This is a genomic window from uncultured Caldilinea sp. (assembly GCF_937128415.1).
Classification (GTDB): Bacteria; Chloroflexota; Anaerolineae; order Caldilineales; family Caldilineaceae; genus Caldilinea.
Map to the genome: position 1 here is coordinate 115,344 of NZ_CAKZMJ010000067.1, position 57,671 is coordinate 173,014.

General features: G+C 63.3%; 41 protein-coding genes and 2 tRNA genes (2 of these 43 cut by a window edge). 34 read left to right on the forward strand and 9 right to left on the reverse strand.

Annotated features, from left to right (window positions below):
* The 8 genes from Q0367_RS12060 to xylB all read right to left on the reverse strand — a co-directional run.
* On the reverse strand, positions 1–151 hold the 5' portion of the coding sequence (locus tag Q0367_RS12060; protein WP_298982496.1) for a hypothetical protein. 32 nt of this gene lie to the left of the window's left edge; 151 of the gene's 183 nt are visible here — the first part of the coding sequence; the start codon lies at positions 149–151; its stop codon lies beyond the left edge, outside the window.
* A 3-nt stretch (positions 152–154) separates the two neighbouring features.
* Positions 155–1,150, reverse strand: coding sequence for an ABC transporter ATP-binding protein (locus tag Q0367_RS12065; RefSeq protein WP_297640674.1), 996 nt, complete (start codon positions 1,148–1,150; stop codon positions 155–157).
* Entirely contained in the window at positions 1,150–2,256 is a 1,107-nt protein-coding gene (locus Q0367_RS12070) for an ABC transporter ATP-binding protein (protein ID WP_297640672.1), read from the reverse strand. The genes Q0367_RS12065 and Q0367_RS12070 overlap by 1 nt, the downstream gene beginning before the upstream one ends.
* Before the next feature lie 21 nt (positions 2,257–2,277).
* Positions 2,278–3,153, reverse strand: a complete 876-nt coding sequence (locus Q0367_RS12075; RefSeq protein WP_297640670.1) for an ABC transporter permease — start codon at positions 3,151–3,153, stop codon at positions 2,278–2,280.
* Between the two features lie 51 nt (positions 3,154–3,204).
* Complete coding sequence (locus tag Q0367_RS12080) at positions 3,205–4,284, reverse strand: ABC transporter permease (RefSeq protein ID WP_297640669.1); 1,080 nt, start codon at positions 4,282–4,284, stop codon at positions 3,205–3,207.
* Positions 4,285–4,916: 632 nt separating this feature from the next.
* On the reverse strand, positions 4,917–5,660 hold the full coding sequence (locus Q0367_RS12085; protein WP_298982500.1) for a hypothetical protein: 744 nt from the start codon (positions 5,658–5,660) through the stop codon (positions 4,917–4,919).
* Positions 5,661–5,813: 153 nt separating this feature from the next.
* Positions 5,814–6,578 carry a sulfite exporter TauE/SafE family protein gene (locus Q0367_RS12090; protein ID WP_297640666.1) on the reverse strand — a complete coding sequence of 255 codons (765 nt, stop codon included), beginning with the start codon at positions 6,576–6,578 and terminating at the stop codon, positions 5,814–5,816.
* Between the two features lie 135 nt (positions 6,579–6,713).
* Entirely contained in the window at positions 6,714–8,207 is a 1,494-nt protein-coding gene (gene xylB, locus Q0367_RS12095; protein ID WP_298982503.1) for a xylulokinase, read from the reverse strand.
* Positions 8,208–8,391: 184 nt separating this feature from the next.
* Here xylB and Q0367_RS12100 point away from each other — a divergent pair, with 184 nt between their 5' ends.
* The 32 genes from Q0367_RS12100 to Q0367_RS12255 all read left to right on the forward strand — a co-directional run bounded on the left by Q0367_RS12100 (position 8,392) and on the right by Q0367_RS12255 (position 52,747).
* Positions 8,392–9,735 carry a hypothetical protein gene (locus Q0367_RS12100; RefSeq protein WP_297640663.1) on the forward strand — a complete coding sequence of 448 codons (1,344 nt, stop codon included), beginning with the start codon at positions 8,392–8,394 and terminating at the stop codon, positions 9,733–9,735.
* Between the two features lie 29 nt (positions 9,736–9,764).
* Positions 9,765–11,468 carry an alcohol dehydrogenase catalytic domain-containing protein gene (locus Q0367_RS12105; protein WP_297640661.1) on the forward strand — a complete coding sequence of 568 codons (1,704 nt, stop codon included), beginning with the start codon at positions 9,765–9,767 and terminating at the stop codon, positions 11,466–11,468.
* A gap of 114 nt (positions 11,469–11,582) precedes the next feature.
* The gene (gene srlD / locus Q0367_RS12110; RefSeq protein WP_297640659.1) at positions 11,583–12,374 is read left to right on the forward strand and encodes a sorbitol-6-phosphate dehydrogenase; all 792 of its coding nucleotides are present in this window, start codon (positions 11,583–11,585) and stop codon (positions 12,372–12,374) included.
* 131 nt (positions 12,375–12,505) lie between these two features.
* The gene (locus Q0367_RS12115) at positions 12,506–13,768 is read left to right on the forward strand and encodes a hypothetical protein (RefSeq protein ID WP_298982505.1); all 1,263 of its coding nucleotides are present in this window, start codon (positions 12,506–12,508) and stop codon (positions 13,766–13,768) included.
* Positions 13,769–13,858: 90 nt separating this feature from the next.
* The gene (locus tag Q0367_RS12120; protein ID WP_297640652.1) at positions 13,859–14,677 is read left to right on the forward strand and encodes a DeoR/GlpR family DNA-binding transcription regulator; all 819 of its coding nucleotides are present in this window, start codon (positions 13,859–13,861) and stop codon (positions 14,675–14,677) included.
* Complete coding sequence (locus Q0367_RS12125) at positions 14,677–16,179, forward strand: rhamnulokinase family protein (protein ID WP_298982508.1); 1,503 nt, start codon at positions 14,677–14,679, stop codon at positions 16,177–16,179. The genes Q0367_RS12120 and Q0367_RS12125 overlap by 1 nt, the downstream gene beginning before the upstream one ends.
* Before the next feature lie 20 nt (positions 16,180–16,199).
* Positions 16,200–18,671, forward strand: a complete 2,472-nt coding sequence (locus Q0367_RS12130; protein WP_298982510.1) for an alpha-mannosidase — start codon at positions 16,200–16,202, stop codon at positions 18,669–18,671.
* A 216-nt stretch (positions 18,672–18,887) separates the two neighbouring features.
* Positions 18,888–19,856 carry a sugar-binding transcriptional regulator gene (locus Q0367_RS12135; protein WP_298982512.1) on the forward strand — a complete coding sequence of 323 codons (969 nt, stop codon included), beginning with the start codon at positions 18,888–18,890 and terminating at the stop codon, positions 19,854–19,856.
* A gap of 20 nt (positions 19,857–19,876) precedes the next feature.
* Complete coding sequence (locus tag Q0367_RS12140; RefSeq protein WP_298982514.1) at positions 19,877–21,553, forward strand: hypothetical protein; 1,677 nt, start codon at positions 19,877–19,879, stop codon at positions 21,551–21,553.
* Positions 21,554–21,950: 397 nt separating this feature from the next.
* On the forward strand, positions 21,951–23,267 hold the full coding sequence (locus tag Q0367_RS12145) for an NAD(P)H-dependent oxidoreductase (RefSeq protein ID WP_297640632.1): 1,317 nt from the start codon (positions 21,951–21,953) through the stop codon (positions 23,265–23,267).
* Positions 23,264–24,304 (forward strand): alcohol dehydrogenase catalytic domain-containing protein, encoded by a 1,041-nt coding sequence (locus Q0367_RS12150; protein WP_298982516.1) that lies wholly within the window; start codon positions 23,264–23,266, stop codon positions 24,302–24,304. Before Q0367_RS12145 ends, Q0367_RS12150 begins: the two co-directional genes overlap by 4 nt.
* 70 nt (positions 24,305–24,374) lie before the next feature.
* Entirely contained in the window at positions 24,375–25,790 is a 1,416-nt protein-coding gene (locus Q0367_RS12155) for an L-fucose/L-arabinose isomerase family protein (protein WP_298982518.1), read from the forward strand.
* A gap of 112 nt (positions 25,791–25,902) precedes the next feature.
* Positions 25,903–27,369, forward strand: a complete 1,467-nt coding sequence (locus Q0367_RS12160) for an ABC transporter substrate-binding protein (protein WP_298982521.1) — start codon at positions 25,903–25,905, stop codon at positions 27,367–27,369.
* Between the two features lie 150 nt (positions 27,370–27,519).
* Complete coding sequence (locus tag Q0367_RS12165) at positions 27,520–28,467, forward strand: carbohydrate ABC transporter permease (protein WP_298982523.1); 948 nt, start codon at positions 27,520–27,522, stop codon at positions 28,465–28,467.
* 14 nt (positions 28,468–28,481) lie between these two features.
* Entirely contained in the window at positions 28,482–29,600 is a 1,119-nt protein-coding gene (locus tag Q0367_RS12170; RefSeq protein ID WP_297640623.1) for a carbohydrate ABC transporter permease, read from the forward strand.
* 7 nt (positions 29,601–29,607) lie between these two features.
* On the forward strand, positions 29,608–31,260 hold the full coding sequence (locus Q0367_RS12175; RefSeq protein WP_298982525.1) for a TCP-1/cpn60 chaperonin family protein: 1,653 nt from the start codon (positions 29,608–29,610) through the stop codon (positions 31,258–31,260).
* Positions 31,257–32,228, forward strand: a complete 972-nt coding sequence (locus tag Q0367_RS12180) for a hypothetical protein (RefSeq protein ID WP_297640621.1) — start codon at positions 31,257–31,259, stop codon at positions 32,226–32,228. The genes Q0367_RS12175 and Q0367_RS12180 overlap by 4 nt, the downstream gene beginning before the upstream one ends.
* An 85-nt stretch (positions 32,229–32,313) precedes the next feature.
* Complete coding sequence (locus Q0367_RS12185; RefSeq protein WP_298982526.1) at positions 32,314–33,216, forward strand: sugar phosphate isomerase/epimerase; 903 nt, start codon at positions 32,314–32,316, stop codon at positions 33,214–33,216.
* 23 nt (positions 33,217–33,239) lie between these two features.
* Complete coding sequence (locus tag Q0367_RS12190) at positions 33,240–34,802, forward strand: FGGY-family carbohydrate kinase (protein WP_298982528.1); 1,563 nt, start codon at positions 33,240–33,242, stop codon at positions 34,800–34,802.
* A 212-nt stretch (positions 34,803–35,014) separates the two neighbouring features.
* Positions 35,015–35,878 carry a class II fructose-bisphosphate aldolase gene (locus Q0367_RS12195; protein ID WP_298982530.1) on the forward strand — a complete coding sequence of 288 codons (864 nt, stop codon included), beginning with the start codon at positions 35,015–35,017 and terminating at the stop codon, positions 35,876–35,878.
* Between the two features lie 239 nt (positions 35,879–36,117).
* Positions 36,118–37,671 carry a DUF4038 domain-containing protein gene (locus tag Q0367_RS12200; protein WP_298982532.1) on the forward strand — a complete coding sequence of 518 codons (1,554 nt, stop codon included), beginning with the start codon at positions 36,118–36,120 and terminating at the stop codon, positions 37,669–37,671.
* A complete protein-coding gene (locus Q0367_RS12205) occupies positions 37,664–39,157 on the forward strand; it encodes a DUF5060 domain-containing protein (protein WP_298982535.1) in 1,494 nt (497 codons plus the stop codon). The genes Q0367_RS12200 and Q0367_RS12205 overlap by 8 nt, the downstream gene beginning before the upstream one ends.
* A gap of 24 nt (positions 39,158–39,181) precedes the next feature.
* Complete coding sequence (locus Q0367_RS12210) at positions 39,182–40,201, forward strand: NAD-dependent epimerase/dehydratase family protein (protein WP_297639117.1); 1,020 nt, start codon at positions 39,182–39,184, stop codon at positions 40,199–40,201.
* A gap of 93 nt (positions 40,202–40,294) precedes the next feature.
* On the forward strand, positions 40,295–40,900 hold the full coding sequence (locus Q0367_RS12215; protein ID WP_297639114.1) for an SIS domain-containing protein: 606 nt from the start codon (positions 40,295–40,297) through the stop codon (positions 40,898–40,900).
* 28 nt (positions 40,901–40,928) lie between these two features.
* Positions 40,929–42,266: a glycoside hydrolase family 140 protein gene (locus Q0367_RS12220; RefSeq protein WP_297639111.1), complete on the forward strand. Its 1,338-nt coding sequence runs from the start codon at positions 40,929–40,931 to the stop codon at positions 42,264–42,266.
* A 99-nt stretch (positions 42,267–42,365) separates the two neighbouring features.
* Positions 42,366–43,406, forward strand: a complete 1,041-nt coding sequence (locus tag Q0367_RS12225) for an alcohol dehydrogenase catalytic domain-containing protein (protein WP_297639100.1) — start codon at positions 42,366–42,368, stop codon at positions 43,404–43,406.
* A 325-nt stretch (positions 43,407–43,731) separates the two neighbouring features.
* Positions 43,732–45,240 (forward strand): L-fuculokinase, encoded by a 1,509-nt coding sequence (locus tag Q0367_RS12230; RefSeq protein WP_298982538.1) that lies wholly within the window; start codon positions 43,732–43,734, stop codon positions 45,238–45,240.
* A gap of 57 nt (positions 45,241–45,297) precedes the next feature.
* Positions 45,298–47,871 (forward strand): glycosyltransferase family 39 protein, encoded by a 2,574-nt coding sequence (locus tag Q0367_RS12235; RefSeq protein WP_297639093.1) that lies wholly within the window; start codon positions 45,298–45,300, stop codon positions 47,869–47,871.
* Positions 47,868–50,450 carry a glycosyltransferase family 39 protein gene (locus Q0367_RS12240; protein WP_297639090.1) on the forward strand — a complete coding sequence of 861 codons (2,583 nt, stop codon included), beginning with the start codon at positions 47,868–47,870 and terminating at the stop codon, positions 50,448–50,450. Before Q0367_RS12235 ends, Q0367_RS12240 begins: the two co-directional genes overlap by 4 nt.
* Positions 50,447–52,477, forward strand: coding sequence for a glycosyltransferase family 39 protein (locus tag Q0367_RS12245; RefSeq protein WP_297639065.1), 2,031 nt, complete (start codon positions 50,447–50,449; stop codon positions 52,475–52,477). Before Q0367_RS12240 ends, Q0367_RS12245 begins: the two co-directional genes overlap by 4 nt.
* 82 nt (positions 52,478–52,559) lie before the next feature.
* Positions 52,560–52,631: transfer RNA gene (locus Q0367_RS12250), tRNA-Met, on the forward strand.
* 39 nt (positions 52,632–52,670) lie between these two features.
* Positions 52,671–52,747, forward strand: a tRNA-Met gene (locus Q0367_RS12255).
* A 76-nt stretch (positions 52,748–52,823) separates the two neighbouring features.
* Here Q0367_RS12255 and Q0367_RS12260 read toward each other — a convergent pair.
* Entirely contained in the window at positions 52,824–55,994 is a 3,171-nt protein-coding gene (locus tag Q0367_RS12260; RefSeq protein ID WP_298982551.1) for a hypothetical protein, read from the reverse strand.
* A 196-nt stretch (positions 55,995–56,190) separates the two neighbouring features.
* Between Q0367_RS12260 and Q0367_RS12265 the strand changes: the two genes are divergently transcribed.
* Both Q0367_RS12265 and Q0367_RS12270 read left to right on the forward strand, forming a co-directional pair.
* The gene (locus Q0367_RS12265; protein WP_297639058.1) at positions 56,191–57,396 is read left to right on the forward strand and encodes an acetyl-CoA carboxylase biotin carboxylase subunit family protein; all 1,206 of its coding nucleotides are present in this window, start codon (positions 56,191–56,193) and stop codon (positions 57,394–57,396) included.
* A 77-nt stretch (positions 57,397–57,473) separates the two neighbouring features.
* A protein-coding gene (locus tag Q0367_RS12270; RefSeq protein ID WP_297639055.1) for an acetyl-CoA carboxylase biotin carboxylase subunit family protein crosses the window boundary here: on the forward strand, positions 57,474–57,671 show its 5' portion. The gene runs 1,011 nt beyond the window's last position; the window shows 198 of its 1,209 coding nt (coding positions 1–198); its start codon is at positions 57,474–57,476; the stop codon falls past the right edge of the window.

Consider the following 57,671-nt stretch of genomic DNA (forward strand, 5'->3'; position numbering starts at 1 on the left):
GCGCAGTGAGAAATACAATTGCGATCAACACCGTGAACAGCGTGATGACATGCTCCGCCGATCCGGGCGTCACGATGAAGAGCAACGGAATCCCCGTCACCAGTATCAACGAGCCGATCAACAATCCGGAGCGCACGATCTCGCGGTTCATCGGCTAGACCAACAAAGGAACGTGCTCGTGCTTGCGCACCGGGCAGGCCACGCGTCCACCGACATCGAGCGGCTCTAACGCAGGAACCTGGCGGTCGCATTGTCCGGGCACAAAATACGGACAGCGCGGATGAAAGGTGCACCCTGACGGAAGATTGAGCAGGCTGGGAATCTCGGCCTCGCGCAGCTCGATCTGTCGCTTCCGATGGGCCAGCTCTGGGTCCGCCTCCGGCACCGCGGAGAGCAGCGCCTGCGTGTAAGGGTGGCGCGGGTCGGTGATCAGCCGCTGCGTCGGCCCATCTTCGACGATGCGCCCCAGATACATCACGGTGATGCGTCCCTCCCAGGCGAAATACTTGGCCAATGCCAGGTCATGCGTAATAAACAGAAAGGTGACGTGAAACTGCTCCTTGAGCCGCGACAGCATGGTGAGGATGCTCACGCGGATCGAGACATCGACCATCGACACCGCCTCGTCGGCGACAATAAACTTCGGCTCGACCGTCAGCGCTCGCGCCACGGCCACGCGCTGACGTTGCCCTCCGCTCAACTGGTGCGGATATTTGTCGATCATGTCGCGCGCAGGCGTCAGATCGACGACTTCGAGCAGCTCCAAAGCGCGCGCCTCGGCGCCCGCCCGATTCTTCACCTTGTTGTGGCGCAGCAGCGGCGCCGTGAGAATCTGTCGCACCGTCTGCGTCGGGTTCAGCGACGCGTAGGGGTCCTGATGGATGATCTGCACCGATTGCCGATACCGCCGGAAACCGGCGCTGTCAAGCTCCTTGATATTTTTGCCCTCGAAGAGCACCTCCCCGGAGGTCGGCTCCAGCAGGCCGGCGACCATGCGCCCCGTCGTGCTCTTGCCGCAGCCGCTTTCTCCCACCAGACAGACCGTCTCACCCGGTTCGATGGCGAAGGAGACCGAATCGACGGCGGTCACCGTTTCTTTGCCTTTGCCGAACTTTTTGGTGAGATTGCGCACTTCCAGAATCGGAGCCATCAAGACACCGCCTCTTCGTTGAAGGATACGGCTTCAAGCACGCTGAGCACACCCCGGTGAAGGGGATTGCGCCGCAGCTCCTCTTCAACTTTCTGCCAGTGCCAGCACGCCGCCGTGTGGCCAGGCCCGACCTCCTCGAGTTCCGGCTCTTCCACCTTGCAACGGTCGGTGGCGAAGGTGCAGCGGGGATGAAACTTGCAGCCGGTCGGCAGATCGATCAGATCGGGCGGAGAGCCGGGGATCGAAAAGAGCTGCTCAAACCCGCCCGTGACCGTAGGCACGGCGCGGATCAGGCCGAGCGTGTAGGGATGGCGCGGCCGATAGAAGATGTCCTCGGAAGCGCCCAGCTCCACGATGCGACCGGCGTACATCGTCGCCACGCGGTCGGCCAGCTCGGCGGCGATGGCCAGGTCATGGGAGATGAAGATCATGGTGAAGCCCTGCTCTTCCTTCAACTTGCGCAACAACTTGATGATCGTGCGTTGCGTGATGATGTCAAGCGCGGTCGTCGGCTCGTCCAGGATCAGCACCTGCGGGTTGAGCAACAGCGAGAGCGCCAACAAGACGCGTTGGCGCATGCCGCCGCTCAGCTCATGCGGGTAGGCGTCGATCACGCGTCTGGGGTCGAGCTGGACGAATTCGAGCAACTCCACCAGACGTTGACGCACCGCCTCTTTATCGTGCCACCCGTGCGCCTTGGCGGTGTCCCATGCCTGCGCCCAAATTTTGAGCACAGGGTTGAAGGCGTTGAGCGCAGCCTGGAAGACCATGGCGCAATCGCGCCAGCGGAATTCGCGCATTTCGTTGCGGTCGAGCTTCAGAATATCGACTTCGCGGCCATTGCGGCGGTAGAAGATTGCGCCGGGCTCAATCTGCGCAGTTTCGGGCAGCAGCCGCACGATCGCCAGCCCCAGCGTCGTCTTGCCGGAGCCGCTCTCGCCGATCAGCGCCAGACTTTCCCCGGCGTGAAGGTCGAGCGTGACGTTGCGCACCGCCTGCACTTTGCCGCGACGGGTGGCGTAGGAAACGTGCACATTTTGCAGCGACAGCGGCGCTTTTCCGTTCTGTTGCTCATCCATCTGCCAGTCCAGTTTCCCCTTGGTCATGCTTTCCAGTCCTATCCCTCATCAGGCCATCGTGCGCAGCCGCGGGTTGAACGCCAGCTCCAGCGAGCGCGTCATCGTGATCACCGAAAGTTGGAAGACGGCGATCGCCAGGATCGGCATCATGATGCGCCACATGGCGTCGCGGAAGAAGATGGCGCCCTGCGTCCACGCCAGGCTGATCATCACCCCCCAGTTGCTGCTCGACACCGGCACCAGGCCCAGCAACACCAGTCCCACCTGCGTGTAGACCGCTGCGGTCATGGCCAGCGTGAAGCTGATCACAATGTAGGTCATCATGTTGGGCACCAGCTCGCGGAAGATGATGTGCCCGGCGCCCAGGTCGAGCGCGCGCGCCGCCTCGACAAAGTCGCGTTCTTTCAGCGAAAGCGCCTGCGAACGCACGGCGCGCAGCAGCGCGGGCCAGCTGAGCAACCCTAGAAAAGCGCCCAACAAAGTCAGATTATCGAGTTTGATGAACGCGGCCAGCACGGCAAGCAACGGGAATTGCGGAATCGTCAAAATAATGTCGGTGAAGCCCATGATGACGCTGTCCACCGCGCCGCCTGCGAAGGCGCTCAACGTGCCGAAGGTCACGGCGATAAAGGTGGAGAGAAAGGCTGCGACCGCTGCAACGTAGATCACGTCCTTCCCGCCGTGGACGATCTGCGAGAAGATGTCGCGCCCCTGGTGGTCGGTGCCAAACCAATGCTCGGCGGAGGGAGGTTGATAAATCTTGTCGAGCTTGGTCTTCGTGTCGAGGGGAATAAAAAACGGCCCGATCAGCGAAATGATCAAGATGGCGGCGGTGACCAGGAAGCCGACAAATCCGACTTTGTTGTAGGTCATCAGCTTCAGCGTAGTGCCCACCCAATGAAACAAGCCTCGAATCACACCCATTGTTCACCCCCGTGCACAATTCCCATGCGCAGTCGTTCACCTGCTCCTGGCTCACCCGATCTTGATGCGCGGATCGAGCCAACCGTAGAGGAAATCGGCCAGCAGATTGGCGAAAATCACCGACATGGTGATGATTAGAAACACGCCCTGCATCACCGGATAGTCGCGCGCGGCGATGGCGCCGCTCAGCACGAAGCCGATCCCCTGATATTGAAAAATGGTTTCGATCAAAAACGACCCGCCGACGACAAACCCGATGGCAATGGTCAACTGCGTAAAGAGAGGCAGCGCAGCATTGCGGCCGACATACGCCGTCGTGATGCGCCAGTCCTTCAACCCACGCGCCCGCGCGACGGTGACGAAATCCTCGCCGAGCGTGCCGATCGTGCTGCCTTTCATGCTGAGCATCCAATTTCCAACTGTGGTGAGGACATAGGTGACGATCGGCAAAAAGGCGTGAAAGAGCGCATCGTACAGAAACGCAAACGTAAACGAAGGCGTCACGCCAGGCGATAGCGTGCCGCGCATCTGCGCGATCGGCAGCACCTTCCATTGCACGCCCAGCCACACCACCAGCAAAATGCCGAGCAAATAGTTTGGCACCGAACTGACCACCGAGGCGAAAACGGTCAGCGCATGGTCGAGCAGCCCATCGCGGCGATAGGCCATCATTAGCCCGAGCAAAATGCCGATGGTGAAGCTCAGGATCAAACCGATGCCCACGCTGAAGATGGTCCACGGCAAAAAGCGCGCAATGATCGAGGTCACCGTCGTGCCGGGCGAGGTGATCGAGACGCCCAGGTTGCCGCGCAGCAAATTGAGCAGATAGTCGAGATACTGCTTCCAGAGCGGCGCGTCCAGGTCGATGGCGAAAAGCGCCGCCGCCTGCATGCGCGCGTTCTCATAGTCCATGCCCTGCGTCTCGATCAGACGGGCGATGTACTGCTCAATCGGATTGCCGGGCAGCAGGCGAATCAAAAAGAAGATGATCGTGCTGACCACCCACACGGTGAAGAGCGCCTTGGCGACGCGACGCACGTAGAAGTTATCGACGATGCGCCGCACTCTGGCTGCAGAGGCGCCGGTGCGCACGCCGCCTGGGCTTTGTGGAGCAAGGGTGGATGTGCTCATAGAGCGTTTGTCCAGATCTGATCTATGAATGATTTATGTGCGATGGAGAAATCGAAATCAATCCGGTGAATGTGCGTAAGCCTTCAGAGCGCAGACGCCCCGGCAGGCCGAAATCTCTCGAACAACAAGTTGTCACCCAGTGAGCAATAAGAGCGTAACACAACCTTTTCAAACATGTCAACTGGGGACAAGGTCACGAACACTCTTGAAACAATCACATACAATCACAAAGCAATCAGACAATTGCAAATATAACACAGATGATGGAGGGAGTCAACCATGATTTTTGAATCATTTCCTCACGTTACGCCAATCGCTCGCTTTTGTCCCTCGCCCCTTGCTTCCCTTCCGCCACCGGCCTGGCGACAAGGCGCATAGAATATCACCACAAAGACGCAAAGACACAAAGAAACCAAGAAATATGAAGATTTTTTCTCTTCTGGAGTCTCCTTTGTGTCTTGGTGTCTTGGTGGTTGATCACCTCGCCTCAACGCTCACAGCGCCTTCGGCGGTCGGAGCGAGGGGATGAGGAATTCGCAGGCGCCGACGCCGACCGGATTGCCGGACAGCAAACGGGGGTTAAGAAAAGAGGCGACGCGCCCTATCGATTTCAGGGCAACGAGGAAGATCGATTATTCGAGCACTTCAATCTTGTCGGCCAACAGATCGGCGCGGAAGGTGCGCTCATCCGCAGCATCGAACAAAATCGCCACCATCGCCTCCGGCCCTTCGCCCTGGATGTGGGTGATCACGCCTTCGCCGAAACGGACATGCCGCACGCGCTGGCCGGGCTTTAAGACGAGGGCGACCGCAGCCTCCGGAGAGGAAGCGGAGGCTGCGCGCAACTGCAACGCCAGGTTCGCCTCGCGATCGCGCCACGCAGCCGCCAGGGTCTCGAGCATCTGTTCAGGGTCTTTGGCCAGACGACTGCGCAATTGTTCGGCGCGACTGCGTGCGGCCGCCAGCGCAGGCATCCAACGGGCCTTTTCCTCCGCCGGCTGGTCGCTCTGCGCCAGAGAGCGGCTGGCGCGCGCCAACACGCCGAGCAGACCCTCGAGCTGTTTGACGGGGTCTTCGTTGAGGTCGATAGTCGCCAGATGAACGCCATGTTGCCGACAGAGTTCGGCACGCGTGCGTTCGCGCGCCTCCTCCTCCAGAATTTCCAGGTCGCTCTTGCGTCCCTGCCCCTTGGCCGTCAACCCCTTGAAGCGCACAGCCACTGAAATCTCCGGATAAAACTTGTCGAGCTTGAGACGACGATTGGTGGAAGGGTTGACCAGCCAGGTGGGGCTGACGTTGTCTTGTTCGGCAAATCCCTCGAAGATGCGCGCCAAAGCCTCTCGCCAGGCGTTGAGGGCGAAGTAGTTCTGCATCATTGTAGGCTACAGCCCAGTCGATTGGAGCAACTTACCAGATGCGGCTTATTGAATCTTTCACCTGACGCCATCGAACGATTCATGATGACTCAATTGTACAGTAGAGCTGCGATTTTTCGGCATTCCCAAGAGCGCAAATTCTTTTTCACCTCTTCACATCAACAGTCGTGCGCCTGCGATCAGCGTGAGCGCCAGCGCCATCAGCTCGAACGCCTGCTGGTTGATGTGGCGAATCAACACGCGGCCGGTCAGCGCGCCGGCGATCGCCGCCGGCGCCAGCGCCAGGCTGAGGGGCAGCGAGGCGGCGTTGATCAGCCCCAAACTGTAGGAGAAGGGCACCTTGAAGACGTTGAGCACAAAGAAATACCACGCCGCCGTCCCCATAAAGATGTATTTAGGCAGGCGCATGGCGAGCAGATAGATGATCATGATCGGCCCCGCTGCGTTGGCGACCATCGTCGTGAAGCCGGCGCTGACGCCTGTGACCCCGGAAAGGAAAGGGTGGGGTCGCATCTCGGCTTCGAGCGTCGCCAGCGCCTGTGTGCGCAGCCGTCGCCAGAAGTGAATCAACACGATCACCACCAGCACTGCGCCGATCAGTCGCTGCGTCATCACGGCGTCGATGTGATCCATCACAAAATAGCCTGCCACGATGCCCACTGCGGCCCAGGGAAAGAGGCGCAGCAGATGCGGCCAACTCCCCTGGCCCCAGTAACTGACCACGGCCACGACGTCCGCTGCGATGAGGATGGGCAGGACGACGCCCACCGACTCGCGGGCGGGCAGAGCGCTGGCAAAAATGGCCACGGCGAAGACGCCCAACCCTGCCACGCCGGTCTTTGAGATGCCGACCAGATACGCGCCGATTCCGGCCAAAATCCACTGCCAGAGAGAAAGGGAAGCAAATAATTCAGTCAAGGGAAGTCTCTTTCATGGTGGAAAGTTGGAAAGTTCACTGCCAAGCGCACAGAGATGTGGCAAACCGCAAGTGCACGGAAACCTCTGCGCTTCTCGGCCTGTCTGCGATAAGTTTTGCCATGAAGCCCCTGGTCTTCAAATTCCACCGGCCAACTTCGCATACACCGGCGCCAGCGCCAGGTAGCTCTCGGTGAAAAGCGCCAGCAACTCTTCATACCGGCTCCGACGGCTTGGGTCTGGCTCGAGCGCCTGCACGACGCGACTCCGTTCTGCCGCAATCGACCAGTCATAAAGTCCGACGCCAACGCCCGCCGCCACCGCTGCGCCCCAGCTCGTCGCTTCGCCGGTCAGCTCCAGCACATGGATGGGTAGACCGAAGACGTCGGCCAGGATCTGCGGCCAGAGACGGCTTCGCCCCCCGCCGCCGATCAGCCGCAGCGCATCGATGCCGGGCGTCTGCTCGCGCAGGCAGTCGAGAATTTGGCGCAGACCGAAGGCGACCCCCTCCAGCACCGCGCGCGCCATCTCCGCCTTGGTGTGCGGCATTGCCAGGCCGATGAACGCTCCGCGCGCCTGCGGGTTCCACCATGGGCTGCGCTCGCCCATCAGATACGGAAGAAAGAGAAGGCCGCCCGCACCCGGCTCGACCGTCGCCGCCGCAGCGTCGAGATCGAGGTCGCCGTCCGCCAGCGCCTTCCATGCCCATTCGCGCGCGCCGCCGGCCAGCTGCATCACCCCCATCGGCGCATAGCGCTCAGGATGGACGTGGTGAAAGGTCATGGTGCGCTGTTGCGGGTCTGGGGCCGGCGCCAGCGTGCTGACGCTGATCCAGGCCGACGTTCCGATCACGCAGTAGGCCGAGCCCGGCTCAATCACGCCGGCGCCGACGCCGGCGCAGCTGCCATCGCCGCCGCCGATGACGACCGGGGTTCCGATCGCCAGGCCGGTCGCCTGCGCCGCCTGTGCGGTCACCCGCCCCACCACCGTAGGGGATGGATGCGGCGTCGGCAGCTGCTCGACGCACAGATCGAGGGCGTCCAGAAAGGGGCGATGCCAGCGACGCTCCGTCAGGTCAAAGAGCAGCGTGCCCGACGCATCGGAATAGTCGGTGGCGAATTCGCCGGTGAGACGATGCACAATGTAATCCTTTGGGACGAGAAACTTCGCCGCTCGCGCATAGATTTCGGACTGGTGGTTGCGCACCCATAGAATTTTCGGCGCCACATACGCAGCGCTGGCGCGATGACCACAGCGCAAATAGACCTCGTCCGCGCCGCAGCGAGCAGCGACAAAAGCCGCCTCCTCCTGCGCTCGCTGATCGGCCCAGATAATGCAGGAGCGCAGCGGCTCTCCCGTCGCCGTCACCGGCAGGCAGCCCATCATCATGCCGCTGAAACCAACGGCGGCGATCTCTCGGGCCGGGACGCCTGTCTTGCTCAGCAACTGTTGCGAGGCGCTGCACACAGCCTCCCACCAGGCCTGCGGATTCTGCTCCGCCCAGTTTGGGTGCGGATAATGCGTCTCATACGCTGCAAAGGCGCTTTCAACCAGACGCCCCTCTGCATCGAAAAGGGTGGCTTTGTCGCCCGATGTGCCCAGGTCATGGGCGAGAATGCACTTTCCTGTCATAGCGCTCCTGCTGCTCCTCGATGTGAGAGCCTTCGCAAAATCTGCGTAATCAAGACTTTTGATTTACGTTGTGAAACAGGGCGATTTGCTTTACTTTCTGCTTGCAAACATCCCATATCTGTGATACATTAGCCCTAGCTGTGTATGACAACTTCCGACCTCTTCTTCAACAGCGAGTATTATCATGATTCATACTGCGGCAGAACTGCAACTGGAGCAGGCTCTCAATCACTTTGATCCCGTCGTGCGCCGCACTGCCCTGAAGCAACTCCTCGAGAACCATCCGGAGCCTCCTGTCTGGCGTGGGGTCGCCAACATGCACTGCCACACCTTCTTTTCGTTCAACGCCTACGGCTATTCGCCGACCGGGCTGGCGTGGCTGGCGCGACGCGAGGGCATCGACCTGATGGGCATCGTCGACTTCGACGTGCTGGACGCCGTCAGCGAGTTTCTCGACGCCTGCGATCAGGTCGGCGTGCACGGCAGCGCCGGCATCGAGACGCGCGTCTATGTGCCGGAGTTCGCCGAGCGCGAGATCAACTCCCCCGGCGAGCCCGGCGTGCTCTACCACATGGCCATTGGCTTCACCGAAACCGACGTTCCACCTCCTGCGCAGGCGATCATCGACGAGCTGCGCGGCCAGGCGGCGGCGCGCAATCGCGCCCTTGTCGCGCGCGTCAATGCCTATCTGCATCCCGTCGTCATCGACTACGACGCCGACGTGCTCCCGCTGACGCCGGCGGGCAACGCCACGGAGCGCCATATCGTCGTCGCCTATATTCAGGCGGCGAAACGCATGGTGGGCCAGACCACCGCCTTTTGGGCCGAGCGCCTTTGCATGGATGCAGCGGCCGTCGAAAAAACCATGCAGGATAATGCAAGTTTCCAAAATCTGGTGCGCAGCAAATTGATGAAACGAGGCGGCCCCGGCTACGTGCAACCGGACGCCGGCGACTTTCCCCGCGTCGAACGGCTGCACGAGCTGGCGCAGCACTGTCGCGCGCTGCCCTGCGCCGCCTGGCTGGACGGCCTTTCCGAAGGCGAGCAGGCGATGGAAGAGCTGCTGACGCTGCTGGTCTCCAAGGGCGTCGTCGCCTTGAACATCGTTCCCGAACGCAACTGGAACCTCCCCGATCCGGACCTGGCGGCGCTGAAGCGCCAAAAACTCTACGAAGTCGTCGAGCTGGCGAAGCAGTTTGACCTGCCGCTCAACGTGGGCACGGAGATGAACAGCTTCGGCCAGCCTATCGTGGACAACTTCGACGCGCCGGCGCTGGCCCCTGTGCGCAACGCCTTCCTCGACGGCGCCTACTTCATCTACGGCCACACGGTGATGGAGCGTCGGCTGGGCATGGGCTACCAGAGCGGCTGGGCCGCAGCTTTTCTGCCGACGCGCGCGGCGCGCAACGCCTTTTTCACCAAGGTCGGCAAGCGCACGCCGCCAGGGGAGGCAGGCCATCGGCTCTTGGCGAGGATCAAACCGGAGATGAACCCTGCCGAAGTGTTGCAGGCGCTGGAGCGTTCGTGATTCGATCCAATCAGGGAAGGACAGTCGAGATGAACAACGAAGGCGAACAAAAACTGGAGCAATACCGCAAGGCGGAAGCGCCCCCGCCCGAGACGAACCGGCTATGGCCGCTCTACGGCGCAGGGTGGGAGAACCTCGGCAAGGACGGCGGTCCCATCGACCTGCCCATGCCCAAGCCCGGCCCCGATGAGCTGCTGGTGCGCCACGACGCGGTCGGCATCTGCTTCTCCGACATCAAGGTCATCCGCGCCGGCGAAAAGCACCCGCGCATTCACCGCAGCATGAAAGAGCAACCCGTCGTGCTCGGCCATGAGGTGGCGCTGACGGTGGTGGACGTGGGCGAGAACCTGCGCGACCAGTACAAACCGGGCGACCGCTTCATCGTGCAGGCGGACATCTACATCGGCGGCAAGCCCTACGCCTACGGCTACGAGCTGCAGGGCGGCTTCTCGAAATACAGCATCATCGACTGGCGCGTGCTCAACGGCGACCACGGCAACTACCTGGTGCCGGTCAAGCCGGACGACGGCTACGCCGAGGTGGCGCTCTGTGAGCCGTGGGCGTGCGTGGAAGCGTCCTACACGGTGACCTATCGCACAAGCTGGCGGGAAGGCGGGACGGTCTGGCTGGTCGGCGATGGCCGTGGGGTGGAGCTGGGCAAAGCAGCGGAGTGGCGACCGGCGAAAGTCGTGCTCGACGTGAGCGACTTCGCCTTCGCCGAAACGGTGCGCGCCTGGGCGCGCACCCACGGCGTCGCCGTGCAGGAAGGCGACGACGGCGTAACCCGATACGACGACATTGTGGTCTTGGGGCACGACGCTGCGTTGTGCGAACGCATCTTCGGACGGCTGGCGAATGGAGCCATCTTCAATCTCGTGCTCGACCAGCCGCTGGATCGGCCGGTGGCGGTGGACATCGGGCGCATGCACTACGATCATCTGCTGGTGGTCGGCTCGGATGCGCCCGATCTTTCGACGGCCTATGCGCCGGTGCGCACGCAGTTGAAAGCAGGCGGTCGCTGCTGGATTTTGGGTGCAGCCGGGCCGATGGGGCAGATGCACTTGCTGCGCGCGCTGTCGATGCCGGAGCGGCCGGCCAAGATCGTAGCGACCAATCTCCACCGCGCGCGCATGGAGCCGGTGCGCAAGCAGTTTACGCGGCTCGCCGCAGAGATGGGCGTGAAGCTCGTCTTCCTCTCGCGCGATGAATTCGCGGACGACGAGGCCTTTCTGGAGCGCATGCGCGCTGAGAGCGACGGCGAAGGCTACGACGACATCGTCATCATGGCGCCTTCGACCGAAGCGGTGCAACAGGCCTCGATGCTGACCGCTGCGGGCGCCGTCATCAACGTCTTCGCCGGCCTGGCGCGCGGCACGATGGTCAAGCTCGACCTCAACCCGGTGGCGCAGCGCGGGGTGCGCTACACCGGCACCAGCGGCTCCTCGATCGAGGACCTGCGCCGCATGCGCGACCTGGTCGAAAGCCAGCAGTTGCCCACCAACCACTCGGTGGCGGCCATCGCCGGGCTGGAGGGCGTCGCCGAGGGGCTGCGCGCCGTGGCCGAAGGGCGCTTTGCGGGCAAGGTGGTCATCTACCCCAACCTCAGCAAGCCGCTGCCGTTGACGCCGCTCGGCGAGCTGCACAAGGTGTTGCCCTCCGTCGCCGCCAAACTCGACGCCGACGGCATGTGGACCAAGGAAGCGGAAGAAGAGTTGCTGCGACTGATGCTTTGAGCGAGATGCGCGGCACGTGTTTCGGGTTGCGTGTTTCGTGTTGCGTGTTTCGGGTTGCGTGGTGCACGCCGAAACACGCATTCCGTCGCCAGAAGATACAGAGGTCTTTCCTTTATGACACAGTTATTGCAAGATCGCATCGCATTGGTCACCGGCGCAGCGCAAGGACTGGGCGCTGCGCTCTCGCTGCGGCTGGCGCGCGAGGGGTGCGACGTCGTGGTCGCCGACATCAACGGCGAGCGCGCGGCGCAGACGGCCGCAGACATTGCGCAGCAGACGGGTCGACGCACGTTGTCGCTGGCCGCCGACGTTACCAACGAGGAGCAGGTGCGCGCCATGGTCGACAAGACGGTCGAGACCTTCGGCCGGCTGGACATCCTGGTCGCCAATGCCGGCATTGTGCGCTCCGGCGCCATCGACGAGCTGAGCCTGCGCGACTGGCAGCTGGTCATCGACGTCAACCTGACCGGCTACTTCCTCTGCGCCAAATACGCCGCCATCGTGATGAAGCGGCAGCGCAGCGGCGTCATCATTCAGATCAACTCCAAGTCGGGCAAGAAGGGCAGCTATAAAAACAGCGCCTACTCCGCCAGCAAATTCGGCGGCATCGGGCTGACGCAAAGCCTGGCGCTGGAGCTTGCCGAGCACGGCGTACGCGTCAACGCCGTCTGCCCGGGCAACCTGCTCGACTCGCCGCTGTGGGTGGAGTCGCTCTACAGCCAGTACAGCAAGCGCCTCGGCATCCCGGAAGAAGAGGTGCGCCAACGCTACATCGAACAGGTGCCGCTGAAGCGCGGCTGCACCTACGACGACGTCGCCAACGTGGTGGTCTTTCTCGCCTCAGATCAGGCCAGCTACATGACCGGCCAGGCGATCAACGTGACCGGCGGCCAGGAAATGCGATAGGTCGGCGGCTCGCTTCTTGTTGAACCGGTGAGCATTGCCCGGCGCTCTGTGGCCAGGCTTGTCTGATCTCGCCACCCGCCAGGAATGCAATCGACCCAAAGCCTACCTCTCATGGAGGCCGCGCCGCACCGATGAGCACGTTCGTTGGATTTGGATTTGGCCCAATACAAGCCGGGCTGTTCCTCACCGAGGCGTTTGCGTCGGGGAACTTCGAGCGCCTGGTCGTCGCCGAAGTGCTTCCCGATGTCGTCGCCGCAGTGCGTCGGGCGGGGAGCTTCACCGTCAACATCGGCCACGCCGATCACATCAGCGCGCTGAGCGTGGCGCCGGTGGAGATGTACAACCCCGCCGACCCCGCCGATCGCAGGCGACTGGTGGAGGCTGTGGCCGTCGCCGGCGAAATGGCGACGGCGTTGCCGAGCGTCGCCCACTATGCGACGGACGGCGAAGCCAGCGTCGCTTCCATCCTGGCCGAGGGGCTGCTGCGCAAAGTCGAAATCGACGCCCCGCCGGCCGTAGTCTACGCGGCGGAGAATCACACGCGCGCCGCCGAGCTGCTGGCCGAGGCGGTGACGGCGGCGCTGCCCGCCGGTCGACGGGATGCAGCGCTGCGACGGGCGCAGTTTCTCAACACGATCATCGGGAAGATGAGCGGCGCGCCGGAAGAGACGGAAGACTTGCGCCCTATCGCGCCAGGGTTGCAACGGGCGTTTCTGGTCGAAGCGTTCAACCGCATCTACATCTCGCAGATTCAGCGTCCTCCCGACGATCCCCTCTGGTCATCCTTTCGGCGGGGGATCGAGGTCTTCATCGAAAAGCCGGACCTGGCGCCCTTCGCCGAGGCCAAATTGTACTGCCACAACGCCGGCCACGCCTTGGCGGCCTACCTGGCGCACGCGCTCGGCTTTCGCCGCATGGACGAGCTGCGCAGTCGCCCCGACGTCCTCGAATTCGTGCGCAGCGCCATGCTGGAGGAGTCGGGCGCTCCTTTGTGCGCTCGTTTTACGGGCGTCGACCCGCTGTTCACGCCGGAAGGAATGCGCGCTTACGTGAATGACCTGATCACGCGCATGCTCAATCCCTTCGTGCGCGACGCTGTTGCGCGCGTGGGCCGCGACCCGGAACGCAAGCTGGGCTGGGACGATCGGCTGATCGGCGCCATGCGGCGGGCGCTGGCTGCGGACGTCATCCCACGCCGCTACGCGCTGGGCGCGGCTGCGGCGCTGCTCTGGCTCAACGTTCCACCGACGCAGACGGAGGCCTATCTGATTGCACTGTGGCGGCGGTCCACTCCCCCTGATGCGAAAGAGGAACGGAAGGTGCTCCATCTCATTGCAGAAGCCTCTCAACGCCTGCAAATGTGGATACAACAAAATTTTCCAAAGCTGGTATAATTCTTTTACTTCGACCGTTTTTTATTGCCTTGCGTCCAAAAGCATCAAAGAAAGATACAACGGAGACAAAGCAGAAGAGGAGCTTGAGGAATGAGCGAAGCAGAAGAACTCCCCAGTCGTCCCCATGAAGAATCCGGAGCGCATAACCTCTCCAGCGAGGAGCGCCGTGAACGCATCATCCAGGTGTTGCGCGAGCAAGATGAAGTCACCGTCGGCGAGCTGAGCCGTCTGCTCGGCGTCTCCGAGGTGACGACGCGCAAAGACCTGCAACAGTTGGAAGAACAGGGCTACCTGACGCGCGTGCGCGGAGGCGCCGTCGTCTCCGGTCGCGGGCAATTGGAGCTGCGCTTCGCCGCGCGACAACAGATTAACCTGGAGGAAAAGCGACGCATCGCCAGCAAGGCCGTCGAGTTGATCCAACCTGGTCAGACCATCTTCGTCGACGGCAGCACCACCGTCTTTCAGATGATCCGGCTGCTGCGCGACATGCAGAATCTCACCGTGATCACGACCGGCCTCTATGCTGCGTTGGAGCTGAGCTTTGCGCCCGACGTCACTACGATCGTCGTAGGCGGCATCCTGCGCCGACGCACCAGCAGCCTGGTCGATACGCTCAGCCCGAAGCTGCTGCGCCGCCTGCACGTGGACATCGCCTTCCTGAGCTGCCGCGGCTTCACCCCAGAGCACGGCATGATGGAGTCCGATCTGCGCGAGGCGCAGATGAAACGCGCCATGGCCGAGACCGCGGCGCGCAAAATTGCCATGATCGATCACGCCAAGTTCGGCGAAGTGTACGTCGCCACTTCGTTGTTGCCGGAAGAGATCGATCTTCTGATCGTCGACGACAAATTGCCTGAAGACATGCGGCGCGCCCTCGAAGCCGCACAAATTCCGACGGAGTATGTGTGATGGCAGCGACAGCGAACTTTCTGGCTGCAGACCTGGGCGCCTCGAACGGCCGCGTCCTGTTGGGCAGGTGGGACGGCAGCCGTTTCGACCTGGAAGTCTTGCATCGCTTCGAGAACGGGCCGACGCAAGTGCTAGACCGACTGTATTGGGACGCGCTGGCGCTCTGGCGCGAAGTCAACGCCGGCATTGCGCGCTACGCCGCGACGCATGCAGAGCCTTTGGCCGGCATTGGCCTTGACACCTGGGGCGTGGACTATGGGCTGCTCGACTCGGCGGGTCGGCTGTTGGGCAATCCTGTGCACTATCGCGACAGCCGCACCGCCGGCGTCATGGAAAAAGTCTTCGAGGTGGTCCCGCGCCGCGAAATTTTCGAGGTCACCGGCCTGCAATTTCTGCAACTGAACACGCTGATCCAGCTGTATAGCATGCGGCTGGAGCGCGATCCTCAGCTCGACTGCGCCGCCCGGCTGCTCATGATGCCCGACCTCTTCCACTACTGGCTGACGGGCCATCAGATTGCGGAGTACACGATCGCCTCGACCTCGCAGATGCTCGACGCCGCCACGCGCGCCTGGGCGCGCGACCTGCTGCGCCGCCTTGACCTGCCCACGCACATCCTGCCTGAAATTGTGCAGCCCGGCGCCGTGATCGGCCCGCTTCGGCCCGAGGTGGTGAAGGCGACCGGCCTGAAGAATGCGCCTCCGGTCATCGCCGTGGCCTCTCACGACACCGGCAGCGCGGTGGCGGCCATCCCCGGACTCGACGCGCACAGCGCCTATCTGAGCAGCGGCACCTGGAGCCTGATGGGCGTGGAGGTGGATGAGCCGATTATCAACGAAAAGACGCTGGCGCTCAACTTCACCAACGAGGGCGGCGTCGACGGCAAAATTCGCCTGCTCAAGAACATCACCGGCCTCTGGCTCCTACAGGAGGCGCGGCGGCAATGGGAACGCGAAGGACGCTCCTACACCTGGGCCGAGCTGCTGGCGGCTGCGGAGGAAGCGCCGGCCTTCCGTTCGTTGGTCAACCCGGACGCGCCGGATTTCTTCGAGCCCTCTAACATGGTGGACACGATCCGGGCCTTCTGTCAACGCACAGGGCAGCCTGTCCCGCAGAGCGTCGGCGAGGTGGTGCGCTGCTGCCTGGAGAGCCTGGCGCTGCGCTACCGCTGGGTGGTGGAGGCGCTGGAGGAGATTCTGGCCTCGGCCGGCCGCGGGGATGGCCGCCAGATCCGCGTGATCCGCGTCGTCGGCGGCGGCAGCCAGAACCGCCTGCTCAACCAGTTCACGGCGGATGCCTGTGGTCGCACCGTCGTCACCGGCCCGGTGGAGGCCGCAGCCCTCGGCGTGATCATGATGCAGGCCGTGGCGACCGGCCACCTCGCCGGCGTGCGCGAGGGGCGCGCCGCCATCGCCGCCTCGATCGAGCAGGAGACCTTCGAGCCGCGGCGCGACGCAGGTTGGGATGAGGCGTACGCGCGCTTTTTGGCGCTGGCGAATTGAGGGAAACAGCCGGTCCTGACATGTCGACCATCACCGTGCACATGATCGGCCAGGCCCATCTCGACCCGGTGTGGCTCTGGCGTTGGACCGAAGGTCGCGCGGAGGCGTTGAGCACCAGCCAGTCCGCCATCGATCGACTCGCTGAATATCCGGACTTTCACTTTACGCGCGGCGAGTCGCAGGTCTATGCCTGGATCGAAGCCGAGAACCCCAATCTGTTTGCACAAGTGAGGCGCGCCATCGCTGAAGGGCGCTGGCACGTCGTCAACGGCATGGTCGTCCAGCCCGACATGAACCTGCCTTGTGGGGAGTCGTTTGTACGCCAGGCGCTGCTCGGCAAGAAGTATATGCGCAGCCGGCTTGGCGTTGAGCCGACCGTCGCCTATTGCGTCGACTCGTTTGGCCACGCCGGCACGCTGCCGCAGATCCTCCGCGGGTGCGGCTTCGATAGCTACGTCTTCATGCGCCCCGGCCCGCATGAGAAGACGCTGCCGGCCAGTGTCTTCTGGTGGCAGGGTCCAGACGGCAGCCGCATCCTCGCCTTTCGGATCACCAATTCCTACACCACCCGGACGGCTGACCAGGAAGCGCACATTCTGGCCGCCGTAGCCGCCAAGCCCGCCCAGCTCGACGCAACGATGTGCTTTTTCGGCGTAGGCAATCACGGCGGCGGGCCAACCCGGGAGCAGATCGAGAATGTGATCGCCCTGGCGGCAAAACACCGCGCCGGTGAACCTGCGCTCGACATTCGCTTCAGCGGACCCGAGCTGTACTTCGACGCCATCCGCGCCCAGGCGGAATCGCTGCCCACCGTAGCCGATGAGCTGCAATATCACGCCGTCGGCTGCTATTCCGTCAACAGTGCGCTCAAGCGCGCCCATCGCCGGGCTGAGAACAGGTTGCTGCTGGCCGAGCGCCTCGCCGTCATGGCCAACCTGTGGGCGGATGCACCCGCACCCCAGGCCAGGCTGAATGAACTGTGGCATACGCTCGCCTTCAACCAATTCCATGACACCTTGGGCGGCACCTCGATCAAGGCGGCGGCGGATGACGCCATCGCCGAGTTGGGCGGGGTGGTCGCAGCCGCCGACGCCCTGGCCGACGACGCCGCCCGTGCAGTCGCCAATCGCATCGACGCCAGCGGGCCAGGCGCCACGGTCGTGGCCTTCAATCCCGCCTGCCAGCCCGCGTCCACCTACCTGGAATATGAACCCTGGACGGAGTGGCAGGACTGGGATGAACACGGCTGGGGCCTGGTGGACGATTCAGGTCAGCCGGTGACGTATCAGAACATCGACCCGCTCGAAGCGCTCAGCGAAGCCAACGGCAAGATTCGCCGCCTGCTCTTCGCTACGACGCTGCCCGCTTTCGGTTATCGCCTTTTTCGCTTTGCACCAGGACTGCCGCGCGCAAGCGCCCCCGTCACTGCCCTGCGCGTGACGGAGACGGAGATGGAGAACGAGCTGCTGGCCGTGCGCCTGGACCCGCGCAGCGGCAACATCATCTCTTGCATCGACAAACGTTCTGGACTGGAGCTGGTGGGGCCGGGTGGATGGAACGTCGGGGAAGTGATCGAGGACCACAGCGACACGTGGTCACACGGCGTTCGGCGCTACGGCGCAGCCACAGGGACGTTTGGGAACGCCAGAATCACAATCGGCGAACGCGGTCCTCTCCGGGCGTCGCTGCTGGTCGAGCGCAGTTACGGCGCCAACTTGTGGCAACAGCAGATTCTGCTGTGCAGCGGCGAGCGCGCGCTCACCATTCGCAACTGGCTGGTGTGGCTGGAGCCATGGCGCCTGCTCAAGCTGGCCTGCGACGTCAACACCGCAGCGCCGAAAGCCGTGCACGATGTTCCATTTGGCTGGCTGGAGCGTCCATGCGACGGCCATGAAGTTCCCACGCACATGTGGCTGGACGTCAGCGGCCCAACGGCGACCGGAGAAACGATCGGTCTGGCGCTGCTCAACGATGGGAAATACGGCTGCGACGTCAGCGGCAGCACCCTGCGCTTGACGATCCTGCGCTGTACGCCCTACGCCTATCATGAGCCGCATCCGTTTGGCGCCCGGCAACGATATGACTGGGTGGATCGGGGCAGCCAGGAATTTACGGTCGTGCTGCGCCCCCATGTGGGCGACTGGCGGGAAACGGAGATCGTCCAGCGGGCGCGGAGGCTCAACATGCCGCCGCTGCTTGTCACGATGCACGCCCACCCCGGCGACTTGCCGCGCCGGGCCGGCCTGGCCAGAGTGGACAGCGACGACATCGAGATGACCGCCTGCAAGCCGGCGGAGGATGGCGACGGTTACATCGTGCGTCTGGCCGACGTTCATGGCCGCGGAGGCAGGGGCTCGCTGCTCTGGTTGGATCAATCTTTTCCGCTGGAATGGTCCCCGTTCCAGGTTCTCACCCTGCGGCTGACACGGCGAGAAGGCCGGTGGCAGATGCACCCCTGTGACATGCTGGAGCGCACCGAGCATTCTGCATAGAACAGGCGTCGCCCTCCGATCTGAAGGCGCTGAATCATGCGCTTTCCAAGCGGACGAGAATTTAGCCAAACCGGCGCCGCTTAGTAATATGTGCAAGATCGCCTTTGAAGGAGCGCTGAGCCTTGACAGCGCCTCCGTTCCGTACTATGCTGTCAACAATGCAGTCGCAGGTCATTTGTTCAATATCGTTCATATGAACAAAAAAGGATCGCTGCTGTGACCGACGCCGCTCTCCTCTACAAAATTGCCAAGGCTTATTACGAAGATGGCCTGACGCAAGACCAGATCGGCAAGCGCTTTGGACTCTCGCGCATCAAAGTGTCGCGGCTGCTGCAGCAGGCGCGGCAGAGCCGGGTCGTGCAGATCACGATCACGCCTCCGCCTGACTCTTTTGGTGATCTGGAGCGCGAGCTGGAGGCCGCCTATGGCCTCGACGAGGTGATCGTCGTCTCGACGCCGGGCTACGCGCAGAGCGAGGTCGTCCCACGCCTCGGCGTGGCCGGGGCCGCCTATCTGGCGCGCATTCTGGGAGACCAGCAGGTGCTCGACCTGAGCTGGGGCACGACGCTCCTGGCCCTGATCGATGCCCTGGCCCCACAGAATCTGCCGGACCTGCGCGTGGTGCAGATGTTGGGCGGCCTGGGCCGGCTGGAGTCCGAAACCTACGGCGCCGACCTGACCATCCGCATGGCGCAGACGCTCGGCGCGCGCATGCGCCTGCTGCCTGCGCCCGGCATCGTCTCCAGCAAAATTGTGCGCGATGCGCTGTTGGAGGACGCCAACATCGCCGAGACGCTGGCGCTGGCTGCGCGCGCCGACCTCGCCGTCGTGGGCATCGGCGCGCCTGCGCCCGGCTCCGTGGTGATGCAGACGGGCATCCTCAGCGAGCAGGAGCTGGCGGAGCTGAAGGCGATGGGTGCAGTGGGCGACATTGCGCTGCGCTTCTTTGACGAGAACGGCCAACCCGTCGACCACCCCATCAACGACCGCATCATCGGCCTGGACCTGGAGCAGATCAAGCGCATTCCGCGCGTGGTGGGCGTGGCCGGCGGCGAGGGCAAGTACGACGTCATCCGCGGCGCCGTGCGCGGCCACCTGGTCAACGTGCTGATCACCGACGAGATCACCGCCGCACGACTGCTGGAGGAAAAAGAGCCGGCGCCAGCGCTCCAACTTCAAGCATAAGAGCCAACCGGAGGTCGGCGGTGTCTTCCCTCACCCTCGCCAACGTTTTGCCGCGCCTGGCCGACTCTGTAGCCAACCTGGGATGGACCCAGATCACCGACCGGAACCATCCGGACTACGGCGCGCTGGTCAACCCGGAGTACGACCTGCCCGACGTCCACTCCGCCGTCGAGTTTGTGGTGAGCGGCGCCTATCTCGCCCTCGCAGATCCGACCAGCCAGGAGCATCTGGCGCGGGCGACGGCTGCGGCTGCGTTTATTAACCGCGTGCAACGAGAGAGCGGGCTCATCGACCTTCTCTCGGTCAACTATGACTCCGCCCCGGACGCCAGCTTCGCCGTTCAAAAGCTGTGCACTGTGGTGGAGCTCGCCCGCACTTTCGGAGTGCAAAGCTCAGCCTGGAGCGAGCTGCTCCAGATGCTAGAGACTTTCATCCGCCGCGCCGTGGGAGGCATCGTCACCGGCGGCTTTCATACGCCCAACCATCGCTGGGTGATGGTCTCGGCGCTGGTTCAGGCCAAAGCCCTTTATCCGGACCTGGACGTGAAGGCCGCCGTGGAGGCCTATCTGGCCGAAGGCATCGACATCGACCCGGAGGGCGCCTTCATCGAACGCAGCGTAGGCGTGTACGATGCGATCGTCGACCGCTCCCTGCTTTTCATCGCCGAGCACTGGGATGCGCCCGCAGCCCTGGAGGCGGCGATCCGCAACCTGACCTTTGACCTGTATCTGCTTCACGCCGACGGGACGGCGGAGACCGGCCTCTCTCGCCGTCAGGATTACGGGACGCGGGATGTCCCGCTTGGCCTCGCCTCCTGTTACCTGCTCGCCCACCGCATGCATCCCCGGCCAGAATTCGTGGAGGCCGCCCAATTTCTCTGGAGCCAAACGGAGGCGCAAGGCGCCCATTGCGCCGGTCACCTGCCCTGGCTGACCTACGCCCTGCTCAAAGGCGGCGACCCGCCCGCCGCAGCGGGCCGCATCCCAGAGGATTACGTCCATCTCTATCCGCTCAACGGTCTCTGGCGGGTGCGCCGGGGCTTGCTCAGCGCCACGCTGTTCCGGGACGCCACCCGGCTGTTGAGCGTCACCTACGGCGCCGCCGAGTTGAGCAGCGTCAAGATCAGCTTCACCTACTTCGGCGGTCTCACCGGGCGCTTCATCGGCGACAGCCTCATCGTTGACCCGCAGGGCGCAACTTTGCGCTCCGAAGGGCGCCGCAATCCTCGCCGCCCCGGCTACGAGCTGCCGCTGGGGCGACCGGTTCCTCCCGAACGCTGGGAGGAGACGCTCCATGAACGACCCTTGCGCCGCCTTCCCCCGATCACCAGCACCCTGCGCGTCACCGAAGTCCACGACCGCAACGGCTACGGCTTTGACCTGCACTTGGTGACGCTCGGCGGGCTGGACGGCGTCGCCGCCCAGATCGCCTTTGACTTTGCTCCCGGCGGCGTCTGGGAGAGTGCGGATGCTCGCTTTCGGCCTTGTGCGGGCCAGGTCCTCTTCCTCAAACAAAACGGTGCGACTATGCGCTATGGGAACGACGTCATTTCCCTGGCGCCGGGCGCCTACGCACACGGCATGTGGCGCATGCGAGAAGCCGAACCGGCGCCCGAACACGTGCGCGTGTTGATGACTTTTCGGACGCCGGTGAATCACCTGGTTCATCTGCGCGCTTATCGAGGGCTTCATCCCTAACGCCTCCCGCACATCAAGACAAAAGGCATCCCAAACCCTGACTACATCCGGCGCAGCGCCTTTGCACACGCCGCCCCGCCGGAACCTGGCGGCGTCCTCTTGCAACCTCTAGCGTCTTGATCCTTAATCCAGAGAACAAATGAACAAAAATGAACACTTGACATTTGCACATCTTCGTGCTATTGTAATTCTGGTCATATGTTCAGTATCGTTCATATGAACAAACCAAAAGGATCACCGCAGAAATAAGCAATTTTCCTGAAAAATTCAACACCGAAGGCGATGGACCTGGGTTCATCGCTTCACTTTGCGCCCGCCAGCGCCGAACGTCCACTGACGGTCGCATCCAACCGATCTTTGCCAAACAAACGATCTGGCGCCGGTCGAGAGCGACTCGATGACCGCGCCCAAGGCAGAAGGACTCGACTTCATGCAACTCTTCGATCACCTCAAACAACGTCAGGCGGAAGGCCGCCCTATTCGCGTCGGTTTGGTCGGCTGTGGTCAGGAAGGGTCGGGCATGGTGCACGTCACGCACCAGATGGCGGGGCTGGAGACCTTCGTCATCGCCGACATCGACTTGGCGCGCCCCCTTCAGGTGCTGCAGAGGCTGGGCGTGCCGGAATCGTCCATTTGCGTCACCGATCGGGTCGGCGCGGCGGAGGACGCGCTGCGCCGCGGCCGCTACGTCGTCACGCAAGACGCTTTGCTCTTGCCTCAACTGGAGAGCCTTGACGCCGTGGTGGAGGCGACCGGCGTGGCCGACGTCGGCGCGCAGGTGGCCTGGCACAGCATTCTGCACAAAAAACACGTGGTCATGCTCAACGTCGAGACCGACGTGACGGTCGGCCTGATTCTGAGCCGGCTCGCAGAGCAGATGGGGTGCGTCTACACTGCTTCCACCGGCGACGAGCCAGGCGCATGCAAGCAACTCTACGACTTCGCGGCCTCGCTCGGCTTCGAGGTCATCTGCCTGGGCAAGGGCAAAAACAACCCCATCGATCACTACGCCACGCCGGAAAGCTGCGCAGAGGAGGCCCGGCGCAAGAAGATGAACCCCAAGATGCTGGCGGCCTTCAAAGACGGCACGAAAACGATGGTTGAGCTGGCGGCCATAGCGAACGCAACGGGCCTTGTTCCCGACGTGCCGGGGGCGCATGGCGCCGCCGTGGATGTGCCCAATCTCAACAAAGTGCTGGTTCCGCAGGAGGACGGCGGCATCCTGAGCCGCCGCGGCTGCGTGGACTATTCGACCGGCAAGGTGGCGCCCGGCGTCTTCGCCGTCATCACCACGCCGGATCCCCATATTCGCGGCGACCTTCAGTTCTATTCGATGGGCGACGGCCCCTATTACACGCTCTATCGTCCCTATCACCTCTGCAGCATCGAGACGCCGCAGGCGGTGGCGGAGGCGGTGATCTACGGCGAGGCGGTCTTGAAGCCGCAGCGCATGGTGGCGGAGGTGGTGAGCGTGGCCAAGCGCGACCTCAAGGCCGGCGAGGTCGTCGGCGGCATCGGCAGCGCCGACTTCTTCGGTCGCATCTACACGCGCGAAGAAGCGCTGGCGCTGCGCGGCGTTCCCATGGGCCTGACGCCGGGCGGCCGCGTCACCCGGGATGTCGCCAAGGGCGAATTGCTGACGCAGGAGAACTTCGCCCCAGACGCCGATGCATTGATCTACACGCTGCGACAGATGCAGGAGCGACTGTTATGAAAGCGGTTGTTGTGCGAGCGCCCATGGCGTTCGACGTGGAGGAGGTCCCTGCGCCAGAGGCGCCGGCGGGAGGGTTGCTGCTCGAAGTCAAGGCGTGCGGGCTATGCGGCTCCGATCTGCGCACGCTGCGCAGCGGCCATCGCAAGGTGACCTTCCCGTGGACGATCGGCCATGAGATCTGCGGCGTCGTGGCGGAGACCGGGCCGGGCTACAGCGGCCCCTGGCGCCGTGGGGAGTTGGTCAGCATGGGGCCGGTGGTCTACTGCGGTCAGTGCGATTTCTGTCGCGACGGTCGCTTCGAGCTTTGTGAGAACTATCGAGAGATCGCCCAGGCGTGGCCGGGCGGCTTCGCCGAGCAGATGGCCGTGCCGGCGGAGGCGGTGCGGCTGGGCGTAATCGAGTCGGTGCCGCCGGACGTCGAGCCGGCGCACGCCGCCGTCGCCGAACCGATCTCCTCCTGTCTGAACGCCCAGGAGAAGGGAGCGGTGGGACTGGGCGACGTCGTGATGATCATCGGCGCCGGCCCGATCGGTTGCATCCACGCGGCGCTGGCGCGACTGCGAGGGGCGGAGAAAGTCTTTATCGCCGACGTCAACGCAGAGCGGCTGAAGCTGACCGAGCCCTTCGCGCCGGACGCCGTCCTCGACGCGTCGCAGGTTGATCTCGTCGCCGAAGTGCGGCGGCTGACGGGCGGCAAAGGCGCTGATATCATCGTCACCGCCACGCCGGCGCCGGTCGCCGTGGTGCAGGCGGTGGAGATGGCGCGCAAAGGCGGACGCATCCTGCTCTTTGGCGGGCTGCCCAAGGACGACAGCAAGCCAGGCGTCGACATGAACCTCGTGCACTACAACGCCCTGCACCTGATCGGAACGACCATCTTTGCGCCGCGCCACTACCGACTGGCCGTCCACCTGGTGGCCTCGGGCCGCATTGCGGCGGACAAGCTAATTACCCATCGCTTCCCCTTGCAAGAATTCGTGCGCGGCGCAACGATGGCGCTGGAAGGCAAAGTGTTGAAGGCGGTGTTCGAGCCATGAGACCTGCCATGGCGCTGCATTCATCGTCTACGAAAGATGTTTATGAAAGACCGGAAATGAGGTGAATCCCATGCAAAACGCAAAACCTACGCTCGGCGTCATCGTCGGCAACCGCAACTTCTTTGCGGATTCTCTGGTCGCCGATGGCCGCAAGAAAATTCTGGACAAGCTGGCGGAATTCGGCGTCGACGTCGTGATCGTCGACGAGCAGACCACCAAGCTTGGCGCCGTGGAGACGTGGGCGGACGCGCAAAAATGCGCCGACCTCTTCAAGCGCAACCGCGACCGCATCGATGGCATCCTGGTGACGTTGCCCAACTTCGGCGACGAAAAGGGCATCGCCGACGCCATCCATCTCTCCGGGTTGAATGTGCCTGTGCTGGTGCACGCCTTCCCCGACACCACCAGCGAGCTGACCGTGGCCGGCCGTCGCGACGCCTTCTGCGGCAAGTTCTCGGTCACCAACAATCTCTACCAGTACGGCATCAAGTTCAGCCTCACCCAGAACCACACCGTCGACCCGGACAAGGAGGAGTTCAAACAGGAGATCGACCGCTTTGTGCGCCTCTGCCGCACGGTGCGCGGCATGCGTTCGGCGCGGTTGGGAGCAGTCGGTGCGCGGCCCAACGCCTTCCAGACCGTGCGCTTCAGTGAGAAACTCTTCCAGGCGTATGGAATCAACGTCTCCACGATGGATCTTTCGGAGGCGATCGGCAAGGCGCAGAAGCTGGAGAATTCGCACCCGCGCGTCAGAAGCAAAGTCGATGAGATCAAGAGCTATGCAGTCAACCGCGGCGCGCCGGAGGAGAAGCTGGCGCTGATGGCCAAACTGGCGATCGTGCTCGACGACTGGATGGACGCCAACTCGATCGACGCCACGGCGATCCAGTGCTGGGACTCGATCCAGCAGAACTACGGCGTCAACGTCTGCACGGTGATGAGCATGATGAGCGAACGGCTGATGCCGAGCGCGTGCGAAGTGGACATCGCCGGAACGGCTTCGATGTATGCGCTGACGCTGGCCGCCGGCATGCCCGCCGCCTTGGTGGACTGGAACAACAACTACAACGATGAACCGAACAAATGCCTCTATTTCCACTGCGGCAACTGGGCGAAGAGCCTGGTCTCGGAGATCGAGCTGATCTCCGCCGAGGTGCTCGGCGCCACATTGGGGCCGGAGAACACCTGGGGCGCCATCCAGGGGCGCACGCCGCCGGGGCCGCTCACCTTCGCGCGCATCGACACCGACGACCGCCGCGGCGTCATCCACACCTACGTCGGCGAAGGACGCTTCACCGACGACCCGCTCTCCACTATTTCCGGCTCGCACGCCGTGGTGGAGGTGCCGGACCTGCAGCGGCTCCTGCGCACCATCTGCCGGCATGGCTTCGCCCACCATGCAGCGATGACGCGGTCGCATGTGGCCGACGTGCTGGCGGAGGCGTTCGAGACCTACCTGGGATGGGAAGTTTATCATCATCAATGAAGGGCGCTGTGTGAGGATAGAAAGGAGAAGCGCGGATGGAGTGACGGAAACTGCACGGAACAACTTTTGCACTTTATGATCGGTGGATTTTGAACTTTTTCAGGAGGCAACCATGACTTCCAACAACCTGAGCCGACGCGACTTTCTGCGCATCAGCGCCCTGACCGCCGTCGGCCTCACCCTGGCGGGGTGCCCCGCGCCAGCCGCTGCGCCGGCGCCGGCGGCGCAGGCGCCTGCGGCGTCGGCGCCGGAAGCAGCCGCCGTCACCCTGGACGTGATGTCGCTGGCCGAGTACGAGGCGCCCTATCGCGAGATCTGGAACTATTTCCAGTCGAAAAATCCCGGCATCAAGATCAATGTCTTCTCGATCAACGAAGATACGGCCGCTGCGCATGAAGCCAAGGTGGCGGGCGGCTATCTGCCGGCGATCGAGCTGACGCAGGAGATGCAGATCTTCTTCGACAAGAGCAACTATGAGATGGCGGTCAACCTTGGCGAGATCCCCTTCGAGTGGTGGGACCGTTGGGAGTTTGACGTCAAGAATATGTGGTCCGACCTGCACAAGCTGCCGGGGCCGCGCTCGCTGGATTTCTTCCAGGGCTTTGTGATGACCTGGCAGTACAACAAAGAGCTGATGGACAAGGCCGGGCTGGATCCGCAGCGCGACGTCAAAACCTGGGATGACCTCAAGAAATGGCTGGACGCCGGCACCGAGTGGGCCGCCAAGACCGAGGGCGTGGACTGGTTCTGGAACCAGGCCTGGCACAACTGGATCTTTGGCCTCAACTATTCCGACGCGATTCCGCTGGCCTTCGCCGACGGCCAGCGCGACCGGCAGCGCGATTGCTGGCTGGGCAAGGCCAAATTCAACGCCGAGGATTCACCCTATCGCCACTTCTACGAGTTCTTCAAAGAGGCCAACGACCGGGGCTGGATCCCGCCGAGCATGTGGACGCGACAGTGGGAAGGCGATATGGAAGCCTCCTACATCGCTGGCAAGTCGGTGATGATGTTGCACGGCCCCTGGGTGTGGGACAAGGCCTTGGCCGCCGGTTCGGACTTTGCCGTGAGAAACATGCAGGCCGGCCTGCCGGCGACGCCGCCGGCCGAAGGTCAGGGCGTGTGGATGCAGAGTGCGTTGCCGCCGAACATCGACAACCAGTGGTTCATTCGCGCCGGCAACGAGAAGACGCCCTACTGGGATCAGCTTGTCTACGCCTGGAACTGGTTCTTCAGCCCCGAGGCGGTGCCGATGCGCGCCCAGGCCGAAGGACGCGTGCCGCTCTATAAGCTCGACGAGCCGCTCGACCTGCAAGGGCCGCAATATCAGCAGGTGTTGAAAGAGATCGAAGAGCCGGGCGGAAAATGGGAGAACGTCAAGTTCGAGCAGAGCCTGACCGGCAACATCGTGGCCGGCCCCTATCGCAAGAAGGGCTCGCGCGGCGTGTGGGACTGGGAGTCCAACGGCAACAACGAGGTCTTTGCACAATTGCTGACGGGAAGAATCACCGTGCAGGAAGCGCTGGACATCGCCCAGCGCAACTGGGAGGAGAGCTACGAAGGCTTGCCGGAAGCTTAAGAGCGCCTTGCTGCGCGTTGTGCGACGCGCAACGCGCAGCAAGGCAATCCATTGAGGTGATTCGGAACGAAAAGATAAAGGCCATGCAACGCGCCGAGCAGCTAAGCCGTCTTCTCGGCGAGCAATAGCGTTCAGGAGAAACAGTCGGCGATGACATCGACACAGATCACCCAGAAGGAACGCCTGGAAGGGAAAACCGCCCGTAGGAGCGGCGCGCTGGCGCGGCGGCGCATCCTGCGCGACTGGCTCTTTATCCTGCCCCAGTTCTTGCTCTTTGTCCTGTTGACGATCGTGCCGTTCATCGTCGCCATCCCGATCCTCTTCACCGACATGGCGTCGTTCACCGACCCCACCGTGGCGCCAGTGGGCATGCGCAACTTCACCGCACTCTTCACCGATCCGAGCGTCCAGGCCGACTATTTCCCGGCGCTGCGTCGCACGCTGATCTTCGTCGTGCTCAACTACATGACCGTCTACCTCTTTGGCCTGACGCTGGCGCTGCTGATGTTCGAGGTCGGCTTTCGCGGGGGATTTTTCACGATCATCTATCTGCCGCTGATGGTTTCGGGCCTCGCCGTCGGCTACATGGCGGTGATGCTTTTCTCCCGCGAGACCGGCACGGCCAACTTGCTGTTGCGCCAGCTCGGGCTGATCCAGAACCCGATCGACATCTATTCACCCGAAGGCACTGCCTTCATCCTGCCGCTGCTGGTGGGATGGCGTTATGCAGGCTACAATATGGCGATCTTCCTCTCCGGCCTGCTTTCAATTCCCAACGAGACCATTGAGGCGTCCATCGTGGACGGCGCCAACTACTGGCAGCGGCTGTGGAAAGTCTACTTTCCTCAAATGTGGCCTTCGTTCATTTTGGCGACGACAATGTGTCTGATCGGCTCGTTCGCCGTCTTCGACGAGCTGGTGGCGATGGGCGCGCTCTACGTGAACCCGGAAGCCAAGCTGCTCAGCATTCTCTTCTTCACCTATGGCTTTCAGGTCAATCGTCTGGCGATGGGCATGACGCTGGCCGTGATCACCTTTGTGCCGCTGGTGATTTTAGGCGTCTTCCTGCAGCGGCTGCAGCGAAAACTGCAATATTGAAAAGGACTTGGGAGATGACCGCAACTTCAGAAATCCGGACTCCACCGGTGCAACGCAGACGAGGCCTGGGCATGGCGGGCCGGCGACGCCTGCTGCGCATCTTTGCGCTGACGGTGATGCTGATCTATTCGGCGCTGACGCTCTTCCCCTTTTACGCGCTCTTCGTGCGCTCCTTCGTCAGCACGCGAGACGCCGCCCAGCTCCACCTCTGGATTCCCGAAGCCGCCGAGGTGAGCATGGATATGCAGGTCGGCAACCTGGGGGTCTTTTACAACCTGGACATGGCGGTGCTCAAGGACGCCCTCGGCATCCCTCAGGAAGAGTTCCTGATGGCGCGCACGACCCTGCGCCAGATTTCTGAAAGATACAACATCCCCGAAGAACGCATCCAGAACTTCTTTGAGGGCTTTTACACCTTCAACGGCTGGCGCACGCTGCTCACCGGCAGCCTCTACGGAACGACCTTCTGGGCGGCGCTGGGACGCACGCTGCTGATCACGGCCATCAGCCTGACGCTGGTAATCATCCTTTCCATCTTCACCGGCTATGGACTTTCCGGCCTGCGTCGCCGCGACCAGATGCTTGTCTACAACATCTATCTGCTCCAGATGGTGATCCCGGCCATGTTGATCCTGCTGCCGCAATTCTTGATCTTCCAGTGGTTCTTCCGCCTCTTTCCCGGCTATAGCGAGCCGGGGCCGGTGCGCTGGGTGTTGCAGTGGCTCGCCATTATCCTGATCAACATTAAAGGGACGGCGCTTTCCACCATGATCTTCACGTCGGCCATCTCGGCGGTGCCAAAAGAGCTGGAAGATTCCGCCTCCATCGATGGTGCATCGAGCTGGCAGTACGTGCGCTACATTTTGCTGCCGCTGCTCAAGGTGCCGATCGTGAGCGTCATCGTCATCATGTTGCCGCTGATTTACAACCAGTTCCTGGAGCCTTACGTCTATCTCGATCCGTCCAACACGACCCTGCTTCCCTTCACGCAGAGCGCGGTGGGGCAATTCTCGACGAACTTCCAGCTCATCTATTCCGCAATCCTGGCCTCGATCGTGCCGTTGGTGTTGGTCTATCTGTTGTTCCGCCGCTTCTTCGTCGAAGGCGTCATGGCAGGCGCCATCAAAGGATGAAATCGCCATGACCAGTAGCCTGCGCCTGCCGCCGGTCTTTCAACCCATCACCTATCGGGCCTTTCAAGCCGGCGCCGATCGCGTCGTCAACGCCATCCGCCCCACCCTGGGGCCGCTCCCGCGCATCGTGGCACTGCAACGTCCCCTCGATAGCCGCGGGCCAGAGCTGCTCGACAGCGGCGGCGTGATCGCCAAACGCATCATCCAGCTTCCGGACTATCGGGTCGACGTCGGCGCTATGTTCGTGCGCGACATGCTCTGGCGACTGCAAGAGCAGGAAGGCGACGGCACCGCCACCGCAGCAGTGCTCTTTCAGGCGGCCTTCAACGAAGGCGTGCGCATGGTGAACGCCGGCCTCAACGCCCGCCTGCTGCAAGGCTATTTGGAAGAAGGGGTTGAGGTCATCATCGGCGAGCTGCGGAGGCAGACCACGCCGGTCGCCGGCCCCGCTGCGCTGGCGCAGGTGGCGTACACCGTCTGCCACGATCAGGAGCTGAGCGAGCTGCTGGGCGAGATTTTCGACACCATCGGCGGCTACGGTCGCCTGGAGATCCGCGAGGGCGCCGGCCGAACGCTGCAGCGCGAGTACGTGGAGGGCATCTACTGGGAGCGCGGCCTCTTCTCGCGGCAGATGATCGCCGACTGGACGCGCGTGCGCAGCGAGCTGGAGGAGGCCGCCATTGTCTTCAGCGATCTGCACATCCATCAACCCCAGGAGCTTTTGCCCGTGCTCATCACGGCGGTTCAGGCCGGGTGCAGGCGCCTGCTGTTGATCGCCGATGAACTCTCGGACAGCGCCCTCTCCCTCCTCCTCGCCAACAACAAGCCCGACCATATGCAGATTCTGGCAGTCAAGACGCCGGGATACGGCCAGGAGCAGCAAGCCGACTTTTTGAAAGATGCAGCCGTGCTCTGCGGCGGTCGCCCCTTTCTTCGCTCCGCCGGCGACCGATTTACTTCAATCCGGCCAGAGGACTTTGGCCATGCGCGGCGCGTCTGGGCCGACCTGCGCAACTTCGGCGTCATAGGCGGTCGGGGCGAGCCGCGTGCGCTGCGCAGCCACGTGGCTTCCTTGCGCAAACTTCACGCCGAAACCACCGACCTCGTGCTGCGCGGCAAGCTCCAGGAGCGCATCAGTCGCCTGCTAGGCGGTTCGGCGACTTTACGCGTGGGCGGCGTCAATGTGCGCGAGATCGAGGAGCGCAAAGCGCTGGCGGAACGCACCGCAGCCGCCGTGCGCGGCGCGCTGCAGGAGGGCGTCGCCCCCGGCGGCGGAGCGGCGCTGCTGGCGTGTCGGCCCGCCTTGCAACGCTGCCTGGATGCAGCCGGCGAACCCGAGCAGCGCGCGGCCTATCGCATCCTTTACAACGCGCTCGGCGAGCCCTTGCGCACCATCGCAGCCAACGCCGGCCGCGAACCGGCCAGAATTCTCGCCGAGCTTCAGGAAGCCGGACCGCAACACGCTTTCGACGTGTTCGCGGGGCGTCTCGTCGCCACATCCACAGGGGCGCTCAACGATCCGGCCAACGTCATCAAGGCTGCTGCGTATGCGGGATTGTCAAGCGCAGCGCTGGCGTTGACGATCGACGTGTTGGTGCATCGAACCGAGCAACCATCGCACGCCCTGCCGCCGTCGCCTGGAAAGCGGAAACAGCTATGAATCTGTCTACGGTGACTATGGCGACCCACCTGATCATGACCGACCTGCAATCCATCCATGCGCTGGCGGCGTCGCCAACCTTCGCACAGGATGGATTCTGTTGCGCCGCCGGCGCCGGCGGCCTCCGCATCTCCTGCGACGGGGGACGAAGCTGGCGCGACGCCTATGCCTCGCTTGGATTGACGAGCCCACTGACTACGACGGCGGTGGCCTTTTCCCCGGACTTTGTCCACGACCGCACCCTGTTCGCCGGCGTCCCCGGCGGCGTGCTGCGCTCGCATGACGCCGGCGCCGCCTGGCATGTCGCCGCTCTTTCGTCGCCGCCCCCCTTCGTGACGACGCTGGCGGTCTCACCGCACTACGCAGAGGATGGTCTGCTCTTCGCCGGCGCAATGGAGGACGGCGTCTTTCGCTCGTGGGACCGAGGCGCAGGCTGGGCGGCGTGGAATTTCGGCCTGCTCGATCTTGCGGTGTACGCGCTGGCCGTCTCGCCCGCCTTTGCGCGCGACGAGACCCTCTACGTGGGCGTCGAGAGCGGCGTTTTCCGCAGCAGCAACGGCGGCCGCGCCTGGCGAGAGACCACCTTTCCGATGGAATGTGGACCGGTGCTAAGCCTGGCGATCTCCCCTAATTTCGCAGCCGATGGAACATTGTTCGCCGGCACGGAGGCCAACGGGTTGTGGATGTCGGTGGATCGCGGCGCGACCTGGCGCGCCGCGTCAGGATGGGAGACGCCAAGCCCGATCAATGCCCTCATTCTGGGGCCAACCTTTCCACGGCAGCCGTCGATCCTGGCGGTCACCGACGCAGCGCTCTGTCTGTCGCACGACGGTGGCGCATCCTGGCAGGTGCAGCGCAGCGCCGAACTGACGGGCGTCACCTGCGCCGTTGCGCCCTCCGGTCTCCGGCCCGGCGCCCAGGTCATTCTCGGAACCAACGACGGCCGCGTCCTTTTGTGCACAGCATGAAATTGGCTCGCAGCAGGGTTTGCTTTCTGTCAGGATGTCGACGCTCGCCCAAAACGGCGGCTGCAAAAGCAAAGGATGGAAAAAAATGAATCGATTCAAATACAGCTATTTTCAGCTTACGTTTGGTCAGGAAGAAGCCTACTTGCATCCTGAACGAAGCTACGAGCGGCTCCAGCGCTTCGGCTATGACGCCATCGAGATCGCGCCTCCTAAAGGGCGCTACGGTTTGGGCGTCAAGATGGAGCACTCCGTCGAGACCCACCGAAGGCTCAAGGCGGAGTTCGGCCTGGCGGTCTCCTGCGTCAACGAATGTTGGGGCGAAATGTGGGACCCCTATTCACCCACCTTTAAAACCCTCACCGAGCAGAAGACCGCCGATCTGGCGGTTGCGGAGACCCGCAGCACCATCGACTTCGCCGCCGAGCTAGGTGCGCCCTGCGTGACCATCGCCGTGGCCATCCATGCGCCGATCACGGCAGACAACGTTGCAGAGTGCACGGCCATCGCCGTCGATGCGCTGCGGCGCATGGCGGACTATGCGCGCACGCGCGACGTGCGGCTGGTCTTCGAGGCGACCAACCACCTGGAGATGGGCAAATTCGTCAACACAGCGGCCAATCACAAGCGCATGATCGAGCTGACCGGCTGCGATAACATCGGCATTCAGCTTGACTGGTTCCACGTCAATCTCGAAGAACTCGATCCCTACGAGGCGGTGATGGATGCCCAGCCGTTGCTCTGGCATTTGCACTTCCGCGACTCCAACTCCTTGACGCCAGGTTATGGCAAGACCGACTTCAAGGCGGTGATGCGCGCGCTCAAAAAGACAGGCTACAGCGGCTATTGCACCATCGAGAGTGCGCCGATGATCCCCGATCCAGACACTGCGGCGCGCGACGGCATCGACTATTTGAAATTCATGGAGCGGATCGCCGAATACCAACTCAGCCCGGAATTTCCCAACGGCTACGCACTTCCAAAGAGATAGAAGATTGTAGAAGCGAGGTTGCTATGGCTGACTATCTGCTTGGCATCGACTATGGCACCGGCGGCGCCAAGGCATGCATCATCGACGCGCAGGGGCAGGTGTTGGGCTTTGACTTCAAGGAGCACCCGTTCTTCCACGACAAACCAGGCTGGTCGGAACATGATCCGCTGCGCTATTGGAGCGTCGCCTGCGAGATGATTCAGTCCTGTCTGGCGCAGGCGCGCGTGGATGCGAAGGAGATTCGCGGGGTGGCGGTCTCGTCGGCGCTGCCCTCGATGGTGATGGTCGATCGAGCGCACAGGCCGATCCATCGCGCCTACAATCTGATGGACCGTCGCGCTGTGGAACAGGTGCGCTGGCTCAAGGAACACATCGGCGAAGAGCGCATCTTGAAGTTAACGGGCAACCGCATCGAGGATCACCCGACCCTCGTCAACCTGTTGTGGGAAAAGCAGAATCGACCGGACAGCTACGCCCGCATCTGGAAGGCGCTGACCATTGACGGTTTCATTACGCTCAAATTGACCGGCAAGCCGGTCGCCAACTACGGCGCAGCCGCCTTCTACGGCGTGGCCTACGATCTGCTAGGCGAGCGCTTCGATGAGCAGATGCTGGCCGAAATCGGCGTGGACCCGGCCATTCTGCCGCCCTTGGCGCGCTGTGAGGAGATCATCGGCGAGGTGACGTCGGAAGCCGCCGCCGCCACCGGGCTGGCGGCGGGCACGCCCGTGGCCGTCGGACAGGTGGACTTCAACGCCAGCTGCATCGCCGCCGGCGTCACCGAAGAGGGCGACATCATGAGCAATCTCGGCACGGTGGGCAACTTCGGCGTCATCCACAAGAGTCGGGAGTTCAACTTTTCCGAGGTCGGTCTGTCGATGATCAACCTCGCCTTCACCATCGACTCGGCCAACACCTACATCACCATCCCCTCGACGACGACAGGCGGCCAATCGATCCGCTACCTGCGCGACCAGTTCTCCCAGTACGAGGTCGAGGTCGAGCGCGTGTTGGGAACCAGCTCCTATGACCTGCTCAACCTGCAGGCGGAGAAAGCGCCGCCCGGCAGCGACGGGCTGATCATCCTGCCCTATCTGATGGGCGAGCGCACGCCAATCTGGGACGCGCAGGCGCGCGGGGTCGTCTTCGGGCTGTCGCTGCACCACACCAAGGGGCACCTGGTGCGCGCCATGATGGAGGCGGTCGCCTACGCCCTCTACGACTCCTATCAGTTGATCCTGAAATCCGGCCTGCGCATCAACTACCCGCTCATTCTGAACGAGGGCGGCGCCGTGAGCAAGCTCTGGCGACAGATCATCACCGACGTCTTCAACACGCCAACCGTGCTGGTCAAACGGCGCACCGGCGCGCCTTTCGGCGACGCCATCCTCGCCGGCGTGGCGACCGGCGTCTTTCCCGATTTCGGCGTGGCGAAGCAGTGGGCCGAGTACGTGGCGCGTATGGAGCCAAACCCGGAAAACCACGCCCGCTATATGGAGTACTTCGGACTATATAAGCAGCTCTACGCACACGTCAAGGAAGATTTTGTCGAGCTGGCGCGCATTCGCGGCAAGTATCAGGAATAGAACGCGGATGACGCGGATTCAGCGGATAGACGCAGATTTTCCTGATCCGCGCCTACTCGTCCGAATCCGTTCAATCCGCGTTCCATCAGGAGTGAATTCATGGCGCACGTCGGGGCGAAGCAGATATGCGGATTGGGGTGGCTCAGAATCAAAAAGCACCCGCGTAAATCCGTCCGAATCCGTTCAATCCGCGTTCCATCAGGAGTGCATTCATGGCGCACGTCGGGGCGAAGCAAATTCTCAGCGAGGCGCAGCGGGAAGGCTATGGCGTCCCATGCCTGCTGGCAGGCAATCTGGAGATGCTGATCGGCGTCGTGCAGGCCGCCGAAGCGTGCAACGCGCCCTTGATCCTGGCTTACAACGCGCAGGTGACGCCGCAGATTCCCTTGCCTCTGATCGCCCCGGCGATGGTGAAGGCGGCGGAAGGCGCACGGGTTCCGATCGCCACTATCCTCGACCACGGCGCAGACCTGGCAAGCATCGAGCAGGCGATCGCGTGCGGCCTATCGACCGTCATGTACGATGGCTCTGCGCTCCCTTTCGAGGAGAACGTGCGCAGGACGCAGGAAGTCGTGCGCATCGCCCATGCCCACGGCGTGGACGTCGAGGGCGAGCTGGGCGCCGTTGGCGGCTCGTCGATCGAGCTGGGCTACAGCCAGGCGCGCAGCGAATTCACCGACCCCGATCAGGCGGTCGAGTTTGTAGCGCGCACCGGCGTCGATGTGCTGGCGATCTCCTTTGGCAACCTGCATGGCCTCTACGATGGCGCGCCCGATCTCGACCTGGCGCGTGTGCGAGCGATTGCCGGGCGCGTGACCACGCCGCTTGCAATGCACGGCGCATCCGGCCTGCCCGGCAGCGCCTACGCCGCCGTGATTGCAGCAGGGATCAGCAAGATCAACTACTACACGGCGATGGCGCGGGCGGTCACCCATAGCCTGCGCCAGGCGCTGGCGACCGCCGGGGAGACCGATCTGGTCTACCATCGCGTGATTGCGTGGACGACCGGACAGTTCGCCAGCGAGACGCGCCGGCTGCTCCATCTGCTGAGGCAGTCACTTGAAACATCTACTTGATGTGGCAACCCAACTGATGGCCGGCGTGCTGATCTCCATCACGCCGATCATTGCGCTCTATATCTTCTTGCAGCGCTACATGGTCGCCGGTCTGACAGCTGGCGCCCTCAAGGAGTAGCAAGGCATTCTTGTGAAGGGCTTTGTCCGAACACATGGATGAACCGCTTCAACGCAGACGCCCTGCTTCTTGCGGTGAAATCATCTCTCTGAACGAACGAACGAACGAAAGGGGAACGCCGGTGAACGACACCATCCATCCGTGGCGAGCAGTCGAATTGACCTTCACCTCCGAGCGCGTGTACACCAATCCCTACACCGACGTGGAGGTCTTCGTCCACTTTCACCATGAGAGCGGCGTCGAGCTGGTGCGCCCCGCTTTCTGGGACGGCGGCGGCGTGTGGAAGGTGCGTTTCGCTTCGCCGCTGACCGGCGGACGCTGGACATGGCGCAGCGCCAGCGCGCCGCGCGATCCTGGGCTGGATGGACAGCAGGGAACGTTGCGCGTCGAACCCGTCCTCCCTGCCGATCGCTTCGAGCGCCACGGCTTCTGGCGCATCCCACCCGGTCATCGCAACCTGCGTCACGCCGACGGCAAGCCCGCGCTCCTGGTCGCCGACACTGCCTGGGCGCTGCCCTGGCGCGCCACGCATGAACAGTGCGCAATCTACGCCCGACATCGCCAGGCGCAGGGCTTCAACGCAGTGCTGTTGATGTCCGTCCAGCCCGACCGTCGCGCTCGCGGCCCGCGCAGTCGAACCGAACCTGACGGGTTCGACGTCGGCTTCGAGGATTTGCCGGAAGGGCGCATCAACCAGATGAACGTCGCCTACTTCCAATACCTGGACGGCCTGGCCGAAATCCTGCGTCGCCATGAGATCGTTCCGGTCTGGAATCCGGTCTTTCACGGCTATGGCTGGAAAGGGTTGGACACGGCCGGACCGGTCATTCCTCCCGTCGAATACGCCCGCTATTGTCGCTATCTGGTGGCGCGCTATGGCGCCCAACCCGCCATCTGGCTGGTCTCGGCGGACGGCGACGGCTTGGCGCCTGGCGTGGATCCCGGCGGCTGGGAGATCGAACGCTGGGACGCCTACCAGCATCCCACCGGCATCCACTATGCGCCGCACCAGGACCCCTGGGCCTATCAAGATCGCCCCTGGCTCGATTTTCAGTGGTGTCAGACCGGCCACAACGGCGAGCATGTCCCGCAGCGCGTGGCCATGATGTGGGAAAAACGGCCGGTCAAGGCCATCGCCAACGGCGAACCGACCTATGAGCACATCGGCGAAGTCGGTCGCGCCGCCGGCTGGTGGCAGGGACACGAGGCGTGGAGCAACCTGACCGCCGGCGGCGTCATGGGCGTGGTCTACGGCGCAGGCAGCCTGTGGCAGTGGCGCCTCGATCCGGAGGAGAAGCATGAGGCCTGGTGCATGGCGCCGCATGCAGGCTGGCGCGAGGCGCTGCACTTCGAGGGCGCCAACTACGTCGGCGTGATCTCGCGCATTTTCGACGGCTTGCCCTTCGACGGCATGACGCCGGACTATCGACACGCCTATGGTCGCGCCAGCCTGATCGTCCCCGGGGAACTTTTCGTAGTCTATCTGCCCAATGGCGGGCCTTTGCGGCTCGTGCCGACCCGCCGCGACGCCATCCCCAGACGCTATCGCGTGATCGACCCCACCAACGGCGCCGTCGTAGCCGACGGCGAAGGCGACGACTGGATTCAGACGGAAGCCGGCGTCCCCCGTCTGGTCATTTTCACCGATTTCGATTCGGGAGCGTTCAATGACTGAAGCAAATCTTTCCATCGAACAATGGGGCATGTTTGAGCTTGCACTCAACGGCCCCGCCGAAGGCAATCCATTTCAGGAGGTGCGCTTCTCCGCGCACTTTTCCTACAAACATCGCACCATCGAAGTGGATGGTTTCTACGACGGCGACGGCGTCCACCGCGTGCGCTTCATGCCGGATGTGCAAGGAGAATGGCGCTATCGCACGCAGAGCAACGTCGCCGGGCTGGACGGCAAGGAAGGAGGGTTTCTCTGCGTCGCGCCGCGGCCTGGCAATCACGGACCGGTGCGCGTCGCCCACACCTATCACTTCGCCTATGCCGATGGAACGCCCTACAAACAGATTGGGACGACCTGTTACGTTTGGAACCTCCAGGGCGCAACGCTGGAGGCGCAGACGCTGGCGACGCTGGCGCAGTCGCCTTTCAACAAGATTCGCTTCTGCGTCTTTCCCAAACATTATCGTTACAACGAAAACGAACCGGAGCGCTATCCCTTCCCCTGTCTGTCCAAGGGCGGCAGCCGTTGGATGGGCAGCCACGCCGTCGATGTCAGAGAAGGCTGGCGCTTCGATTTCGAGCGCTTCGACCCTGCCTATTTTCAGCATCTCGACCGCTGCGTCGCCCGGCTATGCGAACTAGGCGTCGAAGCCGACATCATTCTGTTCCATCCTTACGACCGCTGGGGCTTCGCCACCATGACCCCAGAGCAGGACGAGCGCTACCTCCGCTACGTGGTGGCGCGGCTGGCGGCCTATCGCAACGTCTGGTGGTCGATGGCGAACGAATACGACCTGATAACGAACAAGTCAATGGCCGACTGGGACCGTTTCTTCCGCATCGTGCAGGAGAGCGATCCCTACCAGCATCTACGCTCGATCCATAACTGCCATGACTTCTACGACCACAGCAAACCGTGGGTAACCCATCAGAGCATTCAACACTCGGACCTTGCGCGCGTCGGTCTCTGGCGCAGCCAGGTGCGAAAACCGGTGGTGGTCGATGAATGCTGTTACGAAGGCAACATCCCGATGACGTGGGGCAACATCTCGGCGCGGGAAATGGTGCATCGCTTCTGGCTGGGAACTGCGCACGGCGGCTACGTAGGTCACGGCGAGACCTATCTCCACCCACAGGACATCCTGTGGTGGTCGAAAGGCGGGGTCTTGCACGGCGAAAGCCCGCCGCGGCTGGCCTTCCTGCGACGGCTGCTTGAGGAAGGGCCGACGACCGGCCTCGACCCCGTCGAAGGCGTCGTGCGCGGCCTGCCTTGCGCGGGCAAGCCGCACGAGTTCTATCTGATTTACACAGGCGTCGCTCAACCCGCCTTGCTCGAAATCAGCCTTCCGGCCGAGGAGCGCTATCGCGCCGAGGTAATCGACGTCTGGAACATGACGGTGACGCCTGGAGCAATCTACAGCGGGCGGGTGGACATTCCGATGCCAGGCAAGGACTATCAGGCGCTCGTGCTGAGGCGAGTCATGGAATAAAACAGTGCAGGGTGGAAGGATGTAATGAAGACGCTCATCATCGGAGGCAGCGGCCTCATCAGCACCGCCATCACCCGCCAGTTGCTGGCGCGCGGCGACGAAGTGATCCTCTACAACCGGGGCCGCACCCCACTGCGGGTGGAAGGGGCTGTGCAGACCCTGATCGGCGACCGCACCGACTTCGCTGCGTTCGAGGCGCAGATGGCGGCCGCCGGACGCTTCGACTGCGTGATCGACATGGTCTGTTATCGACCCGCCGAAGCGGAGAGCGCAGTGCGCGCTTTCACCGGCCGCACGGAACAGTACATCTTCTGCAGCACGGTGGACGTCTACACCAAGCCGGCGGCGCGCTATCCGATTCAGGAGGACGCCGAGCGCAAGCCCGATCCGGCCTTCAGCTACGCCTTAAACAAAGCGGCGTGTGAAGAAATTCTGTTGGCTGCGCACCGCCGCGGCGAGCTGGCGATCACCATCATTCGACCTGCGCACACGTACGGCGAGGGGGGAGCGCTTCTACACTCGCTGGGCTGGAGCACGCGCTACATCGACCGCATCCGCAAAGGGAAGCCGATTCCGGTGCACGGCGATGGCAGTTCCCTGTGGTCTTCCTGTCATGTTGATGACGTGGCGGCCGCCTTCGCCAATGCAGCCGGACAGTCGCACGTTTTGGGCAAAGCGTATCACGTCGCGGGCGAAGAATGGCAGAGCTGGAATCAATACCATCAACGCGTCGCCGAGGCGCTTTCCGCACCGCCGCCCATCCTGGTGCACATCCCGACCGACTTGCTGGCTCGAGCGCTGCCCGAGGAGGCGGCCTGGTGCAAGCTGAACTTTCAGTTTAACAACATCTTTGACAATCGCGCGGCTCGAGAGGAGCTTGGTTTTCGCTACACCGTGCCCTGGGAGGAAGGGGTGCGGCGCACCGTAGCCTGGCTGGAAGAGCATGGACGCATCGAGCCAAGCGATGAACACGATGTCGAGGATCGGATCATCGCCGCCTGGCGTCAGGCGGAAGAGACCCTACTTCGGCAACTACAACGCTGAGCGACAACGCCGGAGATTCTCCTTTTGATACGCCCCGCCTCTAGCTTCCCTCGAATAGGGGCGGGGAGCAGCTCTGTGGAAAGGAAGGATTGCATGGAAGCGAACACCTTGTTGGAACAGGCAAAGGCGCTGATTCAAGCGGAAGGCAGAGCGGTGACCGAGGTGGCGGGGGGGCTGGGTCAGCCCTTTGTCGATGCAGTTCTCCTCGTAGCGCAATGCCCCGGCGTCATCATGACGACCGGCTCCGGCACCTCCGGCGCAATTGCGCGGCGGCTGGCGCACCTGCTCGCCACCTGCGGGATGCACGCCTTCTTCGCGCCCCCCGCCGACGCCTTGCATGGACCGTCGGCGGCGGTGGCGCCCGGCGATGTGCTGATCGCGCTCTCCAAAGCTGGCAAGAGCGCCGAGATCAACCACTTTGCGCGCGTCGCGCGCGAGCGGGGGGGCAAGGTCATCAGCCTGACCTGGAAGCCGGACTCGGAGCTGGGTGGCTTGAGCGACGTGGTGCTGACGCTGCCCGCCGCTGTCTACGCCGAAGGCGAGGGCGTGCTTCCCTTCGGCAGCACGTTGGCTGCCGGCGCGCTGTGCGACGCCCTCTGTCTGGCGGCCAAGAACCTGCGCGGCTTCGATCTCACGACGCTGGCGCAGACGCATCCCTCCGGCGCTACGGCGGAGCTTGTCAGAAAAGCATTAACTTAAAAGGTGATCGAGCAAAGGAAAAACACCGATGACCAAACCTCTGCCCAAAATTCAAGTTAATCAAAACCGCCGTTTCTTACAGACCGAAAGCGGCGCACCCTTTTTCTGGCTGGGCGACACCGCATGGGAGCTTTTCCACCGGCTCAGCCTCGAAGAAGCCGAACGCTATCTGGAAAACCGCCGTCGCAAGGGCATGAACGTGATCCAGGCGGTCGCTCTGGCCGAATTCGACGGCGTTCGCACGCCCAACGTCTACGGCGACCTCCCCTTGCTCGACGAAGACCCGACGCGGCCCAACGAGGCCTACTTTCGCTATGTCGACGCCGTGATCGACAAGGCGGCGGAAAAGGGCCTTTACGTCGGCCTGCTGCCGACGTGGGGGGACAAGGTGACGCCGATGTGGGGCGCCGGGCCGGCGATCTTCACGCCGGAGAACGCATACGCGTATGGCCGCTGGCTGGGCTCCCGTTATCGAGAACGCAGCAACATCCTCTGGATTCTAGGTGGAGACCGGCCGGCGCTGCACGAGGAGAAGGACTATCGCCCGATCTGGCGCGCAATGGCCGCCGGCATCGATGAAGGCGCAGGCGGTCGGCCGCTCAAGACCTACCACCCTTGGGGCGGGCACTCTAGCTCCGAAGAGCTGCATGAGGAGGCCTGGCTCGACATGAACATGATGCAGTCCGGCCATGGCGGCGGACGCAGCGCACCGGTCTGGGAGATGATCGAGCGCGACTCCGCATTGCAGCCCATCAAGCCGACCCTCGACGGCGAGCCGAACTACGAAGATCATCCGATCAACCCCTGGCCAACGTGGAGCCCGGCCAACGGCTATTATCGCGACCACGACGTGCGTCAGCAGACCTACCGTTCGGTCTTCGCCGGAGGCTGCGGCGTGACCTACGGGCATCACGCCATCTGGCAATTCTGTGGCGTCCGCTATCCACCGATCAACCACGTCGATCGCCCCTGGACCGAGGCGCTGGATCGTCCAGGAGCGATGCAGATCGGCTATTTGCGCCGGCTTGTGGAGTCGCGACCCTATTTCAGCCGCATTCCCGACCAGGGCATTCTGGTCGACAACCCGACCGAACGCGGCAGCCACATGCGCGCCACGCGCGATGCAGAGGGTCGCTACGCCCTGATCTACACGCCGCTGGTGCAGCCGATCACGGTGACGTTGGACTGGGTGGCCGACGCACAGGTGCGCGCCTGGTGGTATAATCCGCGCACCGGCGGCGCCTCCCTCATCGGCGACTTCGCGGCACGCGGAGCCGCAACTTTCCATCCCCCTTGCGACGGCCCTGATTGGGTGCTCGTGCTCGACGCGGTGCGTGCGGAATTTGGGCGCCCGGGAGAAGGATAGAACACGGATGAGGCGGATGAAACGGATTGACGCAGGTTTAAAAATGCCTGCGGAACTCCGCAATTTACACTTTCACATTCTCAAGAGCGGATTCTGGGCATGAAAGCAGCGATTCAAACAGGCGTTCGACAATTTGAAGTGCGTGAAGTTCCCGATCCACCCTTGCCTGAAGACGGCGTCCTGCTCAGAGTCACGGCGTGCGGCGTCTGCGGCTCCGACCTGCGGCGCTGGCGCGAGGGGCTGCCGCCCGGCGTAGAAGGGATCATCCCAGGCCACGAGATCGCCGGAGAAGTGATTGCGGTCGGTCCTAAAGTCGCGTCCATCGCCGTCGGCGACCGCCTGGCGGTGGGGCCGGACATTCATTGCGGGCGCTGCTGGTATTGCCAGCGCGGCCTGTTCAACCTGTGCGACCAGACGCGGTTTCTCGGCATCACTCCCGGCCACCCCGGCGGCTTTGCCGAGAAGCTGGCGATCAGCGGCGAAGTGCTGGCCAACGGCGTCGTCCATCCGATTCCGGACAATCTGTCCGACGAGATCGCCGCCCTGGCCGAGCCGTGCTCTTCGGTGCTGGCTTCGCACATCAAAACCAACACCAGCCTGAATGACGTCGTCGTGGTGATCGGCGCCGGACCGATCGGCGCTTTGCTGACCCTGACGGCGAAGGCGCGCGGCGCGCGGGCGTTTATCGTGGTGCGCAACGACCGTCGCCGCGCGCTGATCGCCCGCTTTGAGCCGGACGCCATCATCGACAGCAGCCGAGAGGACATGGTGGCGCGCGTGCGCGAGCTGACGCACGGCCTGGGCGCCGACATCGCCATCTGCGCCAACCCCGACGCCTCCACACAGGAAGCGGCGGTGCGCATGGTGCGCAAAGGGGGAAAGGTCGTGCTCTTCGGCGGCCTCCCCAAGGCCAACCCGATGACCACGCTGGACAGCAACCGCATCCACTACGGAGAAATCGAAGTGATCGGCGCCTTTTCTTATCATCCGACTGCTCACGCCATGGCGCTCGACCTCTTTGCGCGCAAAGTGATTCCGGTCGAAAAGTTGATCACCCACCGCTTTGCGCTCGATGAGATCGATGCGGCGTTCGCCGCCGCCAACAGCGGAGAAGGATTGAAAGTGCTGATCAAGCCATAAAACGATCCACGAAGGAGCAATCATCGTGACAGAAATTGCTCAGTTGAACCTGGCAATCGATAGAGCGGATTGAGCAAATAAGGCGGCAATGATAGGAGGTGCGGCTCTCAGCCGCACGTTCTCGGCGGGCCGCAAAGTCTTGGGGAATTCGAGGAAGCGCAGCTACGAGCTGCGTCTCCAGGTTGCCAGAAGCATTTGTGAAATTCATAAGCTTCCTGGAGGGTCGCATCCTATGAGAAAACTTCACGAACTGCCTCACCTCCTATTGTGAATTTCTTCTGCATCTTTGCGTTCTGCGTGAGCCACGGACTCGAAAGGAGGAGCGATGTCGCTGATCGGTTTGGACATCGGCACAACCGGCTGCAAGGCCATGATCTTCGCGCAAGATGGCCGCGTTCTGGCGCAGGCGCGACGCGAATACGCAGTCCAGACGCCGCAGCCTGGCTGGGCGGAGCAGGATGCCGAACAGGTCTGGGCGCTGGCGTGGCAATGTCTGCGCGAAACAGCGACGCAGGCGACCGACGACCCGCCTGTAGCGCTGGCGCTTTCCTGCCAAGGGGAGGCGGTGATTCCGGTCGACCGCCGCGGCCGCGCGCTGCGCCCCGCCATCCTGGGCATGGACACGCGCACGACGGCTGAAAATGCCTGGCTGTCGGAAACCCTCGGCGCAGATGCGCTTTTCCAACGCACAGGCATGCCCCTGCACACGATCAACACGCTGCCAAAACTGCTCTGGCTGCAGCGCCATGAGCCGGAACTCTGGCGAGAGGCGCATCAATTTTTACTATACGAAGACTTCTTCATGCGCCGGCTGGGCGGCGAGGCTGTCGTCAGCGTCTGTCTGGCCTCGCGCACGCAGCTGATGAATCTGGCCTCCGCCGACTGGGACGACGACATCCTGGCGCGCTGCAAGATCGAACGCGCCCGACTGGCGAAACCGGCGCCGCCTGCCGGCGGCGTGGTGGGAAAGCTGCGCGCCGAACTCAAGCAAGAGTTTGGTCTCGCCCAGGACCTCTGGCTCGTCAGCGGCGGTCACGACCAGGCGTGCGCAGCGCTGGGCAGCGGCGTGATCGTCCCCGGCCTGGCGATGGTCTCAACCGGCACCGCCGAAGTGGTCGAGGTGGCGATGGAGTCGCCGACGCCGGCGCCCGCGCTGCAGAAGGGCGGCGTCTCCATCTATCGTCACGTCGTCCCCGGCCTGTATCTGGCGATGACGCTCAACCACAGCGGCGGACTGGTGTTGCGCTGGTTCCGCGACCAATTCGGTCGCCAGGAGATGGAGCAGGCCGCCGCCACCGGCGTCGACGCCTATGACCTGCTGCTGGAGGGAGCGCCGACAGGGCCAACCCGTCTGCTGCTGCTGCCTCACTTCGCCGGCAGCGGCACGCCCACGCTGGACGTGCGCTCGAAGGGGGCGCTCCTGGGACTGACCTTCGCCACCACCAAAGCGGAAATCGTCAAGGCGGCGCTGGAAGGGTTGACCTATGAGCTGCGCCTCAACCTTGACCTGCTGCGCGCTGCAGGCGTGGCGATCCACGAGCTGCACGCGGTCGGCGGCGGCGCTCGCAGCGCTCTCTGGCTCCAAATCAAGGCCGACGTCTGTCGCATTCCCCTGCGCGTCCCCGCCGTCACCGACGCCGCCTGCCTGGGCGCTGCGTTGCTGGCCGGCGTCGGTGCAGGCGTCTATCCCGATTTCACTGCGGCTGTGGCGCAGACCGTGCGCTGGCGCGAGCGCATCCAGCCGTCCGCCGCATGGACGGAGGCCTACGAGGCTCAGTACGCCCGCTATCGCAGGCTCTATCCGCTGCTGGCGGAGCTGCTCGCCGAACTGTAAAATCTGCGGCGGGTCACGATATGGCCTCTCCGCCATGTCGTGGTACACTCTTTCTCCATGAACAATCGTTGGCTTGGAATTGCCCTGCTCGTCAGCGCATTGGCGCACGTTGTCCTGTTGACGCCGACGCCGATGCTGGCGCAGGCGCTGGCGGTATTGGTGATCGCCGGGTTTCTGCCCGGCGCGTTGTTGATCGAAGCACTGGTGGGGCGAAGCGTCTCGCGGCCGGACCTTTGGGAACGGCTCCTGTACAGCATTGCAGCAGCCTTCGGCGTCATGGTGATCGTCATGCTGCTGCTGAGCTATCTGCCCGGCGGGCCGACGCAGCTCCCCACGCTGCTGGCCTTCGATGCGCTGACGCTGGCGCTGCTCCTCTGGCTATGGTTACGCAAACCTCATCCCCCAGGCGCGCCGGCCTGGCCTGCCCTCGGCGGCGACCGACGCTGGCTATGGACTGGCCTGGCCGTGTTGCTGACGGTGGGCGCAGTCACGCGCTTCGTCGGGCTGGGATACGCTGATTTCCAAGGGGATGAGGCGCGGGCCGCCCTGCGCGCGGCGGCCGTGCTGCAGGGCTACGAAGATGTGTTGATGCTCCACAAAAAGGGGCCGACCGAAATTCTCCTGCCCACCGTCCTGTACACACTGACAGGTCATCTCACCGAACAGACGGCGCGCCTGCCGTTCGCCATCGCCAACCTGGCCGGCCTGCTGGCGGTCTTTCTGCTCGGCGCGCGGCTCTATCGACCGCTGGCCGGCTGGATCGCCGCCATGTTCCTGGCCTTCGACGGCTACTTCATCGGCTTCGCGCACATCGTCCAGTACCAGAGCATCGTCTTCCTCACCTCGGTGTTGACGGTGCTGATCCTTTATCGCATTTATGTAAAGCCTATGGCGACGGCCCGCTACCTCATACTGGCCGCGCTTCTGCTTTCGACCGCCATCCTTTCGCACTACGAAGGCGTGCTGGCCGCCCTGCCCGCAGCGGCGTTGCTTGCAGCGACCTTCCTGCGCCATCGGGCGCAGTGGCGTCAACTGTTGGGCGCCGCCGCGCTCGCCGCCGGCGTCGGAGCGGTGCTCCTGGGGATTTTCTATATTCCCTACATCTTTCATGACCGCTTCGCCGCCACGTACACCTATCTCACGGTGAGGCGCATCGGCGGCAGCCCGCCCTACAACAACCTCAACGACGTCTTTCTGCGCACCACGCTTTATAGCACCACGCTGCAGGTGTTGCTCTGGATTGCGTTGACGCTGCTGGCGGCGCTGCGCGTCGTGCGGCAAAATTTCAACCGTTCGTGGAGCCTTGCGCTCTCGGCGCTGATCACGCTCTTCTTTGGCGTCACCCTTTTCTGGCCGGAATGGCTCACGATCGGCGGCAAGGATTGGATCGTGCTTCCCTTTACGCTGGTCTTTGGCCTGATCGTGCTCTCGCCCCGGCAGCGGCTGGAGAACCGGACGATCTGGCTCTGGTTCAGCGTCGTGATGATCCTGGCGCTTTTCCTCACCGAGAAGCCGCGCACGCACGTCTACACTTTCTTCATGCCCTGGGCGCTGATTGCAGGCGACGAACTCTCGTTGCTCTGGGCAGCGCTGCAAGAACGCATCGGCGCGCCGAAAGCGACATGGATGGGTGCAGGCGTCGCCGCGGCGCTGTCCGTCTACTTCGGGCTCTACGCCTATCACTTCTTCCTCAGCCAGGAGGAAGTGCTGCTCAACTATTTCGAGAAGCGACCGCCGGGCTATTGGACCGTCTATGAGGAGCCGGACAACAAAGCGCGTTTCGGCTATCCCCTCAACAACGGCTGGAAGACCGTCGGCGAGCTCTATCGCCAGGGCGTGCTCAGCGGCCCCTATGAGACGAACGAAAAGGAGGCGTGGGTGCCGGCCTGGTACACGCGCGGGGAGGAGCGCTGCCGCCGCGACGCAATATGGTTCTTTGAAATTCGCAACCTCGAGCCCTGGACGAACGAAGACATGCTTGCCATGGAGCACTATCTGCGCCAGGGCTTCGAGAAGTGGGGACGGGTGCAGGTTAACGGTCGCGACAAGATGATCATCTACAAACGCACCGGCGCCCGCCATGAATTTCCGACGCAGCTGCCCAATGAAGGGCTGATCACCTATCGCAACGAGGAATTCGCAGACGCCTTCGATCGACATGCGCTGGCCGACCTGCCGCTCACCTATCCCTCGGTCGATCCGCCGATCGCTTTCCCGTTGTACGCCAACCTGGGCAACCTGATCGCCCTGGAGGGATACGACATTCGCTACGAAAAACCGCTGCGCCAGGGAGACAACATCTATCTGACGCTCTTCTGGCGCGCCCTGCAACCGATCGACAAGTCCTACAAGGTCTTCAACCAGGCCTACTTCGGCGACGGGCAGATCGTGGCGCAGCGCGACGGCTATCCGGTCTGCGAAGGCCGCGACACCTGGCGGTGGGACCCGGGCGAGCTGGTCGCCGACCCCTACATCATTCCCGTCAAGGAAGACGCGCCCGACGGCCTCTATCCGCTCTACACGGGCATGTATCTGGAGGAGACCTTCGAGCGGCTGCCGATCGTGGATGAAGAGGGCAACGAGATCGGCACGCAGGTGCATTTGACCGACATCCGCATCGGAGAAGAATGACGCTGCGCTATCGCCAGGCTGCCTGGCTGCTCTTTCTCTTCCTGCTGGCGTGGCTGCCGCGCACGCTGGCGCTCGATGCCTACGTCTCGCCCGACGAGCGCAAATGGCTGGCGCGTTCGGCCAACTTCGCCTACGCCCTCAGCCACGCCGATTTCGCCCAGACCTTCCAGCGCGAACATCCAGGCGTCACCGTGATGTGGGCGGGCGCGCTCGGCCTGCTCGGCGTTTTTCCCGAGTATCCACAGCAGGCGCCGGGCTACTTCACGTGGGAGCGCGAACACTTCGAGGCATGGCTTAAGGCAAACAGCGATCACACGCCGCTGGAGCTATTGGTGGCTGGCCGCCGCTGGATCGCCTTCGGCGTGGCGCTGCTCTTATGGCTGGGCATCTTTCCCATGCGGCGGTTGCTCGGAAGCGACGGCGCCTATCTGACCTTCATTTTTCTCGCCGTTGACCCTTTCGGCGTGGCGCTCTCGCGACAACTTCACCCGGACGGCTTCGTCGCCAGCTTTATCTTCCTCTCGCTGCTCTTCTTCATGGCCTGGCTCTACGGCGGCCGCCTGTGGCGAGACCTGCTGTTTTCCGGCGTCTTTATGGGGCTGGCGTGGCTGACCAAGACGCCCGCTGCGCTCCTGGCGCCGATCGGAGGCGTTTTGCTCGTCGTGCAATGCTGGCGCGTGTGGCGCGCTCGCCGTCAGATTCTAGACTCCGATCCTTACGCGGATCAGGACGAGCCCTCGTCTCATCCCGGCGGAGGGGTCTCCGCCGTCGCCATCATTCGCCGCCTCTGCCTCGGTTACGTGCTATGGGGCGTCGTCGCCGTCGCCACTTTCGCATTGTTGTGGCCGGCGATGTGGGTCAACCCCGTCGGTGCGCTGTTGCGCATGGCGACGGAGATGGAAGCCTACGTCGAAGGGCACGTCAACCCGAACTTCTTCCTGGGCGCGCCTACAGACGACCCAGGCCCATTCTTTTATCCGGTGGCGCTCCTCTTTCGCACCACGCCCGCCGTTCTGATCGGCGTCGCAGCGGCGCTTGTCTTTTATGTGCGCCGCGAGTGGATTTTCGCCGACGTCCGCACGCGTCGCACGGTGCGCGGCGCGCTCTTCTTTGCACTGGTCTTCATTGCAGCGATGAGCGTGCCCGCCAAGAAATTTGACCGCTACATCCTGCCCGCCTTTCTCGCTTTCGACCTGGCGGCGGCGGTGGGCTGGCTGGCGCTTGCCCAGACGCCGTGGCGCATCGAAGGGGGCGGCTGGCTGCGGCGTCTGCGCAGCGCGCCGCCCACGGCAACGCTGCTGGGGGCTGCGTTTGCACTGCACGGCCTTTTCACCGCCCTCACCTATCCCTACTACCTGACCTACTACAATCCGCTCGTCGGCGGCAGCCGCACTGCGCCGCAGGTGCTCTTCGTCGGCTGGGGGGAGGGGCTGGACGCGGCGGCGCGCTGGCTCAATACGCTGCCGGGCAGCGAAAATTTTCGCATCGCTGCGTGGTATGCAGATGGCCCTTTTTCCTATTTTTCCGACGGCGTGGCCGTGCCGATGGGTTACAGCTCTCCGCTTTCGTGGCTCGACACCGACTACGCCGTCACCTACATCAACCAGTGGCAGCGCCAACTGCCCTCGCAAGAAGCCGTAGCCTGGTTCGAGGCGCAGACGCCCGTCCACGAGGTGCAGGCGAACGGACTGACCTTGGCGCGCGTCTACGACCTGCGCAACACGCTGCTGCCTCCCTTCATTGCGCTCAACACCGCGCCGGCGACCGATTTCGGCGGCGCCATCCGGCTGATCGGCGTCGAGATGGAGACAGCGCACATGGCGCCCGGGGCGTCTCAGCTTGTCACTTTCTATTTGCAGGCGCTGGCGCCGATGGAGACCGACTACAACGTGCTTGTGCGCCTGCTCAACGCCGATGGCGAAGAACGCTGGCGCGCTGAAGGCTGGCCCTGGGGCGCGCCGACAAGCGACTGGCCGGTGCGTCAGGTGCGCCCGGACGGTCACACGCTTGCGCTGGCCGACGACGCAGCGCCAGGCCTCTATCAGCTTGTGCTTTCGTTCTATGACCCGGCCACCTTCGAGCCGCTGGCGGCAATCGATGCGCGCACAGGCGAACGCCTGCCCGGCGACGAGCGCAAAATCGCCCTGGTGCAGGTCGGGGAGGCGCCAAGCGCTCCTGCGCTCGAACCGCCTTTCACCTTCGGCGAGGTCGCCCGCCTGTCCGGCGCTTTCCTGGAGAGCGACTCTGCAGCAGGGCGAACAGCGCGCATTCATCTCCAATGGGACGCGCTCACCACGCCCCTTGAAGCCTACACAACTTTCGTGCACATCGTTGATGAAAGGGGCGAGCTCGTCGCCCAGCGCGACCGGCCGCCGTTGGACGGCTTCGCCCCGACCAACACTTGGCAGCCCGGACAGCGCATTGTAGATGTCATCGCCGTGGCGCTGCCGGAGCATCTGCCGCCTGGACGCTATCCGGTGCGCGTGGGGCTGTATGCGGGCGACAGACGCCTGCCGGTTGCTCAGGGCGAACAAAACGTCGGCGATTTCGCCGTCATCGGGGAGATCGCCGTCCCATGAAAGCCTCCCTACCCGTTCCGCACCAGGAGCGCATCGAAAACCCTGGGGAGCCAGAGGAGGAAAATCGCGGCGCCTTGAGAAAGCGCCTTTTGTTTTCGCTGGCGGCGGTCGGCGTCCTGCTCGTTTTGGGATTCTGGCTGCGCTGGCGGCATATCCAGAACGTCAGCCTGCACGTGGACGAGTTCACGACCTTGTGGGCGGCGAGGCGCACATTGGAGCTCGGCGCGCCGCTCATGCCCAGCGGCGTCCTCTACACGCGCGGGCTGCTCGCCACCTACGTCACCGCCCTTGCAGGCGCGCTCGCCGGCCTTGACTATACGACGGGGCGCCTGCCGGCGCTTTTCTTCAACCTTGCGACCATTGCGGCCATCTTCGCCATCGGTCGGCGGGAATGGAACGGACGCGTGGCCTGGCTGGCCGCGCTGGGGTTGACGCTGCTGCCGGAGGCGATCGTCTGGGGCGGCCGGGCGCGTTTCTACGCGCAGTTGCAGTTTTTTACGCTGCTGACCGTGTGGGCGGCGTTTTGGGCCGTGAAAGCCCCCGACGCAGAAAAAGGCTGGAGCAAAGAGCTTTTCAAACGCCACCTGATCTTTTCGCTCTTCTTCCTCCTGGCGCTCTTCTCGCAAGAACAGACCGTCCTGCTCTACCCGCCGTTGTTGCTGGGCATGGCGTTGTGGCGCGGCCTGCGATGGCTCTTGCGCCGCGAGGTCTGGCCGGCGCATGCGTTGATTCTGGCCGGCATGGTGGTGCGCTATCTCATCGAAATCTTCGGGCAACCGGGCTTTTTCGAGACGATCCAGGCGGAGCGCCCGTATGTGACTCCGCGCTTTGACGTTGCGACGGCCTGGCCCGCCTATGCGCCGCTGCTTACGGCGCCGGAGCGGCTGCCGTGGACGCTGGCGGCGCTGCTGGCGGTCGGCGTCGCGCTGGTCGCTCTGGCGCAGCAGCGGTGGCGCCTCGCCCATCTGAGGCCCTTTCATCAAGCAACGCTGTTCTTCGCCTGGCCTTTTCTCTTCGTGCTCATCTTCATCCTGACGCTGGTCGGCGGGCAGTGGCGCGAGGCGCGTTATCTCTTCCTGGTGCAGCCGCTCTGGCTGCTGACGGGCGCGGCGGGCGCCGTCTGGCCGATCGAGGCGCGGTTGGCGCGGGAGCCGTGGCGATGGGCGACAACGCTCGCCCTTTCCGGAGTCGTCGTATGGATGGGCTGGCAGCCTGCGCTGGCGGCCACCACGCGTCAGGTCGAAGGCTACGATCGCGTCTTCGAATATGTGGCCCGACACCGTCAGCCGGGCGACGTGGTGATGACGCCCCAGCCGCCGGCCTGCGCCTTCGTGCTGGGCGCGCCGTGCGATTTCTACGCAGTGCAGCGCGTCTACGAAGAATTTGTCATCAACAGGGATGGAATTCTCGTCGATCGCTGGTCCGGCGCGCGTTTGCTCAACCGGACTGACCAGCTCGAAGCGACGTTGCACAGCGCGCCGCGCGTCTGGCTGGTGACCGACGCTTTCCGCCTCGCCACGCGCTACGAGAGCGACTTCCAGCGCATGGTGATTGAACAATTCGACATCGCTTTCCAGGAGCGCGGGGTCATGGCGTTGCTGGCGCAGGGCTGGAGAGCACAGCCCGCCTATCCGCTCGAGCACGCCTTCGATCCGCCCCTGCGTTTTGGCCGCCTGGAATTGCTTGCATGGCGCAGCACCACGCCGGTCATCGGTGAGCCGCTGCACGTCGAACTCACCTGGCGAGCGGCGGCTCCGATTGACCGCCAGCTCAACACGTCGGTGCGTATCGTCTCCGCTGAAGGGGCGGTGCTCGCCCAGCAGGATGGCCCGCCTGCGCGCGGAATTCTCCCGACCACGCTCTTCTTTGAGGCGGCGCTGCCGGATTGGAAGTCGCTTTCTCCACCGCCGGAGCTCCGGCCCGGGCGCTATCGGCTGGAAGTGGTGGTGTATGCCCCGGACGCCGGCGCTGTTGAAGAAGGCCCGCTTCCGATCGGGGAGATTGAACTATCGGGGAGCTCGAACTGAGTGAATCTATATTTAATTTAAAAAACGGCGACGAATTTTTGACCTCTCAGCCGTTCTGTGCTATATTTGACAATGTAATCGCCGCGGGGTGGAGCAGCGGTAGCTCGTCGGGCTCATAACCCGAAGGTCGTAGGTTCGATTCCTACCCCCGCTACCTCAAGCCGCCAGCGCTCCGCTGGCGGCTTCTGAATCCGGCGATGTAGCTCAGTCGGTTAGAGCGAGGGCTTCATAATCCCTAGGTCACTGGTTCAAGTCCAGTCATCGCCACCAAAGGTGTGTGCATCATCCTCCTGAGCCCATCGTTGCCAAGCGAGGCAGCGATGGGTTTTTCTTATTCCAGCGACTTTCACCGGCTGCGCATCATCAGCGGCAGAAAGAGTTGGTGGCTCGTTGCAATGCGCACACTGCGGAAATCGCAGGTCACCCGCTCTCCACGCTCAACGCTCAGCGTCGCCTGTGCACCCTCGCCGCTGACCGAAGATTGCGAACCGCTTATGCATTGATAGGTGGTGCGATACTCGCCGCCGCTGCGTGGAGTTAACTCCAGCGTGTAGGCGCCGGTGAAGACGGTGAGCGGGCCGATGACAGTGGCGCCGGGCAGCGTCGCCGTGTAAGCTGTAGGACCCGTCACGCGCAGCTCCCATTCGCCGCCCGGAGCCGCCGGTTCAACAGTATGACGCACCTCCAGCGAGCCGGTGCGCCGCGTCAGGGTGAAGGTGCAACGCACACGACTTTGCGGGTTGACAGTAATCTGAAAAGAGTTTCCACTGCCATTGAGGCCGGGCTGGCCGTCGACGGTGCAGGCATAACTGGCGTCATAGTCGTCGAAAAAGACGCCATCGCCGGGGTGCAGCGTCACAGTGTACAGGCCTGCGGCGACCCCGCGCACGCCGGTGGCGCCGGCGCCTGCCCACGCGGCGGTCAACGGCGTGGCGCCGACGACTTCGACTCGCCAGGCCGGCGCGAGATGCGTCGGGTTGACCAGAGTGGCGATCTCGAGCTCGCCGCCGGGGATAAACGCACGCGTGACCGCCTCAACCAGGCCGGTGGAGGCGTTGAACCCACCGACGGCGAAAGCCCCGCGCGCGCGCAGCCAGAAAATTTGATTCAGCGGCGCGCCGGCGAAATTCGCTTGCCAGCGATTGTCAGACCAGGCGCCACGCGCGAGCGGCGTATAGGTTGCGCCTCCATCGATCGAGGCGGCGAATTCCACACGGTGAAACGCCGGGAAAGCAGCGCTGGGATTCCAGACGAATCGTCCAGCGTCGGGTTCGGCGGCCAGCCTCTGGGCGGAGGTTGAGGTCGCCGACAGTCGCGCCAGCCACACGCGGGGGACGGCGCCGTGCGCCTGGCTGCCGATCTGCGTAAAGCCGCCGCCTGTCAACACCTTGCCATCTTTCTGCAGCGCCAACGCCAAAACTGCGTTGTCGGCGACGTGCATCTCGAAGCTCGGATCAGGGGCGCCGTTGTGGGTGAGCCGCAAAACGCGACCGCGCTTCTGGTCATTTTCTTCATAGTTATTCGCCACCGTGATCCGACCATCGGAGTGCAGGAGGATTGCACTCACATAGCCGTTGCTTAGGCTGGCGTTAAAACCCTCGTCCAGGCTACCGTCTGCGTTAAGGCGAACCAGCAGCGAGGACGCAATGCCGCCAACCAGCAGGCGACCGTCCGGCTGAAGCGCCAGCGCCAGACAGCGCCCAAGTTCAGGCGCATAGGTGGGATCGAATTCGCCGGTGGGCCGTAAACGCACAAGGTTGCCGGCGATGACTTCAGCGTTCAACACGGCCGTGAACTCCCCGCAGGCGAGGATCCGCCCATCTTGCTGGATGGCCAGTGAGCTGATCAGCCCTTCATGCAGCGCCGGCTGAAAAGAGGCGTCCACAGCGCCGTCCGGGTGGAGGCGCAACAGGCGAGGACGGCGATTCGTCTGCTCTTTGAACTCCACGGCGACCACAATTTTGCCATCCGGCTGCAGCGCGACGGCGAGCGCCCTCAGAAGATCGCCGTCGTTCAAGGGGGCGAAACCGGCGTCCGGCGAGCCATCTGCAAGGAGCCGCGCGATGAAAGGGCGAGATTGGTTGTTCACTTGGGTGAAGCCGCCCGCCACGATGATCTTTCCATCCGGCTGCACAGCGATGGCGCGCACATCGCCGTTGAAGCGTGGAGCGAAGTTGGCATCGAGGCGGCCATCGGGCCAGAAACGCGCCAAGCGCAGGCGCTCTTCCCCGTCGAAGGAGGGGAACGTTCCCCCTGCCAGAACCTTGCCGTCCGCCTGAAGCGCCAGCGCCATCACCTCTGCGTTCACATTCTCGTCGCCCAGCGGGTCGAAGTCGGCGTCCAGGCTGCCATCCTCATAGAAACGGGCCGCTCTGTTACGCAACGCAGCGCCGGCGAGCGTAAAGGCGCCTCCGGCGACGAGTTTGTCGTCGGGCTGAATGAGCAGGGCGTAGACTGCGCCGTTGGGCGCCGGCGAAAACGTTGGGTCTAGGGCGCCGTTGAGTCCAACACGCACCAGTCGGGGATGCGATTGGCCGTTCACCTGCAGAAATGCGCCGCCGGCGATGATCCGACCGTCGGCCTGGATCGCCAATGCATGAATGGCGCCGTCGAAGGTCAGCGCAGGTGCAGCGGCGAGCGCACCGGTGGGGGCGAAGCGCGCCAACCGGCCGCGCGCGACGCTGTTGACCGACGTAAAATCACCGCCCACGACGATCGAGCCGTCAAAATCGAGCGTCAACGCATAGACCGGCCCGTTCAAAATGGGCGCCAGGCCGGGATCGAGCGCGCCGGCTGCGTCAAAGCGCGCGAGATGAGCGCGGGGCTGCCCGTTCACCTCGGTGAAAGCGCCGCCCACCACCACGCCGCCGTCTTCCTGCACCGCCAACGCATACACCGCTCCGTTGAGCGCAGGCGCAAAAGAAACGTCGAGCGTTCCGTCGCCGTGAAGGCGAGCGAGATACGTGCGCGGCTGACCGGCCACCGTCGTGAACTCGCCTGCAATCAGGAGCTTACCGTCGGCCAACAGCGCAATAGAACGGACGGCGCCATTCACGTTTGGATTGAACGCAGGGTCGAGGAGGCCGTCGGCGCTGACGCGGGCGAGGCGGTTGCGTCCCGCTCCGTTCACCTGCGTAAACGCGCCGCCGAGGACGATAGCCCCATTGTCCTGGATCGCCAGCGCGTAGACCGTCTGATTGGCGCTCACTTCAAAGTCCATATCCAGCGCGCCGCTCACGTCCAGGCGCGCCAGACGGCTGCGCAGCGTTGCGCCTACTTTGGTGAAGGCGCCGCCCACGACCAGTCCGCCATCACCCTGCAGGGCGAAGGCGCGCACCTCATTGTCAAAACTGGGGGCAAAGCCATCCGCCGGCGATTGCGCATGGACAACTGCAGGCGCGGCCAGCGCCCATCCCAGCAGGAATAAGCTAACCGCTGCAATCCACATGCGACGCTTCAATACGAAATAAAGCTTCGCGCTGGCGGCTTGCGTTCGCCCGTCGATCGTCTTTGACATGCTCTTGCTCTCCCGCTCCAGATTCCATTCCCAACGGCGCAGAGTGGGCTCATTGACGCCGAACCCTCTCTCATTGTAGAGAGCGCCGATCGACGTTGTCGTGGCGCATAAAGACGAAAAAACGATGACATTTTGCGGAATCCCTGCCAGGGTGTAATATGCGGGCAATTCAACTGTCATCCCAAAGGACGCAACCATGACGCCCACGTTTCTCTGTCTCGCCAGCTACTTCAAGGGCGGCGCCTTCATCGAGGAGTGCAAACGGCTCGGCTGCCGCACCATTTTGATTACATCGCAAGACCTGGAGCATGAAGCCTGGCCGCGGGAAGCGATCGACGAGTTTTTCGTCATGCCCTTTGTCAACCTCTTCAAGCAGCCGGACATCACCTACGCCGTCAGTTATCTGGCGCGCACGCGCAAAATCGACCGCCTGATTGCGCTCGACGATTTCGACGTCGAGACGGCGGCCGACCTGCGCGAGCATCTGCGCATTCCCGGCATGGGCTGCACGACGTCGCGCTATTTCCGCGATAAGCTGGCCATGCGCGTGCAAGCGCGCGACGAGGGCATCCCGGTTCCAGAGTTCGTGCACGTGCTCAACTATGAGGATCTGCGCAACTTTATGGCGACCGTTCCCGGGCCGTGGGTGCTCAAACCTCGCTCCGAGGCCAGTTCGATGGGCATCCGCAAGGTCAACCGCGCCGAGGAGCTGTGGCCGCTCCTCAATGAATTGGGCGATCGGCAGTCCTTCTACGTGCTGGAGAAATTTGTGCCTGGGAACGTGTACCACGTCGATTCCATCGTGTGGGACAAGAAGGTTCTCTTCACGGTGTGCAGCCGCTATGGCCTGCCGCCGATGGCCGTCTATCAAGGAGGCGGCGTCTTCATCACCGGCAACCTCCCTTATCGCTCAGCGGAGGAGCAGGCGTTGCAGGCGCTCAACCGCGAAGTGATCGCAGCCATGGGGATGGTGCGCGGAGTGACGCACGCCGAGTTCATCCGCTCCGAAGCGGACGGCAAGTTCTATTTCCTGGAAATTGCGGCGCGCGTCGGCGGCGCCAACATCGACCGGATGGTGGAGCACGCCACCGGCGTCAACCTGTGGCGAGAATGGGCGCGGCTCGAAGTGGCCCATCTGCGCAGAGAAGCGTATGCGCCGCCGCCTGCGAAGGAGGAATACGCCGGCCTGGTCGTTTCGCTGGCGCGCGAGCCCTGGCCGGACACCTCCGCCTACAACGATCCGGAACTGGTCTGGCGATTGCACAAGGAGCATCACGTGGGCTTCATCGTGGCTTCGCCGGACTACGCGCGGGTGCAGCAGCTCATCGCGTCCTACGCCGACCGCGTCGCCCGCGACTTCATGGCGGTGGCGCCGCCCAAAGCCGGAGAGCGGCCTGTGTAGGATGATCGAGATCGGCGCACTTGCCGTCGCGCAGGTTTCCAATTCTCTAAATCTCACCCATCTCACCGAGCGAGAAGATGATGCAACCAACGATTCTCTGTCTTGCCAGCTACTTCAAAGGTGGATTGTTCATCGAAGAGTGCAAGCAGCAGGGGTGTCGCACGATTCTGGTGACAACCCAGAAGCTTGAACATGAAGAGTGGCCGCGCCATGCCATCGACGAGTTTTTTATGCTGCCCTTCCCCAACCTGGCCAGGCAGCCCGACATCACCTAT

Excerpts from the sequence above, each read along its gene's own strand:
- Q0367_RS12185 (WP_298982526.1), top strand. The coding sequence starts at position 32,314 with ATGAATCGATTCAAATACAGCTATTTTCAGCTTACGTTTGGTCAGGAA.
- Q0367_RS12115 (WP_298982505.1), top strand. The coding sequence starts at position 12,506 with ATGAGCACGTTCGTTGGATTTGGATTTGGCCCAATACAAGCCGGGCTG.
- Q0367_RS12125 (WP_298982508.1), top strand. The coding sequence starts at position 14,677 with ATGGCAGCGACAGCGAACTTTCTGGCTGCAGACCTGGGCGCCTCGAAC.
- Q0367_RS12065 (WP_297640674.1), bottom strand. The coding sequence starts at position 1,150 with ATGGCTCCGATTCTGGAAGTGCGCAATCTCACCAAAAAGTTCGGCAAA.
- xylB (WP_298982503.1), bottom strand. The coding sequence starts at position 8,207 with ATGACAGGAAAGTGCATTCTCGCCCATGACCTGGGCACATCGGGCGAC.
- Q0367_RS12230 (WP_298982538.1), top strand. The coding sequence starts at position 43,732 with ATGTCGCTGATCGGTTTGGACATCGGCACAACCGGCTGCAAGGCCATG.
- Q0367_RS12190 (WP_298982528.1), top strand. The coding sequence starts at position 33,240 with ATGGCTGACTATCTGCTTGGCATCGACTATGGCACCGGCGGCGCCAAG.
- Q0367_RS12160 (WP_298982521.1), top strand. The coding sequence starts at position 25,903 with ATGACTTCCAACAACCTGAGCCGACGCGACTTTCTGCGCATCAGCGCC.
- Q0367_RS12100 (WP_297640663.1), top strand. The coding sequence starts at position 8,392 with ATGATTCATACTGCGGCAGAACTGCAACTGGAGCAGGCTCTCAATCAC.
- srlD (WP_297640659.1), top strand. The coding sequence starts at position 11,583 with ATGACACAGTTATTGCAAGATCGCATCGCATTGGTCACCGGCGCAGCG.
- Q0367_RS12165 (WP_298982523.1), top strand. The coding sequence starts at position 27,520 with ATGACATCGACACAGATCACCCAGAAGGAACGCCTGGAAGGGAAAACC.
- Q0367_RS12225 (WP_297639100.1), top strand. The coding sequence starts at position 42,366 with ATGAAAGCAGCGATTCAAACAGGCGTTCGACAATTTGAAGTGCGTGAA.
- Q0367_RS12150 (WP_298982516.1), top strand. The coding sequence starts at position 23,264 with ATGAAAGCGGTTGTTGTGCGAGCGCCCATGGCGTTCGACGTGGAGGAG.
- Q0367_RS12205 (WP_298982535.1), top strand. The coding sequence starts at position 37,664 with ATGACTGAAGCAAATCTTTCCATCGAACAATGGGGCATGTTTGAGCTT.
- Q0367_RS12155 (WP_298982518.1), top strand. The coding sequence starts at position 24,375 with ATGCAAAACGCAAAACCTACGCTCGGCGTCATCGTCGGCAACCGCAAC.
- Q0367_RS12120 (WP_297640652.1), top strand. The coding sequence starts at position 13,859 with ATGAGCGAAGCAGAAGAACTCCCCAGTCGTCCCCATGAAGAATCCGGA.
- Q0367_RS12210 (WP_297639117.1), top strand. The coding sequence starts at position 39,182 with ATGAAGACGCTCATCATCGGAGGCAGCGGCCTCATCAGCACCGCCATC.
- Q0367_RS12240 (WP_297639090.1), top strand. The coding sequence starts at position 47,868 with ATGACGCTGCGCTATCGCCAGGCTGCCTGGCTGCTCTTTCTCTTCCTG.
- Q0367_RS12145 (WP_297640632.1), top strand. The coding sequence starts at position 21,951 with ATGACCGCGCCCAAGGCAGAAGGACTCGACTTCATGCAACTCTTCGAT.
- Q0367_RS12245 (WP_297639065.1), top strand. The coding sequence starts at position 50,447 with ATGAAAGCCTCCCTACCCGTTCCGCACCAGGAGCGCATCGAAAACCCT.
- Q0367_RS12070 (WP_297640672.1), bottom strand. The coding sequence starts at position 2,256 with ATGACCAAGGGGAAACTGGACTGGCAGATGGATGAGCAACAGAACGGA.
- Q0367_RS12180 (WP_297640621.1), top strand. The coding sequence starts at position 31,257 with ATGAATCTGTCTACGGTGACTATGGCGACCCACCTGATCATGACCGAC.
- Q0367_RS12265 (WP_297639058.1), top strand. The coding sequence starts at position 56,191 with ATGACGCCCACGTTTCTCTGTCTCGCCAGCTACTTCAAGGGCGGCGCC.
- Q0367_RS12215 (WP_297639114.1), top strand. The coding sequence starts at position 40,295 with ATGGAAGCGAACACCTTGTTGGAACAGGCAAAGGCGCTGATTCAAGCG.
- Q0367_RS12085 (WP_298982500.1), bottom strand. The coding sequence starts at position 5,660 with ATGATGCAGAACTACTTCGCCCTCAACGCCTGGCGAGAGGCTTTGGCG.
- Q0367_RS12195 (WP_298982530.1), top strand. The coding sequence starts at position 35,015 with ATGGCGCACGTCGGGGCGAAGCAAATTCTCAGCGAGGCGCAGCGGGAA.
- Q0367_RS12075 (WP_297640670.1), bottom strand. The coding sequence starts at position 3,153 with ATGGGTGTGATTCGAGGCTTGTTTCATTGGGTGGGCACTACGCTGAAG.
- Q0367_RS12105 (WP_297640661.1), top strand. The coding sequence starts at position 9,765 with ATGAACAACGAAGGCGAACAAAAACTGGAGCAATACCGCAAGGCGGAA.
- Q0367_RS12220 (WP_297639111.1), top strand. The coding sequence starts at position 40,929 with ATGACCAAACCTCTGCCCAAAATTCAAGTTAATCAAAACCGCCGTTTC.
- Q0367_RS12260 (WP_298982551.1), bottom strand. The coding sequence starts at position 55,994 with ATGTCAAAGACGATCGACGGGCGAACGCAAGCCGCCAGCGCGAAGCTT.
- Q0367_RS12130 (WP_298982510.1), top strand. The coding sequence starts at position 16,200 with ATGTCGACCATCACCGTGCACATGATCGGCCAGGCCCATCTCGACCCG.
- Q0367_RS12080 (WP_297640669.1), bottom strand. The coding sequence starts at position 4,284 with ATGAGCACATCCACCCTTGCTCCACAAAGCCCAGGCGGCGTGCGCACC.
- Q0367_RS12170 (WP_297640623.1), top strand. The coding sequence starts at position 28,482 with ATGACCGCAACTTCAGAAATCCGGACTCCACCGGTGCAACGCAGACGA.
- Q0367_RS12175 (WP_298982525.1), top strand. The coding sequence starts at position 29,608 with ATGACCAGTAGCCTGCGCCTGCCGCCGGTCTTTCAACCCATCACCTAT.
- Q0367_RS12235 (WP_297639093.1), top strand. The coding sequence starts at position 45,298 with ATGAACAATCGTTGGCTTGGAATTGCCCTGCTCGTCAGCGCATTGGCG.